Below are 57,135 nucleotides of genomic sequence, written 5' to 3'. Positions count from 1 at the left end.
AGGACGACGAACTACTTTCTGGAGCGGATGGGCCTGCGCGGCCTGGACGAGCTCCCGGAGCTCGCGCCCTTCCTTCCCGAGGCGGACGCGATCGAAGCCGAGACGCAAGAAGGTGTGCCGTCGTTCGATCCGGACGCACCGGACACTGACGTAGACGACGACAAGACGACGGAACTTTGATGCGAAGCAGCGGCAACGGCAACGGCGGCGGTAACAGGAACAGCGGCGGCGGTGGCGGCGGCGGGCGCGGTGGCTCCCGCGGCGGCTCCTCCAGCGGCGGCGGTGGCTACCGCGGGGGCGGCTCCGGCGGCGCCCGCGGCGGCAGCGGCGGCGGCTCCCGTGGCGGCAGCTCCGGCGGCTCCCGCGGCGGCTACCAGGGCGGCGGCTCCCGCAGCGGCGGCTACCAGGGCGGCTCCGACTCGCGCGACCGCGACCAGCCGGCCCCCCGCATCCGCAACCCGCGCCCCGAGGAGCGCCGCTACGACGTCGGCCCCGAGGGCGAGCGCAGCGGACGCAGCGGCCCCAAGGCGGGCGGCGGCGGTGCCCGCGGCGCGGCGGCGCGCGGCGGCGCCAAGGGCGGTCCCCGCACCCCCTCCCGTACCCCCGGCATCGGCGGCGCGGGCGGCCCGCGCAGCGGTCCGGGCAGCCGCAGCGGCCAGTCCCGCCCCCGCGAGCTGGACGCGCGGATCGAGGAGCGCGTGCGCGACCGGTACGCCGACAAGCCCGTGATCAAGACCCCGAAGACCTTCCCGGGCGCCGAGCTCGAGGGCGAGCGCCTGCAGAAGGTCCTCGCCCGGGCCGGCATGGGTTCGCGCCGCGCCTGCGAGGAGCTGATCGAGCAGGCCCGCGTCGAGGTCAACGGCGAGATCGTCACGGAGCAGGGCAAGCGCGTCCAGCCGAAGGACGAGATCAAGGTGGACGGCCTGACGGTCGCCACCCAGTCGTTCCTGTTCTTCGCGCTGAACAAGCCGGCCGGCGTCGTCTCCACCATGGAGGACCCGGACGGCCGCCAGTGCCTGGGCGACTACGTCACCAACCGCGAGACCCGCCTCTTCCACGTCGGCCGGCTCGACACCGAGACCGAGGGCATCATCCTCCTCACCAACCACGGTGAGCTGGCCCACCGCCTGACGCACCCCAAGTACGGCGTGCAGAAGACGTACGTCGCGGCGATCACCGGCAGCCTGCCGCGCGACATCGGCAAGCGGCTGAAGGACGGCATCGAGCTGGAGGACGGGTACGCCCGTGCCGACAACTTCCGCGTCGTCGACCAGGTCGGCAAGAACTACCTGGTCGAGGTGACCCTCCACGAGGGCCGCAAGCACATCGTCCGCCGCATGCTGGCCGAGGCGGGCTTCCCGGTCGACAAGCTCGTGCGGACCTCCTTCGGCCCGATCGAGCTGGGCGACCAGAAGTCGGGCTGGCTGCGCCGCCTGACCAACACCGAGGTCGGCATGCTCATGCGCGAGGTCGGCCTGTAGTCCGTCCCGCAGGATCAGACGGAAGCCCGCGGTGCCATCGGCACTGCGGGCTTCCGCGTTCTCCGGGGCCGCCGCGCGGGCGTGCGAATCGTCTTGCCCGGGGCCGCCGCGCCTGTTTATAGTCAGGGTGACTATTAAAGGGAGCGGGTGGCCTTCATGGGCTGGAACACGAGCTGGACCGAGATCCTCGGCTTCGCCACGGGCGCCGTGTGCGTCTGGCTGGTGGCCCGGCAGCACATCGCCAACTGGCCGGTCGGGATCGCCAACAACCTCTTCTTCATCGTGCTGTTCACCCAGGCCGGCCTGTACGCCGACGCCGGGCTCCAGATCGTCTTCATCGCCCTCGCCGCCTACGGCTGGTGGTCCTGGACCCACGGGGGTGGACCGGGAACCGCCGGTGCCCTGCCGGTGCGCCGCACCACGCGCGCCGAATGGGCCTGGCTGCTGGTGGCGGGGGCGGTGGGGACCACCGCCCTGACCCTGCTCCTCGACCGGGTCAGCGACTCCACCGTCCCGTTCTGGGACGCCCTCACCACCGGGCTGTCCCTGATGGCCACCTACGGCCAGTGCCGCAAGCTCCTGGAGTCCTGGTGGCTGTGGATCGCCGCCGACCTCGTCTACATCCCGCTGTACGCGTACAAGGGGCTGTACCTGACCTCGGTGCTGTACACGGGCTTCCTCGCCCTGTGCGTGGCCGGGCTCGTCGGCTGGCACCGCACCCTCCCGGCACGGGGCGCCCGTACGGCCCTGGAGGTCACGGCATGAGCGGCGGCAAGCGCTACGGCCACGGGCTGGTGCTGGGCAAGTTCTACCCGCCGCACGCCGGCCACCACCACCTGGTGCGCACCGCCCAGGACCAGTGCGAGCGGCTGACCGTGCTGGTCTGCGCCGCCTCCGTGGAGTCCGTGCCGCTCGCCGACCGGGTCGCCTGGATGCGCGAGGAACACCCCGGCGCGGAGGTGGTCGGCGCGGTCGACGACGTCCCCGTCGACCTGCACGACCCCGGCATCTGGGAGGCGCACATGGCGATCTTCCGCGGTGCGGTGGGCCGGCGCGTGGACGCCGTCTTCACCTCCGAGGAGTACGGCACCGAACTCGCCCGGCGGTTCGGCGCCGAGGAGGTCTGCGTCGACCCGGCGCGCACCCTGTTCCCGGTCTCCGGCACCGCCGTGCGCGAGGACCCCGCCGGCACCTGGGAGTTCCTCGGACCCGGCGTACGGGCCGCCCTGACCCGGCGGGTCGTCGTCCTGGGCGCCGAGTCCACCGGTACCACCACCCTCTCGCGGGAGCTGGCCGCGCACTACCGCCGCCGCGGCGGGGTGTGGGCGAAGACCGGCTGGGTCGCCGAGTACGGCCGGGAGTACAGCGAGGAGAAGCTCGCCGCGGCCCGCGCCGTCGACCCGGGGGCAACCTGGGAGGACATGTCCTTCACCTCGCGGGAGTTCCCGGTGATCGCCCGCCGCCAGGACGAGGCGGAGGAACGGGCCGCCCGGCTCGGCTCGCCCGTGCTCTTCTGCGACACCGACTCCTTCGCCACCGGCATCTGGCACGAGCGCTACCTCGGCAGCCGCAACGCGGAGGTCGAGAAGACCGCCGCCCGCCGCCCCCGCGACCTGTACCTGCTCACCGACCACGAAGGAGTCCCCTTCGAGGACGACGGGCTGCGCGACGGACCGGAGCTCAGACCCTGGATGACCGCCCGCTTCCGCCGGGAACTCACCCGCACCGGCCGGCGCTTCCTCGTCATGAGCGGGGACCGGCGGACCCGGCTCGACGCCGCCGTGGCGGCGGTCGACGGCCTGCTCAGCGAAGGCTGGCACTTCGCGGCCCCCCTCCCGGAGCGCCGGTGACCTACGACCCGTACGCCTTCGAGCCCTTCGCGGTGACCGTCGACCTCGCCGTCCTCACCGTGCGCGGCGGCGCCCTGCACGTCCTGCTGATCCGGCGCGGCCAGGAGCCGTACGCGGGTGCCTGGGCGCTCCCCGGCGGCTTCGTCCTGCCCCGGGAGTCCGCCGAGACGGCCGCCCGCCGCGAGCTGGCCGAGGAGACCGGCCTGCCGCCCGCCCTGGTCGCCGCCCTGCACCTGGAACAGCTGCGCACCTACAGCGAACCGGACCGGGACCCCCGCATGCGGGTGGTGTCGGTCGCCTTCACCGCCCTCGTCCCCGACATGCCCGAACCGGCCGAGGAGGGCGGCGGGGACGCCGACCGGGCCCGCTGGGTGCCGCTGGGGGAGGCCGCGGAACTCGCCTTCGACCACGGGCTGATCCTGGCGGACGCCCGGCAGCGGGTGGGCTCCAAGCTGGAGTACACCTGCCTGGCCACCGCCTTCTGCCCGCCCGAGTTCACCCTCGGGGAGCTCCAGGCCGTCTACGAGACGGTCTGGGACACCTCCCTGGACCGCCCCAACTTCCGCCGCAAGGTGCTCGCCACGCCCGGCTTCGTCGAGGCCGTGCCCGGAGCCGCCCGGCTGACCGGCGGCCGCGGCAAGCCCGCCGCGCTGTACCGGGCCGGCCCGGCGACCACCCTCCACCCGCCCCTGCTCCGCCCCTCGGAAGGACCCACCCTGTGACCGCCACCAAGCGTGCCGCGACGGGCGCCCTCGTAGGCCTGGCCCTCGGCGACGCCCTCGGCTTCCCGACGGAGTTCCACGACGTCCCGTCGATCCTCGCCAAGACCGGACCGTGGCGCGGGATGGAGCTGCCGCGCCCCGCGATCGTCACCGACGACACCCAGATGACCCTGGCCCTGGCGCGCGGCATACGGACCGCCGCGGAGCGCGGCCCCGTCGGCCCGCTGCGGCTGGCCCGGCCCGTCCGCGAGGAGTTCGTCGACTGGTACCAGTCGCCGGAGAACAACCGCGCCCCCGGCAACACCTGCCTGCGCGCCTGCGCCCTCCTGAAGGACCCGCAGCGCGACTGGCGCGACGCCAGCCAGATCGGCTCCAAGGGCTGCGGCGCCAACATGCGCGTCGCCCCGGTGGGCCTGGTCCCCGGCTGGACCGACGAGGAGCGGGCCGGCGCCGCCCAGCTCCAGTCCGCCCTCACCCACGGCCACCCCACCGCCCTGGCCGCCTCCGACCTGACCGCGCGCGCCGTCCACCTCCTCGCGCAGGGCACCGAGGTGACGGGACTGGTCGGGCGGCTGCGCTCGTACGCCCTGGAGAACCGCACCCGCTACCACGAGCGCTGGCTCGGCGACCTCTGGATGCGCACCGCCTCCGACGCCTCGCCGGAGTCCTTCATGGCCCGGGGCTGGGACGAGTGCCTGGCGGTCCTGGACCGGCTCGCGGCCGCCCTGCGCACCCCCTCCCCGGAGACCGACCCCTGCCTGACCACCGGCGAGGGCTGGATCGCCGAGGAGGCCCTGGCCACCGCCCTCCAGTGCTTCCTGCTCTTCCCGGACGAGCCCCTCCTGGCACTGCGCCGGGCGGCCTGCACGGCCGGGGACTCCGACTCGATCGCCTGCCTGGCCGGCGCCTTCGCGGGCGCCCACCTCGGCGCCGACGCCTGGCCCCGCGACTGGGAGGGCCGCATCGAGTACCGCGGCGAACTGCTGGCCTTCGGCACCCTCTGGGACGCGTGAGCCGTGCTGGACGCGATGGAGATCGACCTCGCCCCCGTGGTCGCGGAGCAGCCCGACCCGCTGCTCTTCGCCACCGTCTCCGGGGCCCACCTGTACGGATTCCCCTCCCGCGACTCCGACATCGACCTGCGCGGCGCCCACCTGCTGCCGCCGCGCGCCCTGCTCGGCCTGCGCGACCCGGAGGAGACCCGGACCCGGATGTGGGAGGACGACGGCGTCGAACTGGACCTCGTCACCCACGACCTGCGCAAGTTCGTCCGCCTGATGCTGCGCCGCAACGGCTACGTCCTGGAGCAGCTGCTGTCCCCCCTGGTGGTCCACACGACCGAGGCGCACGCGGAGCTGGCCGCGCTGGCCCCGGGCGTCCTCACCGGCCACCACGCCCACCACTACCGGGGCTTCGCCACCACCCAGTGGCGGCTCTTCGAGAAGACGGCCGAGCTGAAGCCGCTGCTCTACTCCTTCCGGGCGCTGCTCACCGGCATCCACCTGATGCGCTCCGCCGAGGTGCAGGCGCACCTGCCGACCCTGCTCGGGGAGGTCCCGGAGGCACCCCGGTACCTGGAGGCGCTGATCGAGGCCAAGGCGGCCGCCGAGCACGGCGGGTACGAGGGCCCCGCGGCCGAGGTGGTCGCGCGGGACTTCGGGGCGCTGCACGCGGTGCTGGACGCGGCGCAGGCCGGGACGGCGCTGCCGGAGTACGTGAGCGCGTACGAGGAGCTCGACGCGTTCGTCGTGCGCCACCGCACGCCGCTCTAGACGGCGGAGGCCTCCGGGGCGGCCGAGGCGCGGCGGGCGCGGTGGAGGAAGTCGGCCACGCGGGCCTCGTCCGGCCCCTCGGGCAGCGGGCTGGAGGAGAGGGCCGCCTCCGCCTCCTCGGCGAGGCGGGTCATCCACGTGTCGACCTCGTCCCAGCCCAGCTCGCCGCGCTTGACCGCGAGGAACCGCTCGCGGTCGGCGCCGGCGTCGATCGTCAGGCGGCCCGTGCGCAGCAGGTCGCGGCACGAGACCAGCAGGCGCAGCAGGTGCATGGCGTGCTTCCAGCGCGGGGCGCCGTGGATGCGGACGTCCGCGACGAGCTTGCGGTGCTGGGAGGCCGCGTACCGGCCGAAGGTGGTGTGGGCCCGGCGGGAGAGGAAGGCCCCGCGCAGGGACAGCAGTTCCTCGCCGACCGGGGTGAGCCGCTCCACCAGCGGGGAGTGCAGGCACTCCAGGATGTTCGGGTTGGCGCGCAGGGCCAGCTCGCAGAAGCGCTCCAGCTCCCAGGAGAACTCCTCCTCCCGGGGCCCCTCGACGTGGGCCGGGGGCTTGTCGAACCGCCAGAAGAGCGGCGTGGGGGCGAGGTAGACACCGCGCCGGTCGGTGTCGCTCGCCTCCGTGGCCAGTCCGAAGGCGCGGGATCCCATCACGCAGGCGTAGATCGTGTGGTCCCGGACCAGGGTGTGGTCGTCCATCCCGGGAGGGTAGGCGGCGCGGCGCCCGCTAGGCGAGCGAGATTTCCCCCTCCGGGGACACGGCGATCTTCTTCTCCGCGAGCGGCTTGACCGCGGGTCCCTTGACCACGGCCCCGTCGGCGACCTTGAACTTGCTGCCGTGGCAGGGGCAGTCGATCGTGCCGTTCTCCACCTTGTCCACCAGGCAGCCCTGGTGCGGGCAGACGGCCGTGAAGCAGCGGAAGGAGCCGGCCGTCGGCTGGGTGACCACCACCTTCTGCTCCTTGATGACCGTGCCGCCGCCCACCGGCACCGCGGAGGACTTGACCAGCGGCTCCGCGACCGCGCCCGGTGCCGAGGCCCCCGGGGAGGTGCCCGTCTGCGGGGTGGACGCGGTGCCGGTGCCGGTGGCCGGCTTCTCCGTGTCGGACCCGCAGGCGGCGAGGGTGCCGCCCGCCAGGACTGCGGCTCCCGCCGCCAGGACGGTGCGCCGGGCGGTGTTCGAGTCGGTCATGCGGGGCTCCTTGCTGGGTGGCCGGGATGGCGAGGTGCATCCTGGCGTGCGGCGGGCCCCAGGAGAAGCCCGCCACACCGTCCGTCTCACTCCTGCCGCCAGGGGACCAGGTCCGCCGTGCCGCCGGGAGTGCGTACGACCTCCCACACGCGGAGCACGGCGTCGCGGTTCAACGGCCCGTGGACGTGGGGGTACGGGTCGCCGGGGCCGGTCCGGCGGACCTCCGCGGTCAGGGCCGCCTCGTCGAGCTCCACGGCGAGCAGGACGCCGGGCACCCCGCGGTAGTGGGAGCCGGCGATGGCGAGCACGGTGGGCCGGTCCGCCGAACAGTGCACGAAGCCCTCGGCGGCGAGCGAGGCGGGGGCGTACGGGGACTCCGGAGCGGCACTCCAGTCGGCGAGCGGGGCGATGTGGAAGATCATGCCGGTGGTTCTACCGCACCCCGCCGGACCACGGTGCACCAAGTGGCGGTACGGGGTGATCTGGGTGACATTGTCCGTGTCTCGAAGCCGGGCCCGTCGCCGATGCGCGTGCGCCCGGTCCCCCTTCGAAAGGCAACAGGACCATGGCGGGTAATGACCTCGGCTCCCTCCTCGGCGGACTCCTCGGCGGCGGCCAGGGCGGCAGCGGCGGCTCCGCGGCCGGTGGCGGCGGCGGTGGCGGCAACATCCTCGGTGCGCTGCTCGGCGCCCTGCTGGGCGGCGGCGGAGCCGGGGGCGCCCAGGCGGCCGGTGCCGGAGGGGCGAACAACCCCCTCGGCGGGCTGCTCGACATGCTGACCAAGTCCGGTCTCGCCGACCAGGCGCAGTCCTGGATCGGCACCGGCGAGAACCAGCCCGTCAGCGGCGCCCAGATCAAGGAGGCGCTGCCGGACGCCGCCCTCCAGCAGGCGGCCCAGCAGGCCGGCGTCAGCCCCGACGAGGCCGCAGACCAGCTGGCGCAGGCCCTCCCGCAGGCCGTCGACAAGCTGACCCCGGGCGGCCAGGTGCCCACCGAGTCGCTGGAGGAGATCATCCGCAAGCAGAACCTCTGACCCCGGCGGGACCGTCCGCGAGGACCCGGCGCCGTCCACAGGGCGGACCGCCGGGTCCTTTCGCGGTATCGAGTGGCTACCCTGAGTCAGGTCCGGCCCGCCGCCACGCGATCACCCTTGGAGCACCCCGTGAGAACCGCCGTCGTCATCGGAACCGGACTGATCGGCACCTCCGCGGCGCTCGCCCTGACCGCCCGGGGCATCAGCGTCCACCTCGTCGACCACGACCCGGCGCAGGCCCGCACGGCCGCCGCCCTGGGCGCCGGCACCGACGACGCCCCCGAGGGCCAGGTGGACCTCGCGATCGTCGCCGTACCGCCGGCCCACGTGGCCGCCGCGCTGGCCGACGCGATCGGACGCGGACTGGCCCGCGCCTACGTGGACGTGGCCAGCGTCAAGGGCGGCCCGCGCCGGGAGCTCGCCGCGCTGGGCGCCGACACCTCCGCCTACATCGGCACCCACCCCATGGCCGGCAAGGAGCGCTCCGGCCCGCTGGCGGCCACGGCCGACCTGTTCGAGGGCCGGCCCTGGGTGCTCACCCCGACCAGGGACACCGACCACGAGGTGCTCAACCTCGCCCTGGAACTGGTCGCGCTCTGCCGGGCCGTCCCCGTGGTGATGGACGCCGACGCCCACGACCGGGCGGTCGCGCTGGTCTCCCACACCCCGCAGCTGGTGTCCAGCATGGTCGCCGCCCGCCTGGAGGAGGCCGACGAGACCGCCGTCCGGCTGTGCGGGCAGGGCATCCGCGACGTCACCCGCATCGCGGCCTCCGACCCCCGGATGTGGGTGGAGATCCTCTCCGCCAACCCGGGACCGGTGGCCGACGTCCTGGCCGGCATCGCCGCCGACCTGGAGGAGACCGTGGAGGCGCTGCGCGGCCTCCAGTCCGCCGACGAGGACAAGCGCAAGGGCGGCGCGGCGGGCATCGAGGACGTCCTCAAGCGCGGCAACGCGGGCCGGGTCCGGGTCCCCGGCAAGCACGGCGCGGCGCCCATGGCGTACGAGACCGTCGGGGTGTTCATCAGCGACAAGCCCGGCGAGCTGGCGCGGATCTTCGCGGACGCCGGCCGCGCCGGAGTCAACATCGAGGACGTGCGCATCGAGCACGCCACCGGCCAGCAGGCCGGTCTGGTACAGCTCATGGTCGAGCCGCGGGCCGTGGCCCCGCTGACCGCCGAGCTCCGCGAGCGCGGCTGGGCGCTGCGCCAGCAGTAGCCGGCCGGCGGGCCCCGGCGGCGGGTCCCGGCGGTGCACCCTTCCGGCGGCCGCCGACCGGCCGGGAACGGCGGGCGCCCGGGGCCGGTAACCTGGTGCGGGGGCGCTTTTGGCGCGCCCGCACACGTACGCGCAACCAGGAAGGTGCCCGCACCGTGGAAACCGCAGCTCCGTCCGCCGTGATCGTCGCCATCGACGGTCCCTCCGGCACGGGCAAGTCCAGCACCTCCAAGGCCGTGGCCGCCAAGCTCGGGCTGCGCTACCTGGACACCGGTGCCCAGTACCGGGCCATCACCTGGTGGATGATCACCAACGGCGTCGACACCGACGACCCGCAGGCGATCGCCCTCGCCGCCGGCAAGCCGGCCATCGTCTCCGGCACGGACCCGGCCGCCCCCACCATCACGGTGGACGGCCTGGACGCCTCCGGCCCGATCCGCACCCAGGAGGTCACCTCCAAGGTCAGCGCCGTCAGCGCGGTCCCCGAGGTGCGCACCCTGATCACCGACCTCCAGCGCTCCATCGCCGCCGAGGCGGCGGCGGAGGCCGACGGGATCGTGGTCGAGGGCCGGGACATCGGCACCACCGTCCTGCCCGACGCCGACCTCAAGGTCTTCCTGACGGCCTCGGCCGAGGCCCGCGCCGCCCGCCGCAGCGGCGAGCTGCGCGGCAAGGAGGCCGCCGACCTCGCGGCCACCAAGGAAGCCCTGATCAAGCGGGACGCGGCCGACTCCGGCCGCAAGACCTCCCCGCTGGCCAAGGCCGGCGACGCCGTCGAGGTCGACACCACGGAGCTCACGCTCGACCAGGTCATCGAATGCGTCGTGACCCTGGTCGAAGAGCGGCGCGCCAAGTGAGCGGTACGCCCTCCCTCAAGGGTGCGGCGGTCGGCAGGCGCATCGGCATCGGCCTCATGTACGGACTGTGGAAGCCGCGCGTGCTGGGGGCCTGGAGGGTGCCGGCCTCCGGCCCCGTCATCCTGGCCGTGAACCACGCCCACAACATCGACGGACCGATGGTCATGGGCACCGCGCCGAGGCCGCTGCACTTCCTGATCAAGAAGGAGGCGTACGTCGGCCCGCTCGGCCCCTTCCTGGACGGGATCGGGCAGGTGAAGGTGGACCGCACCGGCACCGACCGGACCGCGATCACCCGCGCCCTCGGCGTGCTGGAGAACGGCGGCGCCCTGGGGATATTCCCCGAGGGCACCCGGGGCGAGGGCGACTTCGCGTCCCTGCGCGCCGGGCTCGCCTACTTCGCCGTCCGCAGCGGCGCCCCGGTGGTCCCGGTCGCCGTCCTGGGCAGTACCGAGGCCAAGGGCCGGCTCGTCAAGGGCCTGCCGCCGCTGCGCAGCCGGGTCGACGTGGTCTTCGGCTCCGCCTTCGACGCCGGGGACGGCACGGGCCGCCGTACGCGCACCGCGCTGGACGAGGCCACCACACGCATCCAGGGACGGCTGACCGCCCACCTGGCCGACGCCAAGCGCCTCACCGGGCGCTGAGCGAGACTTGAAACCAGTAGTGGAACCGCGCTGCGCGGGTGCCACCGATCACCACGAACGACGAGGAACGGACTTCATGAACGACCAGTACGACCACGGAGCACTTGGCGATGCCGAGTACGCGGAGTTCATGGAGCTCGCCGCGGAGGAAGGCTTCGACCTCGAAGAGGTCGAAGGCGCGATCGAGGAGGCCGGTCACGGCCCGCTTCCCGTCCTCGCCGTCGTCGGCCGCCCGAACGTGGGCAAGTCGACCCTGGTGAACCGCATCATCGGCCGCCGCGAGGCCGTCGTCGAGGACAAGCCGGGCGTCACCCGCGACCGCGTCACGTACGAGGCCGAGTGGGCCGGCCGCCGCTTCAAGGTCGTCGACACCGGCGGCTGGGAGCAGGACGTCCTCGGCATCGACGCCTCCGTCGCCGCCCAGGCCGAGTACGCCATCGAGACCGCCGACGCGGTCGTCTTCGTCGTGGACGCCAAGGTCGGCGCCACCGACAGCGACGAGGCCGTCGTCAAGCTGCTGCGCCGGGCCGGCAAGCCCGTCGTCCTGTGCGCCAACAAGGTCGACGGCCAGAGCGGCGAGGCCGACGCGGCCTACCTGTGGTCCCTGGGCCTGGGCATGCCGTACCCGGTCTCCTCGCTGCACGGCCGCGGCACGGGCGACATGCTCGACGCCGTCCTGGAGGTGCTGCCCGAGGCCCCCGCGCAGACCTTCGGCGGCGCCGCCCTCGGCGGCCCGCGCCGCATCGCCCTGATCGGCCGCCCCAACGTCGGCAAGTCCTCGCTGCTGAACAAGGTCGCCCGCGAGGACCGCGTCGTCGTCAACGAGCTGGCCGGCACCACCCGCGACCCGGTCGACGAGCTGATCGACCTCGGCGGCGTGACCTGGAAGTTCGTGGACACCGCGGGCATCCGCAAGAAGGTCCACCTCCAGCAGGGCGCCGACTACTACGCCTCGCTGCGCACGGCCGCCGCCGTGGAGAAGGCGGAGGTGGCGGTCATCCTGATCGACACCACCGAGAACATCTCCGTCCAGGACCAGCGCATCATCACGATGGCCGTCGAGGCCGGCCGCGCGATCGTCATCGCCTACAACAAGTGGGACGAGCTGGACGAGGAGCGCCGCTACTACCTCGAGCGCGAGATCGAGACCGAGATGCAGCAGGTCTCCTGGGCGCCCCGCGTCAACGTCTCCGCGAAGACCGGCCGCCACATGGAGAAGCTGGTCCCGGCGATCGAGGCGGCCCTCGCGGGCTGGGAGACGCGCGTCCCCACCGGCCGGCTGAACGCCTTCCTCGGCGAGATCGTCGCGGCCCACCCGCACCCGATCCGCGGCGGCAAGCAGCCCCGCATCCTGTTCGGTACCCAGGCGGGCAGCAAGCCGCCGCGGTTCGTCCTCTTCGCCTCCGGCTTCCTGGAGCACGGCTACCGGCGCTTCATCGAGCGCCGCCTGCGCGAGGAGTTCGGCTTCGAGGGCACCCCGCTGCACATCTCGGTGCGGGTGCGCGAGAAGCGCGGCGCGCAGTACAAGAAGAAGAAGTAGCGGCGTCCGGGGTCAGTAGCCCCGGCGCGGAGCGGGCGGCAGGGCCGCCGGGATGTGCTGCATCCCGGTCTGGTGCTGCCGCCCGCCGCCGTATGCGGGGCCGCCGCCCGCGTACGAGTACACCGGCTGGACCGTCTGCTGCGGGACGTACGAGGGCTGCCAGCCGTCGGCCTGCTGCCACGGGGAACCGCTCCACCCGCCGCCGCTGCCGTACGTGCCGCCCGTGCCTCCGCCGTACCAGGAGCCGGTGTACCCGCTGCCGTACGAGAACGCGGTGAAGCCGAGGTCCTCCTCGCCCGTACGGTCGCCCGGCAGCGCCCGGAAGGCGCGCAGGTACTCCGAGTACAGGCTGTCGTAGATCGGGGTGTGCGATGCGCTGCTCGCACGGAACGGGGCGCGGGAGGGGTCGTATGAATGCACGTATCAGCCAACGAAACCGGCGCCCTGCGGATGCGGGGTGACAGGGCGGAAAACGCAGATCGCCGGGGGTGCGCGGGACGGACCGCGCACCCCCGGCGCATGCCGTCCGGCCCCCTCGGCAGGGGGGGGACGGACGGCCGTTCCGGCGGGGAAGGGCCGGGGCTCAGGCGCCCGGCGTGCCGGCCAGCGGCATGGAGGCGCCGACCAGCTTGCCGTTGCTCGCGGCCTTGTCCAGGGCGTCGCGGAGCAGGTCCTCGCGCGGCTGCTGGCCGATGGAGCCGACCGGGGCGGCGTAGATGAGCACGCGCTGGGTCTTGTTGACGGCGGCCCGCCAGCCGTCGGTGACGCCCAGCGCCTGGTGGGCCTGCCACCAGGCCACCTGGGGTCCCCCGTCGGTGCCGGGCTGGAGCACGGCGTGCAGCTGGCCGGCGGCCAGCAGGACCGACCAGCCGGCGAGGGGGGAGGGGACCTCGTTGGTGTCGGTGACCGGGATGAAGCCCTGCTCGATGAGGAGGGGGAGGAAGTCGTCGCCGGGGCCGGTGGTGCCGGGGCGGGCGATCGGCGCGGTCGGCTCGACGACCAGTGCGGGGTGCAGCTCCCCGGCGATCAGGACGAGTCCGCTGGTGATGCCGAGGACGGCCTGCCCGCCGGGGACCGACTGCGGGCCCTCGCCGCCGGCCTGCTCCGGGGCGGGGGCCGGGCTGTCGCCGGTGATGCTGCGCACCGCGCCCTGGAGCTGCTCCTCGGACACCTGGACGACCTGGGAGGGGATGCAGGCGGTGTGGGCGAAGGCGAGGACGGCGGTCTCCTCGCCCACGAACAGCACCGTGCTCGTGGGGTCGGTCTCGGGGTCGCCGGGGGTGCGGCAGGAGGTGCAGTCGTAACTGCCCGGGGCGTCGTCGCCGGTGAGCAGCCTGTCGGCTTCTTCGTCACCGATCTCGGCACGTACCTCAAGACTGACGTCGAGCATGCGCGGCACGGGGTGGCTCCTCATTCGTGCGGAGGCCGGGGGGTTCCCGGCTCGCCGGGATCAACGGCGCGGCGGCGGCCGGGGTCACGCCGTTTGAGGGAACGGAATCGAACCGGCCACCCGGGAGGGTGAACCGTCCGACCGCTCCTTCTGTTTCGTGTCAACTGTTGCTTCTTTGTGTGCAGTTGGCGTTCCATTTCGGCCGTCTCGGGGGTGTGCGTGATGTCGGCCGTCCGGGTGGGGCGCGGAGGAGCGCCGCGTGGCGGGGACCGGCCGGGGCGGGTGCTCCGTAGCGTGAGCCGATGCCCGATCTGTGTACGCGGAGGGTGGCGGCCGCCGCGGTGGCCGCGATGACGGCCGCGCTGGTGCTCCTCCTCCCGTCGGGTTCCGGCGCGGCGGCCGCGCCGCCCCCGCCGGCCCCGGGCCCCGCGGGGGCCGCGCACCCCGGCTCTCCGGGCATCGTCGGCACGGGGCCGGGGGACTGCGGGCCGGGCGGGGAATGGCCGTGGGACTGCGTCGCCGACTGCGAGAGCAGCGGACGGTGGGCGGTGAACACCGGCAACGGCTTCTACGGGGGCCTGCAGTTCTGGCAGCCGACCTGGGAGGAGCACGGGGGGCTGGCCTACGCGGCGCGGGCGGACCTGGCCAGCCGTGACCAGCAGATCCGGGTCGCGGAGGAGCTGCTGGCGGTGCAGGGGTGGGGGGCGTGGCCGGTGTGCGCGAAGCGGTACGGGCTGGCGGGGCGGATGCATGTGGTGCGGGCGGGGGACACGCTGGAGGGCGTCGCGCGACGCCGCCGGGTTCCCGGGGGGTGGCCCGCCCTCTACGAGGCCAACCGCCGGACCGTAGGCCCGGACCCGTCCCGCCTCACCCCGGGCCTCCTCCTCACCCTCCCGCCCGCGACCCCCGCGCTCCCCGCCCCCGCGCAGCCGACGCCCGCGGTCCCTGCCGCCCCCGCACCCACGAAGCCGGCCCCCGCAGCCCCGGCGCCGACGGGCTCGGCGGGGGCGCCGGTGCGCTGAGGCCGCCCGCCGTCTGCGGCGGGGTGCCGCTGCGCGGGGCCGTCCCCTACCCGCCCTTCGCCCGTTCCCTGGGGCTCCGCCCCAGACCCCGCGCCTCAAACGCCGGCGAGGCTGGATTCGGCCGGCCGGAGCCGGATGTGCCCGCCAGGGCTGGACGCCTGGCGGGCTGGAGTGCGCGGAGCGCACTTCCAGCCCCGCCGGCGCTTGAGGCGCGGGTCCGGGCGGCGCCCGGGGAACGGTGGAAGGGCGGGTAGGGGACGGCCCCGCGCAGCGGCCGACCACCCGCACCCGACTCACCGGCACCAGACACGCGAACCGGCCCCGCCCCGCATCCGACGGCCGGAGGCCGGCGCAGCGGCGCGAAGCCGGGGAGGCCCCCCAGGGGCCGAGCCGTGCGAGCGGCGCGTGGGGAAGGGGAGCGGCGCGTCAAAATGGGACGGTGCTTGAGACCTCCGCGAGACTGCTGCGCCTGCTCTCCCTCCTGCAGGCCCACCGTGAATGGACCGGTGCCGACCTCGCCGCCCGGCTCGGGGTGACGCCCCGCACCGTGCGGCGGGACGTCGACCGGCTCCGGGAGCTCGGGTACCCCGTGAACGCCAGCCCCGGCACCGGCGGCGGGTACCAGCTCGGGGCGGGGGCGGAGCTGCCGCCGCTGCTGCTGGACGACGACGAGGCCGTCGCGGTCGCCGTCGGGCTGCGCACGGCCGCCGGCAACGGCGTCGAGGGGATCGGGGAGGCCTCCGTACGGGCCCTGGCCAAGCTGGAGCAGGTGCTGCCGTCGCGGCTGCGCCGACGGGTCTCGGCGCTCAACGAGTTCACCGTGCCCATGCTGCGCGGCCCCGGCCGCGACACCGTCGACCCGGCCGTGCTCACCGACCTCGCCGCCGTGTGCCGGGACGGCGAGCGGCTCCGGTTCGGCTACCGGGACCACGGCGGCAGCGTCAGCCGCCGCACCGTCGAGCCGCACCGGCTGGTGTGCTCCGAGCGGCGCTGGTACCTGGTCGCCTGGGACCTGGACCGGGAGGACTGGCGGACCTTCCGCGCGGACCGGATCGAGCCCCGCCCGCCGCACGGCCCGCGGTTCCTCCCGCGCCCGGCGCCCGCCGAGGACCTGGCCGCGTACGTCTCCCGGGGGGTGTCGCACCGCGCGTACGCGGCCCGGGCGGTGGTGCGGCTCCGGGTGCCGGCCGAGGAGGCGGCGCGGATCATCGGGCCCTCCGACGGGGTGCTGGAGCCGGTCGACGGGGAGAGCTGCCTGCTGCGCACCGGGGCGGTGAGCCTCGACGTCCTGGTGATTCACGTCATGCTGATCGGCTGTGAGTTCGAGGTGGTCGAGCCTCCCGAGCTGACGGACCGGATCCGGGGTCTGCGGGACCTTCTGGGGCGGGCCGTGGAAGCCCCGCGGGAGTAAGTCCGCGGCGGGGAATTCGGGTTCCGGGGCGGAATTCGAAAGGGCGCCCGCAAAGCGGGGATTACCGGCGGCGGCCGTCGACAACTCGTGACACAAGCGTGACCCGGTACGGAGGAACATCCGCTCAGCGGGCTGACGTGTCCGGACATATGAACGCCCGGCAACACCGGTGAACGCCGACGGCGGGCCGGTCCGTCGGACCGGCCCGCCGTTCTCGCGGTGCGGGGTGGGGCTGTGCGTACCGGCCCCGCGGAGCGTCAGCCCCCGGTGGCCGGGCGGGCCGGGGTCCCGCGGGCGGGGGCCCGCTCGGTGTGTGCCGGGCGGCGGCTGCCGCCCGGGGTGAGCGGGGTGCGCTCGGAGCGGATGACGTGCTGCCGGGAGACCTGGTGGGCGTGCCCGGCGGGGCGCAGCGCGGGGGAGTGCCCGGCAGGTGCGGCGGCGGGGGCCGGGGCGCCGTCCTTGGCGGCGGGGGTGCGGCGGGGCTGCCACTTGCCGCCCGCGGAGAGCAGCGGGGTGAGCGCGGCGGCGACCGGTTCGGAGAGCCGGCCGTCCTCCAGCCTGCGGCGCCACTGCTCGCGCAGTCCGAAGACGTAGGCCTCGGTGCGGCCGATGAGCGGCTCGAACCAGGGCAGCGCCAGCATGATGAGCAGTCCGGCGGTCCAGCCGAGGAGCACGTCGCTCACCCAGTGGGTGCCGAGGTACACGGTGGTGGCGCCGACGCTCAGGGAGAGCACGCCGGAGAGGATGGACAGCACCCGCCGGGTGACGGTGGTGGAGGCCAGGTAGGCCAGGATTCCCCAGGTCACGACGGCGTTGGCGGTGTGGCCGGAAGGAAATATATCGCCGCCGGCGAAGAGCTCGGCGGAGCCGATCTGGGTGGCGTAGTGCGGTCCGAGGCGGCCGAGGCCGAGCTTGACGGAGCCGACGGTGATGTTCAGCAGCAGCAGCGCCACGCCGAGTGCGATCAGCGGGCGGAGGGTGTGCTGGCGCCAGGAGCGCCAGCCGAGCCAGGCCGCGACCATCACCGCGGTGGGTCCGCGCTGGCCGAGTACGACGAGGTAGTCGAGGAAGGCGTGTACCTGCGGCCACTGCTCGTAGGGCCGGAAGAACATGATCTGCCAGTCCAGGCGGACGAGCCAGGAGGTCGTCAGCACGGCCACGACGATCACCAGGTAGAAGGCGAGGGTCGCGGAGAGGAGCACGATGCGGTGCCGGCTCATCTGCGGAGTTTGCAGATGAGCCGGTCGCTCGGGTTCCCGGTCGAGCCGGGCGAACACCGGCTCCAGACGGGCAAGCATTTGGTCAGTACGCACTCAATCGACGTTACCGCGCGTCGAAGCGCACCCCGGGCGAATCGCGCGCTTTGTGATGACCATGTGATGTGGAGTGCGTCTCACGGGGGACTTAATTGCCCTTGTTCCGGCACTTGTTGGCACTATCCGGATTCAACTCCCGGAGTACTGCCCCCGCAATTATCGGCATACTTACACGGTATTTATCGCCGCAGCTCAATTCCTTTGCACAATCATGGATTGGAATGATCCATTCCGTGATCGCGCCCGCGTGCCCCCCGGCCGGGCTACGGAGGCCCCGAACCGTTCAGCCAGAACGCCCCGTACACCGCCGAGACCAGCGCCAACGCGCCCACCACGGCCGCCGCGCGCCCGGTCCGCCACCGCGCCAGCGCCACCGCCGGCGGCAGCACCAGGGGGAACGCCGGCAGCAGCAGCCGGGGCTTGGAGCCGAAGTACCCCGAGGCGCACAGCGCCAGCGCCACCACGATCCCGCAGTAGACGAGCAGCGCGGCCGGCTGCCGGTCGCGCACGCACAGCCGGTACAGCCACAGCACCAGCAGTACCCCGGCGATCAGCCCCACTCCGGCGGCGAACGCGGGGGAGGCCAGCCGCGCCCCGATGAACCGGGCGAAGGCCCAGCCGCCGTCGAAGCCGTTGCCCCAGCCCGCCTGCACGTCCAGGTAGCCCGTCGGCCCGCCGCCGTTGCGGGCCCCCACCCACAGCGCGTACGCCGCCGCCCCCAGCGGGGCCAGCAGCACCCCGGCCGCCATCGCCCGGGACCGCTCCCCGCGCCGCCAGGCCAGTGCCGCCGCCACCCACACCGCCGCGACCACCGCCGCCCCGACCGGCCGGGTCAGTCCGGCCCCCGCCGCGAGCAGGCCCGCCACGGCCCACCGCCCGCGCAGCACCGCGTACAGCGCCCAGGCGGCCAGGGCGGTGAACAGCGACTCGCTGTACGCCATGGACTGCACGATCCCCACCGGCAGCGCCGCCCACAGGGCCACCGCGAGCACCCCGGCGCGCCGCCCGTGGAGCAGGTCGGCGACGGCGAAGATCCCCCACGCGGCGGCGAGCCCCGCCACCATCGAGACCACCAGGCCGGCCGAGCCGTACGAGAGCCCGGTGGGCGCCGCCACCAGCCGCTCCAGCCACGGCAGCAGCGGGAAGAAGGCGAGGTTGGAATGGACGGCCCCGTTCGGCAGGACCACCTCGTACCCGTACCCCTCGGCGGCGATCCGCGCGTACCAGAGGGAGTCCCAGCGGGCCGAGAGCAGGGTGTGCGGGCTGCTGCCGGCCGCCGCGGACCACACCGCGAGCACCACCAGCCCCAGCAGTCGCACCGCGGCGAAGGCGGCGAGCGCGGGCGCGGCACGGCGCGGTCCGGGGTGCTTCGCAGGGGCGTCGTCAGCGTGCAGAGTGGTCACGGGGACGAGTATCGGCGCCGCGACCGGCGAAGACGAAAACCGTGGGCACGGAGCGTGAGCGGGCGCGTACGCGGGGGGAGGGTGGGGCGGATCGAGTGGCGCACACCACACGGGGGCCGCCGCCGGGATGAGAGCTTGGCCACGTGTCGGGCACGCGAACTCGCGTACGCTGACCCTTCACTCGCGTGTCGATGCCGGACCCCGTAGGACGCCGCACAGCGCACCACCCCGCGGCGACCCACGACGCTGTCCGCCGAGTGCGAGGGACCACCTGGGAGGTACATGCATGTCGGGGACGAACACGGCCGGCGACAGGAAGCCCTCCCTCCGGCAGCGGGTCGCCGCCGCCTCGGGCGGGGCCAACCGCTGGGTGGTCCTGGCGGTGCTCTGCGTCAGTCTCGTGCTCGTCGCGCTCGACGCGACGATCCTGCACGTGGCCGTCCCCTCCGTCACCGAGGACCTGCGCCCCGGCTCCCAGGAGCTGCTGTGGATCGTCGACGCGTACCCGCTGGTCTGCGCCGCGCTCCTCATCCTCTTCGGCACCCTCGGCGACCGGGTCGGCCGCCGCCGGATCCTGCTCCTCGGCTACACCCTCTTCGGCGTCGCCTCCGCCATCGCGGCCCTCGCCGACAACGCCCAGGTCCTGATCGCCGCCCGCGCCCTGCTCGGCATCGGCGGGGCGATGATCATGCCCGCCACCCTGTCGATCCTGCGCCAGGTCTTCCCCGACCGGCGCGAGCGGGCCCTGGCCATCGGCATCTGGACCGCCGTCGCCGCGATCGGCGCGGCCAGCGGTCCCGTGCTCGGCGGGTTCCTCGTCCAGCACTTCTGGTGGGGTTCGGTCTTCCTCATCAACATCCCGCTGATGGCCCTGATCCTCCCGCTCGGCCGCTGGCTGCTGCCCGAGTCGCGGGGCGCCGCCGACGGGCCCTGGGACGTGCTCGGCGCGCTGATGGCCGCCGCAGGCATCCTCGGTGCGGTGCTCGGCATCAAGCGGATCGGCGCGGAACGCCAGGTCACCGACCCCGAGGCGCTGCTCCCGCTGCTGTTCGGCGTGCTCCTGCTGGTGCTCTTCGTGCGCCGCCAGAAGCGCCGCGAGCACCCGCTGATCGACATGCGGATGTTCGCCCGGGCCGCCTTCTCCACCTCCGTCGGCTGCATCGTGCTCGCCATGCTGGCCCTGGTCGGGCTGGAGCTGCTGGCCGTCCAGTACCTCCAGCTGGTGCTCGGCCTCAGCCCGCTGGAGACCGGCCTGCGGCTGCTGCCGCTCACCTTCGCCGCCATGGCCGCGGGCGCCACCGGCTCCTACACCCTCCAGCGGGTCGGCCCGCGCACCATGGTCTCGCTGGGCTTCGTGCTCACCGCCGGCGCGGTGCTGCTGCTGACGCTGATGGGCCAGCACGACCGGCCCGTCCTGCTGACGGCCGGCTTCGTGCTGCTCGGCTTCGGGCTCCAGACCACCCTCTTCGCCGCGTACGAGTCCATGCTGAGCGAAGCCCCGGCGGACACCGCCGGCGGCGCCGCCTCCATAGGCGAGACCTCCTACCAGCTCGGCGCCGGCATCGGCATCGCCCTGCTCGGCAGCGTGATGAACGCCGCCTACCGGCCCGGCCTGCTGGACGTCCCCGGCGTCCCCGCCGAGGACTCGGCGGGCGCCGCGAACTCCCTCGGCGAGGCCTACCAGATCGCCGCCCACCTCGGCGGCCCGGCGGGGGAGTCCCTCTACACCGCCGCCCGGAACTCCTTCGTCCACGGACTGCACGTCAGCCTCGTCGTGAGCGCCTGCCTGCTGCTCGCGGGCGCCGTGATGGCGCTGAAGCTGCCGCGGACCATGGAGAGCGCCGAGCCGGACCCGTGCGACGGGACCCCCGCGGAGGCCGGGGCCTCGGAGGCCGCCGTACGCCTGCCCGCGCAGCCCGCGGGATCCGCCCGCCCGTCCGCCGGGACGCGGATCCCCGCCCCGGCACAGCCGGAGCGCGATCCCGCGGTCGGCGGACGGCCCGGCCGCCAGAGCTGACCCCCGCCGAAGCCGGGGGTGGACCCGGGGCCGGGTCGGCGACAAACTTGCACCGCTAGGTTTCGCCCCACGTGGCCGCCGGGAGGCCCTCTTGTCCGCGCCGAAGACCCCGTTCGCCCCCACCGACCCGCTCGGACTCGACGAGCTGCTCGGCCCCGAGGACCTCGCCGTCCGCGACACCGTCCGGTCCTGGGCCGCCGACCGGGTCCTGCCGCACATCGCCCAGTGGTACGAGGACGGGGAACTGCCGCAGATCCGCGAGCTGGCCCGGGAGCTCGGCTCCATCGGCGCGCTCGGCATGTCCCTGACCGGCTACGGCTGTGCCGGCGCGAGCGCCGTCCAGTACGGCCTGGCCTGCCTGGAGCTGGAGGCCGCGGACTCCGGGATCCGCTCGCTGGTCTCCGTACAGGGCTCCCTCGCCATGTACGCGATCTGGAAGTACGGCTCCGAGGAGCAGAAGCAGCGGTGGCTGCCCGGCATGGCGGCCGGCGAGCTGATCGGCTGCTTCGCGCTGACCGAGCCCGACATCGGCTCCGACCCGGCCGCGATGCGCACGTACGCCAAGCGCGACGGCTCCGACTGGGTGCTGAACGGCCGGAAGATGTGGATCACCAACGGTTCGGTGGCCTCCGTGGCCGTCGTCTGGGCCCAGACCGACGAGGGGATCCGCGGCTTCGCCGTCCCCACCGACAGCGCCGGCTTCTCGGCACCCGAGATCAAGCACAAGTGGTCGCTGCGCGCGTCGGTGACGAGCGAGCTGGTGCTGGACGACGTACGCCTGCCCGCGGACGCGGTGCTTCCGGAGGTCACGGGGCTCAAGGGTCCGCTGGGCTGCCTGAGCCACGCGCGGTACGGGATCATCTGGGGCTCGATGGGCGCGGCGCGCGCCAGCTTCGAGGCGGCGCTCGACTACGCGAAGACGCGGGAGCAGTTCGGCCGGCCGATCGGCGGCTTCCAGCTCACCCAGGCCAAGCTCTCCGACATGGCGCTGGAACTCCACAAGGGCATCCTGCTCGCCCACCACCTGGGCCGGCGCATGGACGCGGGCACCCTGCGGCCGGAGCAGATCAGCTTCGGCAAGCTCAACAACGTCCGCGAGGCCATCGACATCTGCCGCACCGCGCGGACCATCCTCGGGGCCAACGGGATCTCCCTGGAGTACCCCGTCATGCGGCACGCCACCAACCTGGAGTCGGTGCTCACCTACGAGGGGACCGTCGAGATGCACCAGCTGGTCCTGGGCAAGGCGCTCACCGGGCTCGATGCCTTCCGGTGAGTGCCCCGCTCAGCTCTGGTTGAAGAAGTCGCGGGAGCGGCCGCCCGCCTCACCGCTGACGATCTGGGTGTCGGCCGGGGTCAGGAGGAAGACCCTGGTCGCCACCCGCTCGATCGACCCGCGCAGCCCGAAGGTCAGGCCGGCCGCGAAGTCGACCACGCGCTTGGCGTCGGTCGGGTCCATCGACGACAGGTTCACGATGACCGGGACGCCCTCGCGGAACAGTTCGCCGATGCCGCGCGCGTCGCGGAAGCCGTCGGGGGTCACCGTCGCGATGCGGCGGCCGCGCTCGACCGCGGAGTCGGAGGCCACCTTCACCCGCGGGTCGGTGACCCACTGCTCGCCGGGGCCGGAGACCGAGCCCTGCTGGCGCTCCACCGCCTCCGCGTAGTCGTCGTCGTAGTACCGCTCGTCGTCGCTGTCCTCTACGAGACCCAACCACGCACTCGCCTTGCGTACCGAACCCATGGACGCCTCCTTTCACCGTGGCCAGTCTGTCTTCTTCTCCGCTGCCCCTATGGTCGTCCATGATGCTGACAACGCGCCAAGTGGATAGCCGCCGCGCAGATGTTTCGTGACGGGACTGGTGCAGAACATCCGTTGCACGGACGAGGTTCCCGGACGCTACCGCTGCTGACTGAGTGAAAATACGACCGCCGCCGCCGGACGGGTGAGGCATTGGGGCGTACGAGTGATCAGCCTGGCTGGATACGATGCCCCGGAAACATGCGTATGACACACGGGGGAAGCGGTTGTTCGGCATCGTCAGACCTTGCGCGCACCGGCTCGGCGAGCGCTTCAAGACGGAGTGGATGGCCCATCTGTGCGGCCTCTGCCTGGCACTTCGCGGTGACCACGGCCAGTTCGCCAGGATCGTCACCAACTACGACGGTCTGCTGGTCTCCGTTCTGACGGAGGCTCAGGCGGGTCCGCTGCCCGGCGCCCGGCGCACCGCCGGGCCCTGCCCGCTGCGCGGCATGCGCACCGCGCCCGTCGCCAACGGCGAGGGGGCGCGGCTCGCCGCCGCCGTCTCGCTCGTCCTGGCCTCGGCGAAGGTACGGGACCACGTGGCCGACCGGGACGGCCTGTTGGCCCGCGCCCCGATCGCGGCCGCCGCGCGCAAGGTGGCCCGGGGCTGGGACCGGGCCGGCGCCCGCACCGGCGCCTCGCTCGGCTTCGACACGGCGGTGCTCGTGGACGCCGTGGACCGCCAGGGCGGCATCGAGAGCCTCGCCGGGACCGGCACGTCCGTGCTGGTGGTGACCGAGCCGACGGAGACCGCGACCGCGGCCGCCTTCGCGCATACCGCGGTCCTGGCGGGACGGCCAGGCAACGGGCCGGCCCTCGCCGAGGCAGGCCGGTACTTCGGGCGGCTCGCGCACCTGCTGGACGCCGTCGAGGACCAGGGCGCCGACGCCCTCAAGGGCGCCTGGAACCCGCTCACGGCCACCGGAACCTCCCTGGCCGAGGCCCGCCGGCTGTGCGACGACGCGCTGCACGGGATACGCCTGGCCCTGCGCGAGGTGGAGTTCGCCGACGCGGGACTCGCCCACCGGCTGCTGGTGCACGAGCTGCGCACGTCCGTGGACCGGGCCTTCGGCGCCTCCTCGTGCGGGCACACCGCCCAGAACTCGGCCGGCCAGGGATACGGCCAGCCCCCGCAGGGGTACGGGCAGCCCCCGCAGGGCTACGCCGCGGGCGCGTCGCAGGCCGCGTACGGCCAGGGTGGCCCGTACGGCGGCGGGCAGGCTAACCCGTACGCGCCGAGCGGGCCGGGGATGCCGCCGCCGATGGGCCCGGGCGGCCCCGGCGGCGGTGGCGGCGGTGGGTTCGGCGGGCTCCCGCCGCAGAAGCCGCGCCGCGGACTGCTGGCCGGCTGCGCGGTGGCCATCGGCCTGTTCTGCACCTGCCAGCTCTGCTGCACGGAGCACGAGGGCCCCTGGTCCCGGCAGAAGCGCGACCCCTGGTGCGACGCGTGCGAGTGCTGCGAGAACTGCGACACCTGCAGCAACTGCTGCGAGTGCTGCAACTGTGACGGCTGCTGCTGCGACGGGTGCGGCTGCGACTGCTGAGCCGGCGTCAATTCCCCTGGGTCCGGACGGGTTACCGGAAGGTTCCCGCCCGGCCCGCGGGGGAAGGGCTGAGCGGCATGAGCGCCGACGAAGAGACCAAGGCCTGGCGGGAGTGGCACGAGCACCGGACGGCTGCCGTCTCCGCTCCCTACGGACCCCTCGCCCTGACGGGTACCCACTGGCTCGCCGACTACCCGGAAGGTCGACTTCCGGCCGTTCCGGGTCACTGGCGCGTCCGTGACGGCGAGGTGCTGCTGACCGCCTCCGCCGAGGACGGCGTGGAGCTCGACGGCAGGCCCCTCATAGGGGAGGCCGCCCTCGCCGCGGACGAGGGCCGGCCCGCACAGTCCCGGCTCGCGGCCGGGGAGGTACGGCTCGTGGTGATCCGGCGCGAGGGACAGTGGGCGGTCCGCGTCTACGACCCCGCAGCCCCGGCCCGGCGCGCGTTCGCCGGTGTCGAGGCCACCCCGTACGACCCCGCCCTCGCCCTGCCGGGGCACTTCCGCCCGTACCCCGAGCGGCGGACCGTCCAGGTCGGCAACGCCGACGGACACGACCGCGGCCTCGGGCTCGGCGGCGAGCTCACCTTCGTCCGCGAAGGTGCCCCGCACGCCCTCCAGGTGGCCGTGGACGAGGAGGACGGCAGCCTCTGGGCCGTCTTCGCGGACGCCACCAGCGGCGGCTCCAGCTACCGCTTCCGCTTCCTGCACCCCGGCACCCCCGCCCCGGACGGGTCCATCACGGTGGACCTCAACCGGGCCCAGCTCCCGCCCTGCGCCTTCGCCGACCACTTCATCTGCCCGTTCCCGCCCCCCGGGAACACCCTGCCCTTCGAGGTCGCCGCCGGAGAGCGGCGGCTGAAAGGCGCCCTTGCCGCCGGTAACTGACGCCTGGACACTCCCGTTCAGCGTCACCCGGCGGACTTGTCAGGGTCACGTCGAGTCGTACGGCTCCCTGCCGGACGGCCGCCGCGTCCCCCCACCGCCGCTCACCGGCCCGGACACCCCCACCCCAGCCGGGCCCCCGACCCCCACCCGGGAGGACGTGAAGTGAGGACCAACAGCACCCCCCGCCTCCGGCTGCTCGCCCTGGCAGCCGGCCTGGCCGCCACGGCGGCCCTCGCCGCCCCCACCGCCGCCAGCGCGGACGACGACGGCAACGGCTTCGGCGCCGCCCGCCTCGCCGCCGCCGGCGCCTCCGTCCTGCGCGCCGACGTCGCGGGCACCGCATGGCACACCGACCCCGCCACCGGCACCCTCGTGGTCACCGCCGACTCCACCGTCACCGCCGCGGACATCGCCAGAATCCGCCGCGAGGCGGGCGCCGACGCCGCCGCGCTGCGCATCGAACGCACCCCCGGCAAGCTCACCAAGCTGCTCTCCGGCGGCGACGCCATCTACGCCAGCAGCTGGCGCTGTTCCCTCGGCTTCAACGTCCGCAGCGGCGCCAACTACTACGCCCTGACCGCCGGCCACTGCACCGAGGGCGCCGGCACCTGGTGGACCAACTCCGCCCACACCACCGTCGTCGGCAGCACCGCGGGCTCCAGCTTCCCCACCAACGACTACGGCCTCATCAAGTACGCCAGCAACACCCCGGTCCCGCCCGGCACCGTCGGCAGCCAGGACATCACCAGCGCCGTCAACGCCACCAACGGCATGTCCGTCACCCGCCGGGGCTCCACCACCGGCATCCACAGCGGCTCCGTGACCGGCCTCAACGCCACCGTGAACTACGGCGGCGGCGACGTCGTCTACGGGATGATCCGGACCAACGTCTGCGCCGAACCCGGCGACAGCGGCGGCCCCCTCTACTCCGGCAGCCGTGCCGTCGGCCTCACCTCCGGCGGCAGCGGCAACTGCTCCTCGGGCGGGACCACCTTCTTCCAGCCCGTCGTCGAAGCCCTGAACGCCTACGGCGTCAGCGTCTACTGACGGCCGCCCCCACCGCTGCGGGCCCCCTGGACGTCCTCCCTCCTTCTGGGAGGATGTCCAGGATGTCCTGGGCGCCCACGGGGGAGGAGCTCGTATGAAGCGCATCGGAGTGACCGGCCACCGGTCCATTCCCGATGAGGTGCTCGGCCACGTGCAGGAGGGGCTGAGGGCCGTGCTCACGGGCCACCCGGGCCCGCTGGAGGCCTACTCCAGCCTCGCCGACGGAGCCGACCAGCTCTTCGCGGACATCGCCCTGGAACACGGCGCCGACCTCACCGTCGTGATCCCCAGCGGGGACTACGAGGACACCTTCGAGGACCCCGACGCCCTCGCCGGCTACCGGCGCCTCAGGCGCCGCGCCGCCCAGGAGGTCCGGATGGCCTTCGCCCGCTCCACCGACGAGGCCTACTACGCCGCCGGCACCTACATCGCCGACTGCTGCGACCGGCTCGTCGCCGTCTGGGACGGCCTCCCCGCGCGCGGGCACGGCGGCACCGGCGAGATCGTCGCCTACGCCCGGGCGCTCGGCAAACCCGTCACCGTCATCTGGCGCGAGGGCGTGGCCCGCGACTGAGCCACGCCCCGCGGCGCCCCCTCAACTGCTGTGCCGGGCCAGCCAGTCCGTGTGCTGCGGCGACACGTACCGCTCCGTCTCGTACACGGAGGACGGCCACTGCGACTCCGTGATCGTCGTCTGCATCACCACCATCATCGCCGCCAGGTCCTGCTCGATCAGCGTGTGCGCCTCGATCAGCGGATGGTGGCGGCGCACCTCGTTCCAGGCGATCCCCGCCGCCGCGGCCGCGCTCAGCAACCCCGCCGGCCCCGCTCCCGGACCCGAGCCGAAGGCGCCCAGCAGCGCCAGCAGCAGCGCCAGGCACGTCAGCAGCACGATCGTCCACGACCACAGGGCCGTCGTCCGCCGTGCCCCCTCCGTCCTGCGCCGGTACCAGTTGCGCTGCTCGATCAGCCGGTCCCGGACGTACGTCTCCCTGCGCACCTGGTAGTCCAGCCCGCGCAGCCGCCGCATCGCCCCGGTGACCTCCCCGCCCTCCGGCACCAGGCCGGCCGCCCGCGGATCCTCCCAGCCCATCTTGCGCAGCTCGTCCAGCCCCTTCTCCAGCCGCGCCCGGTACACCTCCTCCGGCCCGGCGACCTCGGACCCGAACGGCGCCCCGTGCACGGCGTAGCGCCACGCCAGGGACTTGATGAACTCGGCCGCACTGCGGTTGAGCTGCCACTGCGGCCGGGCCCGCCGCCGGGTCGCCCGTACGCCCACGGCCAGCACCCCCGCGTACGCGAGCGCGCTCACCGCAGCGAACACGTGCAGCCCGCCGACCGCGGGCCCGGACGGCAGGGCCGCCGCCCCGGCTGCCGCGACCAGCAGGAACAGCTGCGTACGGGTGGCCTGCGTGGACTCCCGCTGCCGGGAGACCGCCGCCCGGTCGGTGTGGTGGAAGAGGACCGGCAGGTCCTCGTTGCGAAAGGTCATGCTGTCGGTCACGGCGCCCCCTGCGCTCGCTCCCGGGCGGCGGGGCCGCGAAGCCCCGCCGCCCGCCGTCGGATCACACCGCGAGCGGCTCCAGGTCCCGGTGGACCCGCCGCTCGTCACGGGCGTACCGGGTCAGACCGTGGTCCTCCCCGAGCAGCCGCGTCAGCTCGGACACCGCCTCCGCCCGCACCCGCGCCGCCTCCTCCTTGCGGCCCAGCATGTCCAGGCTGACGGCCATGTTCGACGCGCACGCCAGGGTCTCCGGATGGTGTGCCCCCAGCGCCTCGCGCAACCGCACCACCGCGATCCGCTCCAGCTCCAGGGCCCCCTCCGGGTCGCCCAGGTCGGCCCGCGCGTTGGCCAGGTTCAGGTGCGCGAAGATCGTGTGCGGGTGGTTGTCGCCCAGCACCTCGCGCATGCTGCGGATCGTCTGCCGCAGCATCGGCTCCGCGGTCTCCGCCGCGCCCGTGCCCCAGTGGAAGACCGCCAGGTTGTTGACGGCCGCCAGGGTGTACGGGTGCTTCTCGCCCGGCACCTTCATGTACTCGTCCACCACCTCCTGCGCCAGGTCCCGGGCCGCACCCGGATCGCCCGTCGCGAACAGGTCCGAGGCCAGGTTCAGCTCGCACGCCAGCAGGTCCGGGTTGACCGAGGTGTACTTGGCCCGGTACCGGTTGCGGGTCGCGGTCGTCAGCCGCAGCGCGTTCTCCAGCTCCCCGGCCCGCCGCAGCGACACCGCCAGGTTCTTCGCCGCCGACAGCGTGCCCGGGAAGGCCCGGCCCAGCTGCCGCTTGTAGATCTCGTACGTCCGGCTCAGCAACTGCACCGAATCGTCGTACCGGCCCACCTCGCGCAGGTCCCGGGCCAGGTTCTGCGCCGAGGACAGCGTGTACGGGTGGTCCGTGCCCAGCACCTCGGTGCGCCGGTCGAAGACCTCCTGGTCGATCTCCCGGGCCCGCGCGTACTGCCCGACCATCCGCAGGTTCAGCGCCAGGTTGTTCGCCGCCGCCAGGGTGCGCGGGTGCGCGTCGTGGAAGATCTGCCCGAAGCCCTCGTGCGCGGCCGTCGCCAGCTCCATCGCCTCCCCGTACCGGCCCAGCGCGCCCAGGTCCATCGCCAGGCCGCTGGTGGTCATGTACGTGTGCGGGTGCGAGGGGCCCAGCGCGGCCCGCTGCCGCTCCAGCGTCACCTCGTCCAGCTCCTTCGCCTCCACGAACCGGCCCTGCGAGCGCAGGATGTTCGACAGGTGGAACCGCAGGTACAGGTACTGGAGGTCGTCGCTGCCGAGCATCTCCCGCCAGGACTCGCGCAGTTCCTCGCCCAGCGCGTACGCCGCCTTGAAGTCACCGCGCTTCCACAGGTAGCGCACCCGGTCGATCAGCAGCCGGCGGGTCTCCGGCTCCACGCAGAACCGGGCCTCCGACGGGCTCAGGTGCGGCCAGATCGTGTTGAACTTCGGCCAGGTCTCCGGGTTGTCTATCGGCTCGTCGTCGTCCGGGCGGGCCCCCGCCAGGATCCGGTGCACCGCGTGCCGCGCCTCGCGCTGCTCCTCCTCCGACAGCTGCGCCCGGATCACCGCCTGGACCAGCCGGTGCACCTGGATGCTGTTGCCGACCTGGTCGACCTTGGCCATCGCGAACCGGCCGATCTCCCGGATCACCCGGCCCAGCACCAGCTTCTCCTGGAGCGAGGCGTCGTACGGCTTCAGCGCGTCGATCATCTCCTTGCTGTAGAGGAGGTTCGCCGAGATCGGCTCCGGCGCGAAGAACGCGCACAGCTGGAGCAGCCGCACCGCGGCGGGGGAGCGGGACTGGAGCCGCTCGATCGACACGTTCCACGTCGCCGCCACCGGCTGCGGGTACCCGGCCGGCTGGTTCAGGCCGAGCACCCGTGCCGTCTGCTCGGCGAGCTGCTCCAGGTACGCGGACACCGGCGTCGCGGTCTCCGCGATCCAGGCGCCCGCCTGCTCGACGGCGAGCGGCAGGTCGCCCACCGCCACGGCCACCTGCTCGGCGTCCTCCTTGCCCAGGCCCGGGGCGCGGCGCTGGAGGTGCTCGATGGACTCCTCGCGCAGGAACACGTCCACCGGCAGCGCGTCCCCGTACTGGGACCACGACTGGTTGCGCGAGGTCACCAGCACGTGCCCGGGGCCGCCCGGCGGGAAGAACCGCTTGAGGGTCTCGGGATCGTCGGCGTTGTCGAAGACCAGCAGCCAGCGCGAGGAGGGCACCCCGCGCCGCAGCAGGTCGATCGCCTCCTGGGAGGCGGCCGACATGTCCTCGCCGGTCTGCGCGCCCAGCCGGACGGCCAGCTCCGCGAGGGCCGCGACCACGTCGTCCGTCTGCTCCGAGGAGATCCACCAGACCAGGTCGTAGTCCGCCATGAACCGGTGCACGTACTCCAGCGCCACCTGGGTCTTGCCCACGCCGCCGAGCCCGTACAGGGTCTGCGGCTGCGGCAGCACCACGGCCATGCCGCCGCCGAGCTGGTCGCGCATCCGCTCCAGCACGATGGACCGGCCGGTGAAGCCGGGGTTGCGGGGCGGCGCGTTCCAGATCTTCGGGACCGTGCCCGGGAAGCGCGGGCCCGGCTGGGAGGCGCTGGCGACGGTGTCCGGCAGCGCCATCGGGCGCTCCACCGCGCGCAGCAGGGCGGCGGTCGCGTGCACCTCGTCGAGCCGGAACAGGTCCACCGGGTTCCGGTCGATGTAGGGCGTGGCCAGGCGTACGTCGCCCACCCGCAGCGGCACCAGGTGGCGCCGGCCGCCGGTCGGGTCCTCGGCGGCGGCCCGGTTCCACACGTCCACGGCCCGCGCCGACTTGAGGTAGGCGCTGGACAGCAGCACCACGGTCCGGGCGGCCGTGTCCACGCTGAGCCCCGCCCCGCCCAGGGTGTCGCCGCCTGCCGCGTCGGGCGCCCGCTCGGCCGAGACGTCCTTGGGGACGACCCGGAAGCCGGCCCGGGTGAGCACCGACTCGATCCAGTCGGCCCACATCCGGTTCTCGGCGACGTAGGAGAGGAACAGGTCGGCGGGCAGCGCCGGGCGGCGCCGGGTGAACGCGTCGCGGATCCGCAGCCGCACCTCCTCGCCGATCACCGGCATGGAGGTGATCTCGCCGCCGGTGACCACCGTGGTGAGCCGTTCGAAGGCGGAGAGCAGGGAGTTGGTCAGCCCGGCCTCGTCGCCGAAGGTGGCCAGCGTCTCCTCGTAGGCGTAGTAGGGGCGGTAGGGGATCTCCACCGCGCCCCAGTAGGAGGTCAGTTCGTCCCCGACGAGGCCGTTGGGGAAGCGGTCGAACTTCAGGCGGGCCAGGGCCCGGCCCGCGTCGGCCTTCTCCTTCTCGCCCTCGTCGATGCGCATGGGCACCGGGTAGATCTTGATGCCGCGGTCGTTGAACCGCTCGTCGATCTGCCGGGCCACCGAGGCGGCGCCGTCGATGGACTGGTCGGACAGGGTGAAGCAGTCGACCAGGACGTCGGGGAGGTGGACGGTGCAGATGTCGGCGATGTCGGACAGCCCGGTGCGGCTGTCGATCAGGACGTAGTCGTAGTTGGCCTTCATGTCGGCGCGCAGGGCGTCGAAGAAGAGGCCGCCGCCGAGCCGGTCGTAGAAGTTGTCCCAGTCGAACGTGGACACCGTCGCCGAGTACTCGCGGTTCTGCCGGCCCGCCGAGACGAAGTCGAGGGTGCCGCCGTCCGGGAACTCCCAGCCGTGGGTCTCCGGGGTGAGGGAGACGGCGTGCGGCTGGATCCGCGCGTACTCCTTGTGCCAGTCGGCGGCGCGCTGCACGGGGCTGGTGGCGGCCCAGGCGTACTCGCTGATCAGGTCGATGACGCCGGTCGTGGCCCCCAGGGTGGAGGGGTCCAGGAAGGGGTGGAAGAAGCGGTGCAGCCCCGGGGCCTCCAGGTCCCAGTCCACGGCGAGGACCCGCTTGCCGTTGGCGGCGAGGATCCAGGCGGTGTTGGCGAGGGCCATCGTGCGGCCGGTGCCGCCCTTGTACGAGTAGAAGGTGACGATGCGTCCGTCTCGGCTGTCACGACTGGCTGTCATCCGCGTCCCCCCGGGTCTGTGTCGGTGTCTTCGCCGTGCTCGTCGGTGTCGCCGTAGGGACCGCTCCCGCCGTCGTGCCGCCGCGCGGCCGGGAAGGGGGCCGGCGGTGGTAACGGCGGCGGCCCGCCCATCCCCATCGGGCCCAGCAGCCGCGGTCGTTCGGTGGAGGTGTTCCCGGCGGGCAGGTACACCTGCGCGTGTCTGAGGTACTGCTGGGCGGCCGCCTCGACCACCTGCGGCAGGATCTGGCCGAGGGTCTCCATGCTGGCCACGCCGTTGGCCGCGGCCCGGCAGGCGGCCCGGCCCTGGCTCATCTTGACGGGCAGGGTCTCCTCCAGCCGGTGGGCGAGCTCCGTCTCCTTGGCCCGGCTCTGGTGGTCGTACCGGTTCCACGGCACGACCACGTTGATCCACGGGCGGTGTTCCTGGTCGAAGGCGGCCAGCCGCTGGCGGCGCTGTTCGTCCTCCAGCGCCCAGCGGTCGACGATCAGGATCTCGGGCCGGGTCGGCGGCTGCTTGCTGTCGAAGTGGCCGGCCTCGTCGTCGAAGGAGGACATCGTGGTCTGGTAGTTGAGGTTCCGGACCAGGTCCTCGGCGACGTAGGCGACGGGCCGCTGCGAGGTCGGGTGGTACGGGTTCCAGTCCAGGGCGCTCTCCCCGTAGTACTCGGGGCTGCGGCCGTCCGGCAGGTCGTGCCGGGAGGCGGCGGCCACGGTCACGTGGAGGGTGCGGGAGGGGCTGCTGCCGGGGGCGGGGCCCTGGCCGCCGCTGTGCCCGAAGGCGCTGGGGACCACCCGGTAGTCCAGCGGGCGCACCGGTTGCAGGCGCACGGTCTCGGCGACCCGGACGATCCGCCGGGCCAGTTCGTACACGGCCTGCTCGTACTGCTCGGCGTACCCGCGGAGCTTGATCAGGCCGTACAGCCCGTCGGTGACGTAGCGCTCGCCGAAGGTGTTGTGGTTGAACTGCAACCGCTCGGCCGGGCCGGGCAGTTGGGAGGGCGGAACCGGGACCCACAGGGCGGGGACGATGGCTTCGGCGGCCGGCTGGTTGCTGGCCGCCCCGTGCTGGATGGTGCGCTGCGCGAAGGCGAACCACTCCTTCCCGCACATCTCGCTGGCGAAGTAGCGCGGCGAGAACAGGGGGACGAAGACCCGGCAGGTGGCGAGCGCCGCCCCGAGCCGTTCCGACCAGCCCTCGCCGCTGCGTATCTCCCGGTCCATGAAGCCGGCCTCGGATCCGGCGGGCAGGTCCGTGAGCGCCATGATGTGACTGCACAGGTCACGGAAGAGGCGCTCCACCCACATGTCGGGATCGGGTCCTCCCGGCCCGAACCTCGGTGTATGCGCATAACTGAGAAAAAAGTACGGCTGCACTGATGCGGGCACACGACCCCCGTCCCGAAGCTGCGAGCGAAGAAACATCATTCCGGAGCTGCTTCGCCACATCCCCTCATGGTTCAGTCAATCAGCATCTGTTTTCGGTCATCCAGGCCTGGGCGTGGTCCACGGCGTGCGGAATCGAGAAGAACGCCGCGGGCGCCCCTCCCACCCGCCCCCCGCGCACCAGCGCATCCGGGAACGCACGGCCGATCTCCTCGAAATCCCCGTCGTCCAGCGCGACGTCCTCGTAGGTCTTCCACTCCCCCTCGTGGGGGTGCCCCTTTTCCCGTCCCCCCGGCCGTCCATCCGGTCGCCCCTCCGGAAGGTTCACCTTCACCACACAGTCGTACATGCGCAAGGGGGGCTTCGGAATTCGGTACTCCGCGAGATGGAAAGCGGTGCAGGCCGAAAACCCCACATTGATCATGAGTACCCGTCCTCCCTCCCAGCACAGCTTTCCCAGCGGGGAATCCTCGCCGAGATGGCTTTCGGTACGGTGCCCCGCGCACAGCCGGTGCGCGTCCGCGCCGAGCGCGGCGAAGGAGGTCTGCGGGTGGCCGCTGCGGGCGGCGCCCGGGGTGGTGCGGACCACCTCGGCGAAGACGCCCACGTCCTGGCTCGGGGTGAGGTCCGGGTCGAAGGGCGGCATCCGCGCCCGGAAGGCCGCCGCCTGCACCTCGTCGAGGCCGGCGACCCGGGCCAGGTGGGCCGTGGAGGTGAGGGAGTTCTCCGCGGTGAACGCCGGGACGAGCAGGGTGCCGCGGGGGCCGAGGACCCCGAGCAGGGCGTCGCGCAGCGTCTCGGCCCGCAGCCCGGTGCCGCCGAGGGCGGCGTGCACCAGCAGCAGCTGCCCGGGGCGCACGCCGAGCAGCCGGAGCTGGGCGGCGAGCTGGTAGCGGCCGGGTGGGGCGGTCCGCGGGGCCGGGGCGCCGGTCGGGGCGGTCATGCGTCGACCGCCTTCAGCTCCCAGCGCAGTTCCTCCACCAGCCGCTTGCCGCTCACCGTCAGCTCCGCCGCCTCCGCCAGCCGGTCCAGCGCGCGGTGGATCAGGTCCGAGCCGCCGGGCTCCTGGGTGCCCGTGGCCCGGCGGTACGCCTCCACAGCGACCCGCTCGTGCACGTCCGCCAGCAGCCGCGACACCGGCACCGGACGGGTCCGCCACGGCGAGGGGTGCTGCCAGGACCCGTCCAGCGCGTAGAGGTCGGCCACCTCGGTCAGCTCCCGCAGCCGGGCCCGCCGCCGTCCGGTCAGCAGGGCCAGCGCGGTCTCCCGGACCCCGGCGGCGTACGGCACTCCGAGCGCGCCCGGCCCGTGCCGCCCGGCCTCGCCCCAGCCGCCGGCCCGCGGACCGCCGGCGAGCGGGGTGAGCGTACCCAGCCCGGCGGTGGCCGCCCGGGCGAACCCGGGGACGGTGCGCAGCAGCAGTGCCCGGGCCGCGTCGAGGCGGCCCCGCCACTCGTCGGCCTCCCCGGCGCCGAGCCGCAGCCGGGGCGGGCGGGCGAAGCAGTTGCGGTACGGGTCCAGGTCCTCCAGCGCCACCGCCGGCTCCCCGGGCCCGGGGGACCAGGTCCGTACGGGCTGCCAGCGCGCGTCCCCCGCCGCCGGGCCGAAGCGGTGCTCGGTGCGCCCCGCCCGGACGACCGCGTACCCCTCGCCGGTGGCGTGCAGCAGGGCGCGCCCGCGGGTGCCGGGCTCCCCGAGCCGCAGCAGCCCCAGCGTCGGCAGGTACACCTCCCCGTCCCGGTACGCCACCTCGGCCGGCAGCTCCAGCCCGCCCCGCAGCACGGCGGCCGCCGTCAGCGCGGCGAGCCGGCGGGCCGCGGCCGGGCCGTCGGGGCGGCCCTCCCGCACGGCGTCCAGGGCCTCCAGCACCCAGGTCCGGGTGAACGGGTGGCCCAGTACGGCGTCCAGCGCGTCCGCGCCCGCCTCCCCGGCCCCTTCCACCCCGGCCAGCAGCTCCCAGGCCCGCGCCCAGGCGGGGTCCCCCGCGAGGTCCCCGTGCAGCCGGGCCAGCAGGATCCGGGTCAGCTCCTCCTGGGACCGGGCCAGCCCGGCCGGGTCGGCCAGCTCGGGGGCGGCCAGCCGGGCGGCGGTGCGCCCCTCGACCCCGTCCACCAGCTCGCGCAGGTCGGAGCAGTACACGGAGGGGTTGTCGAAGCCGTTGTCCTCGCGGTAGCGGTGCGTGTAGAGGCCGCCCCCGCACGAACGTACGACAGGGCAGCGGCGGCACGTGCCGCTGACACCCGCGAGCCCGAGCTGCCGGGCCCGCATCCCGGGGTGCGCGGCGACCTCTTCGAAGGCGTGGCCGAAGACGTCGAACCCGGTGGCGGCGGCCCCGTCGAAGGCGCTCTTGAGGGAGTCGACCTGCTCCAGGGTCCCGTCCGTCTCCACCACGACGAGGTCGGTCGGGGCCAGCCCCAGGGACTCCGTCAGGCTGGGTCCGCCGCGCAGGGTGGAGAGCAGGGACTCGAAGAGCCGTACCGGCACCGGCCGTTCCAGCTCCTCCCAGCGGTCGAAGACCCGCAGCAGCCAGCGCGCGTACGCGTCGGGCGCGCCGTCGGGCCGGGCCGGCGGGGTCTCCCAGGTGGCGTGGGGGAGCAGGAAGTCCACCCGGGGAGGCTCCAGTGCGACGAGCGCGTCGAGCACGGCGACCGGGTCGTTGGCCACGTCCACCGTGCACAACAGGCCCTGGTAGAGGTGGCGGTAGGGCGCGGAGCGCAGCAGGTCCAGGGCGGCCAGGACCAGCGGGTGGCTGGAGCGGCCGTCGGCGAAGCGGCGGTGGCGGTCGTTGGCCGCGCGGTCCCCGTCGAGGGAGACGCCGACCCGGACGCCGTACTCGGCGAAGAGGTCGAGGTAACGGGGGCTGAGCTGGAGCCCGTTGGTGTGGATCCGCAGGTCGAGGTCGGCGGTTCCGGCGAGTGCGCGTGTGAACTCCTCGCACACGAGCCGCAGTCGCTCGGGACCGGCCAGCAGGGGTTCCCCTCCGTGGAGGATCACCGTGACGGAGGGGAGTGCATGGTCACGGGCATGTTCGGCGAGCCGCGACGCGGTCTGGGAAATGACCTTGGGGGAGATCACTTTCGGCCGGGCTCGCCAGCTCTGATCTGCGTGTTCGTAGACATAGCAATGATCACAAGCGAGATCGCATCTGCTGTGAACCTTCAGGACGATCTCGCGGAAAGCGATCGTGCGGGTCATTCCACCAGTCTAGAGCTCATAACTGATCGTCAGAGCGCAGAGTTGAAGATCGGTGCCTGAACGCGACGACCGGATTCCGAGGGAAGTACGCGTTCGAGAACGGCGGCCGCGGAAGCGCTGCGGACGTCGATCTTCGCGAGCGGGACGCGGCGGTCCTTGACCGTGCTGGTCGGGGGGGTTGCGGAAGTGTTCACGACACCGTCCTCGGGGAGGCCATGTGAAATGGGCGGGGAAGACACCGGCGCGTTGCCGGCCGTCAAGTGCGGACTTTACTCGTCCCGATCCCCATGGCAACCGAGGCATGACGCCTGGTCAAGCGTTCTATAGAAAGCATGGGGTATTTATCGAGGAGCCGCATTCGGCCGTTCGCCGCAATGCAAGATCCAGTTCCCCTGGCGTCCCGCCCCGGCCCGCATCACCGCAGGCCGGAGGGTGTGCGGGGCCGGGACGCGTCGTTGCGGTGCCGGCCCGCGCGGCTTCTGCGCGGACTTTACCCGTACGTGCCCCCTTGGCGACCGGGACGCCCGAAGGTGGACCGGTGCGCGGGAAGGATCCTCCCGACACCCCCTACGCGGGCTGCTGTTCGCCCACCGACGGGGTGGGTTCGCGCAGCAGCCAGGTGAGGACGTCGGGCAGGGCGCGCAGGGCCGCGAAGTGGGCGGCGGCCGGGTCGATGGCGGTGGTGGCGCCGGGGATGCGGCGGCCCAGCCAGCGGGCGTGGCCCACGGGGGAGAAGACGTCGAGCTCCCCGTGCCAGATCAGGACCGGGCAGCGGATGTCGGCGGGGTCGAAGCCCCAGGGGCTGCTGAAGGCGAGGATGTCGTCGATCCAGCCGTACGCCGAAGCGCGCACGCCCTCCCGGTAGTTGCGCAGCAGCATCGACCGCAGCCCGGCGTCCGAGACGATCATGCGGTCGCTGGCGGTCAGCTCGCGGCGCAGTTCGTCCAGCAGCCGGCCCGGGTCCCGGGCGATGCCGGCGGCGCGCGGGATCAGCCGGGCCGCCAGTTCCTCCGGGTCGTCGGTGGCGGTGGTGTACTCCCGTACGTTCGATGCGGCCATCCCGGCGAACCAGTCCAGGTCCTCCGCGTCCCTGGGGGCGAGCGGGACCAGGGCCGCGGTCCGGGTGACCCGCTCCGGAAGCAGGGCGGCGCAGGCCAGTGCGCCGGGGGCGCCGCCCGAGCGGCCGGCCACGGCGAACGTGTCCAGCCCGAAGGCGTCGGCGACGGCGGCCACGTCCTCGGCCACGTCGGCGACGGAGCGGCCCGGGTGGCGCCCGGAGCCCCCGTAGCCGGGCCGGTCGTACGCGACGAGCTGCACCCGCCGCTGGTAGAGGACCATGCCGCGGGGCGCCGGGCCGAGCCTGCTGCCGGGCATCCCGTGGAGCAGGAGGACGGGTTTGCCGTCGGGGTCGCCCCAGCGTTCCGCCATCAGGGTGCGGCCGTCCGCGGTGCGCACCTCTTTGCGCACGCGCTCCCTCCCTCACGTCCGGCACGGGCAGTCAGGCCGATTGTGCTCCCCGGCGGGGGAGTGCGGTAGGGCGCATTCGGAGGGAAATTCTTGTGAAAGTTTTCACAAGCGCACGAGGGTCTTTGGTCCCCCCTTGTTTCCGCAGGTCCGTGGGGTGATCGGGGGGTGGTGGGCAAGCTCGCAAGGCCCTTCGGCCTACCCGGAAAGGCCCTTTTCGGCAAGGTTCCTTCCGCTTTTGGGTGTGGAATTGAGCCATCAGGATTTCCCATTGAAGGAGTTCCCGCCATGCAGGCCAACGAGATGGTCGACGCGCTGGTCGAGGGGGCGCTGGAGGCGCTCCGCCGGTTCGAGTCGTTCGATCAGGAGCAGGTGGACCACATCGTCAGGAAGGCCTCGCTGGCGGCGCTGGGGCAGCACGGCGAACTCGCCCGGCTCGCCGTCGAGGAGACCGGGCGGGGCCTCTTCGAGGACAAGGCGGTGAAGAACCTCTTCGCCTGCGAGCACGTGGTGAACTCGATGCGCGGGCTGAAGACCGCCGGCGTCGTCCGCCGCGACGAGCTGAACGGGATCACCGAGATCGCCGAGCCCGTCGGCGTCGTCTGCGCGATGACCCCGGTCACCAACCCCACCTCCACCACGATCTTCAAGGCCCTGATCGCCCTGAAGACCCGCAACCCGATCGTCTTCGCCTTCCACCCCTCCGCGCAGAACTGCTCCGCCGAGGCCGCCCGGATCGTGCGCGACGCCGCCGTCGCCGCGGGCGCCCCGGAGAACTGCGTCCAGTGGGTCGCCGAGCCCTCCATGGAGGCCACCGCGGCCCTGATGAACCACCCGGGCGTCTCCACCATCCTCGCCACCGGCGGGAACGCCATGGTGAAGGCCGCCTACTCCTGCGGGAAGCCGGCCCTGGGCGTGGGCGCGGGCAACGTCCCCGCGTACGTCCACAAGAGCGCCAAGCTGGCCCGCGCGGTCCACGACATCGTGCTCTCCAAGGCCTTCGACAACGGCATGATCTGCGCCTCCGAGCAGGCCGTCATCCTGGACGCCGAGATCTACGAGCAGGGCATCGCCGAGTTCGAGCGGCTCGGCGCCCACGTGGTCTCCGCCGCCGAGAAGACCAAGCTGGAGGAGTTCGTCTTCGGCACCACCGCCCACGCCGTCAACTGCGCGGGCGCCCGGCTGAACCCGGCGGTCGTCGGGAAGTCCGCGCAGTGGATCGCCGAACAGGCGGGCTTCGACGTCCCCGCCGGGACCTCGATCCTCCTCGCCGAGTGCGGTGAGGTCGGCGACGGCGAGCCGCTGACCCGCGAGAAGCTCTCCCCGGTACTGGCCGCCCTGAAGGCCTCCGACACCGAGCACGGCCTCGAACTGGCCGCCGCGATGGTCGAGTTCCACGGCCTGGGGCACAGCGCCGCCATCCACGCCGAGGACGAGGAGCTCGTCGAGGAGTTCGGCAGGAAGGTCAAGGCGGTCCGCGTCATCGCCAACTCGCCCTCCACCTTCGGCGGCATCGGCGACGTCTACAACGCCTTCCTGCCCTCGCTCACCCTCGGCTGCGGCTCGTACGGCCACAACTCGGTGTCGAACAACGTCACCGCGGTCAACCTGGTCAACATCAAGCGGATCGGACGGCGCAACACCAACATGCAGTGGTTCAAGGTCCCGCCGAAGATCTACTTCGAACGCAACTCCATCCGCTACCTCGGCGAGATGGACGGCATCGGCCGGGTCTCGATCGTCACCGACAGGACGATGGTCTCCCTCGGCTTCGTGCAGAAGGTCACCGACATCCTCCGGGCCCGCGACGGAGCCGTGGCCATCCAGGTGATCGACGACGTCGAGCCCAACCCGGAGCTCGCCACGGTCCGGGCCGGCGCCGCGCTGATGCGCGACTTCGGGCCCGACACGATCATCGCCCTCGGCGGCGGCTCCCCGATGGACGCCGCGAAGATCATGTGGCTGATGTACGAGCACCCCGAGGTGGAGTTCGGGGACACGAAGGAGAAGTTCTTCGACGTCCGCAAGCGCGCCTACACCTTCCCCTCGCTGGGCGGGAAGGCGAAGCTGGTGGCCGTCCCGACCACCTCCGGCACCGGCTCCGAGGTCACCCCGTTCGCCGTCATCTCGGACCCGGCCGCGGCGCAGAAGTACCCGCTCGCCGACTACGCGCTGACCCCGAACGTGGCCATCGTGGACCCGGTCCTGGCGATGGGCCTGCCGCCGACCGTGACGGCCGACTCCGGCTTCGACGCCCTGACCCACGCCACCGAGGCGTACGTCTCCGCGTACGCGAACGACTACACCGACGGGCTCTGCCTCCAGGCCCTCAAGCTGGTCTTCGAGAACCTGCGGCGCTGCGTGGACGACGGCCCGAACGACCCCGAGGCCCGGGAGAAGATGCACAACGCCTCGACGGTGGCGGGCATGGCCTTCGCCAACGCCTTCCTGGGCCTGGTGCACGCCATGGCCCACACCCTCGGCAACACCTTCCACGTGGCCCACGGACGCACCAACGCGATCCTGCTGCCGCACGTGATCCGCCACAACGGCACGGTCACGCACAAGGCGACCCCCTGGCCGAAGGCCGAGGTCTACCGGGCCCCGGAGCGCTACCAGGAGATCGCGAAGGCGCTGGGCCTGCCGGCCGCCACCCCGGCCGAGGGCGTGGAGTCGTACGCCCGGGCCGTGGAGGAACTGCGCGCCGCCTGCGGGATCCCCGCCTCCTTCGCGGAGGAGGGCGTGGCGGAGGACGCCTTCGTCGAGGCCCTGCCGGTCCAGGTCATGAACGCGTACGCCGACCAGTGCGCCCCCGCGAACCCGCGGATGCCGATGGTCGACGAGATGCGGCAGCTGATGCTCCAGGCCTACTACGGCAACCGCACCGGCCGGCCCGACGCGCGGTAGCCCCGCCGCCCGCACCGCCCGTACCGCCCGCACCGCACCGCCGAGCCCCCGGACCCCGTCCGGGGGCTCAGCGGTGCGCGACCAGCAGGGCCGCCGCGGAGCGCGCCCGCTCCAGGGCCCGGGCCCGGTCCGCGTCCCGCTGGCCCAGCACCACCCGGGTGCTCAGCCCGTCGAGCAGGGCGAGCAGCTCGGAGGCGCGGGCGGCCGTGTCGGTGGGGGCGAACCGGCCCTGTTCGACGCCCTTCGCCAGCAGGGCCCCCAGGTCGGCGTGCCAGCCCGCGTCGATCTCCTCCTGGGCGGCGCGCAGGTCCTCGTTGGACGGGGTACGGGCCCACAGCTCGATCCACAGGGTCCAGCGCGGGTCGCGCGGGCCCCGGGGCAGGTACAGCTCCAGGAAGAGCTCCAGCTTGCGGGCTGCCGTGACCCGGCGGCGCAGCAGGGCCGCGCGTTCGGCCGCCAGCTGCTCCTCGCTCCAGCGCAGCGCCTCCAGCAGCAGCCGGTCCTTGCTGCCGTAGTAGTACAGGATGTGGCCGCCGCTGGTGCCGAGGCGGTCGGCGAGCTTGGACATGGTCAGGGCCGCGAGCCCGTCCTCGGCGATCGCCGTCATGGCCTCTTCCAGCATCCGCTCCTGGGCGATCTGCCCGTCGCGCCGCCGTGCCGCTCCTGCCACCGCTGCCGCCTCCCGTTCTCCGTGGGCCGACCTTATCCCGGACAGGGTCTTGACGGGGGCCGGAGGCACCCCTCATCTTGAATGCCATTCAAGAACTTAGAACGCCATTCAAGATCAAGGGTGCGTGCACGATGAGTGACGAGATCTTCAGGGTCGAGACGCGCGGCATCGATCCGATCCCGGACAGCGAGCGGCACGGCAGTGCGCGCGACCTCTTCTGGCTCTGGTTCGGCTCCAACCTGACCTTCACCTACGTGATCAACGGAGCCCTGGCCGTCGCCTTCGGCCTCACCTTCTGGCAGGCCACCGCCGTGGTCGTGGTCAGCGGACTGTCCTTCTTCGCCATCAGCGCCGCCGGACTGTCCGGCATCCGCACCGGCACCGCCACCCTGGTCATCTCCCGCGCCGCCTTCGGCGTCCGGGGCAACCTCCCCGCCGGAGTCCTCAACTGGCTCGTCGGGATCGGCTACACCATCCTCAACACCGTCGTCGGCACCCTCGCCCTGGAGGTCTTCCTGGAGGACCTGGGCCTGCTCCACGGCACCCCGGCCCGCGCCGCCGCGCTCTTCACCACCCTGGCCCTGACGTTCGTCGTGGCCATGTGGGGCCACGCCACCGTCCAGTTCGCCGAACGCTGGATGGCCTACGTCCTCGCCGCCGGCTTCGCGGCCCTGCTCGCCTTCCTGCTCCCCGGCGCCGACACCTCCGCCCCCGCGACCGCCGTGCCCGGCGCCTCCGGCTGGAGCCTGGCCTTCGTGATCATGCTGGCGGCCCCCTTCTCGTACCTGCCGATGCCCGCCGACTACACCCGCTACCTGCCCCGCACCACCTCGCTGAAGTCGATCACCTGGTACGGGGCCCTCGGCGGCTTCCTCTCCTCCGTCGCCCTCGGCGTCGCGGGCGTCGCCGCCGCCACCCGGACCGACATGACCGACGCCGTCGCCGGCACCGAGAGCCTGCTGCCCGGCTGGTTCCAGCCGCTGTTCCTGGCCCTCGTCCTGGGCGGCTCCGTCACCAACTCGATCATCACCCTCTACTCGTCCAGCCTGAACCTCCAGGTCCTCGGCATCCCGTGGACCCGCGCCAAGGCCATCGTCGTCAGCGCCTCCATCACCGGTGCCGGCTCCCTCGCCGCGCTGTTCCTCACCGACTTCACGAGCGCGCTGACCTCCTTCCTCTCCCTCCTGATCATCGTCTTCGCCCCCTGGGGCGGTGTCTTCCTCGCCGACATGCTGCTGCGCCGCTGCCGCTACGACGCCCACGCCCTGCACACCACCGGCCCCGACGGCGCCTACTGGTACCGCTCCGGCTACCACCCGGCAGGCCTCGCCGCCCTCCTCGCCGGCATCGCCTTCGCCGCCCTGACCTGCGACTCCGAACTCTGGACCGGGCCGCTCGTGGCACCCCTCGGCGGAGCCGACCTCACCCTGCTCGGCGCGCTCGTCTCCGGCCTCGCCTACGCGGCCCTGTACCGCCGGACCCCCGCCGCCGTCCCGGCCGCCGCCTGACCCCGCCGCCCGGCCCCTCCCACCACCGCCACAGGAGCACCACCGTGAACCACCCCGCCGACCTGCTGCTCACCGGAGCCCGCATCCACACCGTGGACCCGGACCTGCCCGAAGCCGAGGCCCTCGCCGTCCGCGACGGCCGCATCGTGTGGATCGGCCCCGATCACGGGGCCGCCGCCTGGGCCGGGCCGGACACCGAGCGGATCGACGCCGCCGGGAAGCTGGTCCTGCCCGGGTTCATCGACGCCCACAACCACGTCCGGCTCGGCTCCGACGCCGACTGCGTCCAGCTGGCGGGGGTGCGCACCCTGGAGGGCATCCACGAGCGGATCCGGGCCTGGCGGGCCGGGCACCCCGGTGCCGAGTGGATCGAGGCCGAGGCCTTCGACTACTCCGCCATCCCGGGCGGCCGGATGCCCACCGCCGCCGACCTCGACCCGGTCACCGGGGACGTGCCGGCGATCGTGCTCTCGTACGACGTCCACACGGCCTGGCTGAACACGGCCGCCCTGCACCGCCTCGGCGTCACCCGCGACCGCACCGACCTGCCCTTCGGTACGGCCGCCACCGACCCGGAGACCGGCGAACCCACCGGCTTCGTCACGGACTTCGCCGTCAAGGGGCTCTCCCGCGCGGGCCACCGGGCGCTGCGCGAGCTCGGCGTGCCGTGGGCCTCGCCGGACCGGCAGTACGGGCGGCTCGCCAAGAGCCTCGACGACGCCATCGGCTTCGGCATCACCACCGTGGTCGAGCCGCAGAACTCCCTCGACGACCTCGAACTCTTCGAACGGGCACGGGAGGAGGGCCGGCTGCGCTCGCGGATCGTGGCGGCGCTGTTCCACCCGCGCGGCACCGGCGACGCCGACCTCGACGAGTTCGCCGGCGCGGCCCGCCGCTTCGCGGACGACCGGCTGCGGGTCGGCCCGCTCAAGCTGTACATCGACGACGTCGTGGAGCCGCGCACGGCCGCCCTGCTGGAGCCGTACACCGGCTGCGGGCACCACCGCGGGGAGACCTTCTACCCGGCGGAGGAGTTCGCGGAGCTGCTGGCGAAGCTGGACGCGAAGGGCTTCCAGTGCTTCGTGCACGCCACCGGCGACCGGGGGATCCGCACGGTCCTCGACGCGGTCGAGCACGCCCGGACGGTGAACGGCCCGCGCGACGCCCGCCACCAGGTGGTCCACGTGGAGTGCCTGGACCCCGAGGACGTGCCCCGCTTCGCGGAACTGGGCGTGGTCGCCTGCATGCAGCCGAGGCACTGCGCGCCCGAGATCGCCGGACCGGGCCAGGACTGGGCCGAGAACGTGGGCGAGGACCGCTGGCACAAGGCCTGGCCGATGCGGAGCCTGCACGGGGCGGGAGCGGTGCTGGCCTTCTCCAGCGACTGGAACGTCGCCGAGATGGACCCGATGATCGGCATCTACACCGCCGTCACCCGCCGCCCCCTGGGCGGCGGCGAAGCCTGGCGGCCGGAGGAGACGGTGGACGTGGAGACGGCGGTGTACGGCTACACGATGGGCTCCGCCCACGCCAACTTCCTGGAGCGGGAACGCGGTTCCCTCACGGTGGGCAAGGCGGCCGACTTCGTGGTGCTGTCCCGCGACATCCTGCGGATCGCCCCGGAGTCCATCCCGGGCACGGTGGCCGAGACGGTGGTGGTGGCGGGCGAGGTCGTCCACACCGCCACGGCCTGACCGTACGGGGCTCAGCGCCGGGGCCAGTACCAGAGGGGCTCGTCCAGCGGCCCCTCGCGGCCGGCCACCTCCGTACGGCCGAACTCCTTCACCAGGGTGATCGTCCGCAGGTTCACCCGGTGCCGCCGGGTGCCCGCGGCGAGGGCCCCGGCCAGTGGGGCCGAGTGGGTCACCACCACCGTCTGGGTCTCCCGGGCGGCCGTCAGCACCAGGTCCGCGAGCGGGGCCAGCAGGTCCGGGTGGAGGCTGGTCTCGGGCTCGTTGAGCACCATCAGCGAGGGCGGCCGGGGGGTCAGCAGGGCCGCGACCCAGAGCAGGTAGCGCAGGGTCCCGTCGGAGAGCTCCGCCGCGCCCAGCGGGCGCAGCAGCCCGTGCTGGTGCAGCTCCAGCTCGAAGCGGCCGTCCCGGGCGGCGACCGTGACCCGGCTGCCGGGGAAGGCCGCGTCGACCGCCCCGTCCAGCGCCGCTCCGTCGCCGGTCTCCCGGATCGTCTGGAGCGCGGCCGGCAGGTCCGAGCCGTCCGCGGCGAGCACCGGCGTACGGGTGCCGACGCGCGAGGTGCGGGCGGGGGCGTCGGCGTCGGTCCGGACGTGGTCGTAGAACCGCCAGGACCGGATCAGCTCGCGCAGGGTCAGCAGGTCGGGGGCCAGCTGCGGATCGGCGAGCTCGCCGAGCATGGAGTCGTAGGGGCGCAGCGCGTTCTGCGTGCGGTGCCAGCCGCCGTCCGCCGTGCGCGTCCGTACGGCGGGCCCCGCGCGGTCGCACAGCAGGGCGGCCGGGCGCAGTACGGGTCCGGCCCAGGTGCACTCGCGCTTGATCTCCGGGTCCAGGGAGAAGAGGGACTCGCGGTCGGGCACCGGGTGCCCGAAGTCCACCGCGTACCCCAGCTCGTCCCCGGCGAAGCCCAGGCGCAGGCTGACCGGCTCGCTGCGGACCGTCCCCTGGAGCGGGTGCAGCCCCTCGCGGACCGCCCGGCCGAGCTGCTCCGGACCCGCCCACAGGGTGGAGGCCAGCCCGCCCTCCCGGGCCAGTGCCGCGACCGCGCCGCCGCGCGCGGAGTCGGCGAGCAGGCGCAGCGAGCGGTAGAGGCTGGACTTGCCCATGCCGTTGGCCCCCGTCACCACGGTGAGGCGGTCGAGGGGGACGACCAGTTTGCGCAGCGAGCGGTAGTTCTCCACCGCCAGGGTGGTGATCACGTCCCGGTGGGGCGGGGCGCGGACGGGGCCTCCTCGGGGAGCCCGCTGCCCACCGCCGCTCCGGGGCGGCCGCGGCGCGCGACCGCGCAGGCCAGGGTGACCGCGGAGCCGGCCACCGCCCAGGCGGCGAGCACCAGCATCGGCCCGCCCGCGCCGTTGCCCTTGAAGTAGGCGAGGGAGCGCGCGGCGTACGTACCGGCGCCCGGCGGCAGGGCCGGGCCGATCGCCCGCCAGAACGGCGGCAGCAGCGGGTACGGGTAGGCGCCGCCGGCGCTCGGGTTGCCGAACACCACGACCAGCAGGATGGCCAGGCCGATGCCGACCACGCCCGCCACCCCCTGGAGGGCCAGGGTGAGTGCGCCGACGGCGAAGACGACCAGGGTGCCCAGCCCCCACAGGGCCCAGAGCGGGCCGGGCAGCGCGCCCAGCACCGGGCCGGCGATGACCGTGCCGAGCAGCCCGGCGGCGATCGAGTACAGGAGCAGCGCGCCGAGCCGGATGACCGCACGGTGGATGTTCGCGGGCCGGGCGCCGGCGCTGATGGCGAGGATCGCGGCGCACAGGTAGCCGCCGACGCACCAGCCGACGACCAGGTAGAACGCGCTCAGGCCGCGGCTGTCGCCCCGGTCGGCGGGGGCCACGTCGACGACCCGGACCGTGCGGCCCTGCGCCTTCTCGGCGAGGCCGACGACCTGTTCCAGGGCCTGGGAGAGCGAGGCCCCGGCGCCGCTCGCGACGAGCAGCCGGTCGGTGGTGCCGGCCGGGTCGACGACCAGGGCGCCGTCCACGTCCCGGTTCCGGACCTGCGCGAGCGCCGCCGCCTCGTCCTCGGCCACGCGCGGGTCGAGCGGGTCGCCGGGCAGGGCGTCGAGCCCCTTCGCGGTCCGTACGGCGACGGCTTCGGCGGGGGCGGCCACCGCGATCGGGATCTCGCTGGGCCGCGGGTGGTGGAAGGCCCCGATGTAGGAGGTGACGAAGGCCAGCTGGAGGGCCAGCACCCCGAGGACCAGCAGGGCCGCCCGGGCGGTCACGGCGTCCTTGATCTCGGCGAGGAAACCGCTGCTCTCGGTGGGGTGGGTCATGTGCCCACGCTCGGCGCGCGGGGGGCCGGGCGCAGCAGGGGAGCGCCGAATGGATGATCGAACAAGCGTTTCGCACGGACATTCGAATTACTCTATGGTGGAGAAGGGGGAGGTTGAAGGTCGAGCGAAGCAGGAGGCCGCGGGTGCCTGGTTTTACGCATCTGCACACCGTTTCGGGGTTCTCCGTGCGGTACGGGGCCTCCCACCCGGAGCGGCTGGCGGAACGAGCCGTCGAACGGGGCATGGACGCCCTCGCCCTCACCGACCGCGACACCCTCGCGGGCGCGGTGCGGTTCGCGAAGGCGGCCGCCGCGGCCGGGATCCGGCCGCTGTTCGGGGTGGACCTGCAGGTGTCCCCCGCGGAGGCGCCCGGCGGACCGGGCTCCGGCCGGGCGGGGCTGCCCGCGGGCGGCGGCCCGGCTCCGGGTGCGGGCGGCCCGGGCCCGGCCGGCGAGGCCTCGTACCGCAGGCGCACCCCCGTCCGGGGCGGGGCCTTCGTGGACGAGTCCGCCCCGCGCGCGCTCTTCCTGGCCCGGGACGGGGCCGCCGGCTGGGCGGAACTGTGCCGGATGGTCACCGCCGCCGCGGGGCAGGGGCTGGCGTGGGAGGCGCTGCGCGGCGAAGGGGTGTTCGTGCTGCTCGGGCCCGGGTCCGAGGTGGGGCGGGCGCTGGCCGCCGGACGCCCCGACCGGGCCGCGCGGCTGCTCGCGCCCTGGCGGGAGGTCTACGGCGACGCCCTGCGCCTGGAGGCCGTCCACCACGGCCGCACCGGCACCGGCCCCGGCTCGCTGCGGCTGGCCGCCCGTACCGTCGGCTTCGCCGCCGAACAGGGCGTCACGGCCGTGCTGACCAACGCCGTCCGGTACGCCGACCCCGGCCAGGGCCCCGTCGCCGACGTCCTCGACGCCGCCCGCCGGCTCGTCCCCCTCGGACCCCGCACCACCCTCGACGGCGGCGAGCGCTGGCTCAAGGGCCCCGCCGCCATGACCGAGGCCGCCGAACGGATCGCCGAGGCGGCCGGACTGCGCGCCGCCGACGCCCGCCGGCTGCTCGCACGGACCCGGGAGACCGCCGAGGCCTGCTCCGTGGACCCCGAGGACGACCTCGGCATCGGCTCCGTGCACTTCCCCGAGGCCCGCCTCGTCGGCGCCGGCCGCCGCACCGCCCAGCGGGTGCTCGCCTCCCGCGCCTCGGCCGGCATGGTGCTGCGCGGCTACGCCGGGCGGCGCGCCTACTGGGACCGGATGGAGGAGGAGCTCGACGTCATCGCCCACCACGGCTACGCCTCCTACTTCCTGACGGTCGCCCAGGTCGTGGACGACGTACGGGAGATGGGCATCCGGGTGGCCGCGCGCGGCTCCGGCGCGGGCTCCCTCGTCAACCACCTCCTCGGCATCGCGCACGCCGACCCCGTCGAGCACGGCCTGCTGATGGAGCGCTTCCTGTCCAAGCGCCGCCGCGTGCTGCCCGACATCGACATCGACGTGGAATCCGCCCGCCGGCTGGAGGTCTACCGCCGGATCATCGACCGCTTCGGCGCCGAGCGCGTCGCCACCGTCGCCATGCCCGAGACCTACCGGGTCCGCCACGCCATCCGCGACGTCGGCGCCGCCCTGTCCATGGACCCGGCCGCCGTCGACCGGCTCGCCAAGGCCTTCCCGCACATCCGGGCCCGTGACGCCCGCGCCGCCCTGGCCGAACTGCCCGAACTCCGCGACGTGCGCGAGGAGCGGGGGGAGGGGCACGAGCGGCTGTGGGACCTCGTCGAGGCGCTCGACGCGCTGCCGCGCGGGGTCGCCATGCACCCGTGCGGCGTGCTGCTCTCCGACGCCTCGCTGCTCGCCCGCACCCCGGTGGTCCCCACCAGCGGCGAGGTCCCCCTCGGCGCCGCGGGCCCGGGGAGCGCCCCCCTGCCCATGTCCCAGTTCGACAAGGAGGACGTGGAGGACCTCGGGCTGCTCAAACTCGACGTGCTGGGCGTCCGCATGCAGTCCGCGATGGCGCACGCGGTCACCGAGCTGCGCCGGGCCACGGGCCTCGACCTCGACCTCGACGACCCCGCGCAGGTCCCCCCGGACGACGGGCCGACGTACGAACTGATCCGCTCCGCCGAGACGCTGGGCTGCTTCCAGATCGAGTCCCCCGGACAGCGCGACCTGGTGGGCCGGCTCCAGCCGGCCGCCTTCCACGACCTGGTCGTCGACATCTCCCTCTTCCGGCCCGGACCGGTCGCCGCCGACATGGTGCGCCCCTTCATCGAGGCCCGGCACGGGCGGGCGCCCGTCCGCTTCCCGCACCCGGACCTGGCCGACGCGCTCCGCGAGACGTACGGGGTGGTCGTCTTCCACGAGCAGGTCATCGAGATCGTGCACGTCATGACCGGCTGCGGCCGCGCCGAGGCCGACCGGGTGCGGCGCGGGCTCTCCGACCCGGACTCCCAGGGCCGGATCAAGGCCTGGTTCGCGGCGACGGCCGCCGGGCGCGGCTACGCACCCGAGGTGGTCGCCCGGACCTGGGAGATCGTCGAGGCCTTCGGCAGCTACGGCTTCTGCAAGGCGCACGCCGTGGCCTTCGCCGTGCCCACCTACCAGTCGGCGTGGCTCAAGGCCCACCACCCGGCGGCCTTCTACGCCGGGCTGCTCACCCACGACCCCGGGATGTACCCGAAGCGGCTGCTGCTGGCGGACGCCCGGCGGCGGGGCGTGCCGGTGCTGCCGCTGGACGTGAACCGCTCGGCGGTCGCCCACCGCATCGAACTGGTGTCCGATGATCCGGCGCGCTGGGGGCTCCGGCTCGCCCTGTCCGACGTCCACGGCATCACCGGGGCCGAGGCCCGCCGGATCGAGGCCGGCCAGCCGTACGCCTCCCTGCGCGACTTCTGGGACCGTGCCCGCCCCGGCCGCCCGGTCGCCGAACGACTGGCCCAGGTCGGGGCGTTGGACGCGTTCGGCGCCAACCGCCGCGACCTGCTGCTGCACCTGGCGGAACTGCACGGCGCCCAGCGCGCCGCCGGCGCCGGGGGCGCGGCGCAACTGCCCCTCGGCGGCGGCCGGTCCACCGCCCCCGTCGGGCTGCCCGACCTGACCGACGCCGAACGGCTCAGCGCCGAACTCGGCGTCCTCGGCATGGACGCCTCCCGCCACCTGATGGAGGACCACCACGCCTTCCTCGCCGAGCTGGGCGTGACCCCGGCCGCCCGCCTGCGGGACACCGGGCACGGGCGGACCGTCCTCGTCGCGGGCGCCAAGGCGGCCACCCAGACCCCGCCGGTCCGCTCCGGCCGCCGCGTCGTCTTCACCACCCTCGACGACGGCACCGGCCTGGTCGACCTGGCCTTCTTCGACGACAGCCAGGAGGCCTGCGCGCACACCGTCTTCCACTCCTTCCTGCTGCTCGTACGGGGAGTCGTGCAGCGGCGCGGCCCGCAGAGCCTGAGCGTGGTCGGGGCCGCCGCCTGGAACCTCGCCGAGCTGGCCGAACTGCGCGGGCGCAGCGGCCTGGAGGCGGTCACCGCCCGGCTCGCCGAACCCCTCGCCGGGGACGGCACCGCCACCGGCACCGCCCGCCGCATCCACCTGCCCACCGGCTACGAGATGAACCCCTGGGCCGACCTCCAGCCGCCCGGGGAGCGCGCCGCCACCGGCCGCAAGCTGTGGCACTCCAGCCCGGGGAGCGCGGGATGAGCACCGCCGGGACCACCGTCGCCGCTGCCTCCGCCCGCGCCTCCGCCGCCGGGGTGCTGCACGTCCGCTGCGCCCCCGCCCTGCCCGGGGAGGGCTACCGCGAGGTGCTGGAGCTGCTCCGCGAGTTCTCCCCGCTGGTCCAGGCCCTGCCGCCGCGCGCCGCGCTGGTCCAGGTCCGGGGCGCCCAGCGGTACTTCGGCGCGGACCCCGCCCGCATCGCCGAGGTGGTCCGGCTGCGCGCGGTGGCCCGGCTGGGCACGGACGTCCGGATCGGGGTCGCCGCCACCTGGGCGGTGGCCGCCATGGCCTCCGCCCGGATCCCCGGACCCGGCGGGGTCCTGGCCGTGCCCGAGGGGGCGGTGGCCGGCTTCCTGGACGGCCTCCCGGTGGAGGAGCTGTACGGGCTCGGCCCCCGGCAGGCCGAGGCGCTGCGCCGGTACGGGCTGCACACCGTCGGGGCGCTCACCCACGTCCCGCCCGGGGTCGTCGAGCGGATCCTCGGCAAAGGGGCCGGCCGGCTCGCGGCCGAGCGGGCCCGCGGGATCGACCCGCGCCCGGTCACCCCGCGCGAGCTGCCCCCCTCGGCCGCCGTCCGGACCGGGTTCACCCGCCAGGAGCTGGACGGCCCGCACGCCCGGGCCGAGCTGCTCGGCCTCGTGGTCCGGCTCGGCGCCACCCTGCGCGGACGCCGCCAGGCCGCCCGGTCCCTGTCCCTGACCCTCCGGTTCGCGGGCGGCACCCGGTGGGAGCGGTCCCGGCGGCTGGCGGAGCCCTCCGCCCACGACGAGGACCTGCGCACCCTCGCGTACCGCCTGATGGACGCGGCCGGCCTGCAACGGGCCCGGCTGACCGGGATGGTGCTGCGCGCGGAGGACCTCACGGGCGCGGAGGGCGTGGCCCGCCAGCTGACCCTGGACCCGGTCCGCGAGTCCCGCCTGACGGTGGAGGCCGCCATCGACCGCGCCAACGCCCGGTTCGGCCCCGGCACGGTCCGCCCAGCGTCGGTGGCGGGCCCGGTCAGGGGCTCAGATCCCGTCCAGCATCAGCCGGGCCGTCTCCGCGCGCAGCGGGGTGGTCTGGGCCTGGATCAGGTGGAACTGGGCCTCGCGGGAGAGCCGGCCGGCGGTGTGCCCGTACTGGATCGCCCGGCCGCCCGCCACCGCCACGCAGGTCGCCGCCGCCCGGACGGCCAGGTCCAGGGCGGCGGCCCGGAGGGTGAGGCGGTCCGCGGTGCGCTCCCCGCGCGGGACCTCGTCGCGCAGGGCGTAGGCCTCGGCACGCAGCCGGGCGGTGCGCTCGGCCAGGCGCAGGCCGAGGTCCTCGTAGGGGGGTGACTGGAGGAGGAAGCCGGCGGTGGCGCGCAGCTGGCCGAAGACGGCGGGCTGCGCGTCGGCGTTCTCCAGGTCGTAGGCCCGGATCCACTCCGCCCTCGGCAGCACCCCGACCACCCGGTCGTCGGGCACGCGGACGTCGCGCAGCTCGACGGTGGCGGTGTGCGTCCCGCCCATCGCCCACAGCGGGGCCCCGGCGGCGGAGCCCAGGCCGGCGTCGGTGCGGTCGACCAGGGCGAGGACCGCCTCGTCGGCCGGGCCGACGGCGCCGGCGAACACGGTGTCGGCCAGGTCCCAGCCCGTCACCCACGGCATCCGCCCGTCGAGCCGCCAGCCGCCCGGGACCCGCCGGGCGGTGACGGGCGGGCGCGGATGGCGCAGGAACGCGAAGCCGGCGGTGGCGCGCGTCTTCCCGGAGGCCAGGTCCGGCAGCCGGCTCTGGCGCAGGGCGTCCCCCGCCGGGCCGGAGGCCTGGTGCAGGGCCTTGGCCAGCGGGACGTGCTGGGTCCACACGAACCAGGTCGACGGGTCCACCGCGGCCAGTACCTCGTGCACCTCCCGGAACACCCGGCGCTCCGTCAGCCCGTCGGCCGGGTCCGGTTCGTATCCGATCAGCGCGTACGCGCCGGCGGCGGCGAGCGCGTCCAGGTGCGTACGCGGCACCCCGCTGACGGCGGTCCGCTCCGCCTCCGGCGCCAGGACGCGTACGGCGGCCTCCGTGACGGCGGCGACCAGCGGGTCGGCGGCCAGTTCGGGTGGGGTGGCCAGGGCGGTGCCGGCTCCGGGGGCCCTCTGCATGGCGGGCGCTCACCTCAAGTCCGTGGTCAGGGGCGTCCATTGTTCCCGAGCGGCACTGGAGCTGGGCTCGACACACCAGTTTTTACCGACGCGTAACTTCCAAGTTTTGCTACTGGACCGTAATTTAGCCACAGCAGCCCCCCATGTGATCCGGATCACGGGACGAACCCCCACGCATTCCCCTTGACCCGCAAGGAGATCACACGATGCTGCCCTGGAGACGCCTGCTCCGCCCGCTGGCCGTCCTCGCCCTCACCGCAGCCGCCCTCGTCGCCCCCACCGGCGCCGCCCAGGCCGCGTCAGCCCCCAGCAGCGGCTGGAACAACTGGTCCTGCAAACCGTCCGCCGCCCATCCCCGCCCCGTCGTCCTGGTCCACGGCACCTTCGGGAACTCCGTCGACAACTGGCTGGGCTTCGCCCCCTACCTGGTCCACCGCGGCTACTGCGTCTACTCCCTCGACTACGGCCAGCTGCCCGGCGTGCCCTTCTTCAACGGGCTCGGGCCCATCGACAAGTCCGCCGGCCAGCTCGACGCCTTCGTCGACCGGGTCCTCGCCTCCACCGGCGCCGCGAAGGCCGACCTGGTCGGCCACTCCCAGGGCGGCATGATGCCCCGCTACTACCTCAAGTTCCTCGGCGGCGCCGCCAAGGTCAACGCCCTGGTCGGACTGGCCCCCGACAACCACGGCACCACCCTGAACGGACTCACCCAGCTGCTCCCGTACTTCCCCGGGGCCGAGGACCTGATCAGCACCGCCACCCCGGGACTCGCCGACCAGATCGCGGGCTCCGCCTTCCAGCAGAAGCTGAACGCGGGCGGCGACACCGTCCCCGGGGTGAAGTACACGGTCATCGCCACCAAGTACGACGAGGTGGTCACCCCCTACCGGAGCGCCTTCCTCGACGGGCCGGACGTACGCAACGTCGTACTCCAGGACCTGTGCCCGCTCGACCTCTCGGAGCACGTGGCCATCGGCCTGACCGACCGGATCGCCTGGCACGAGGCGCTCAACGCCCTCGACCCGGCCCACGCCGAACGGACCACCTGCGCCTCGGTCTTCGACTGAGACCCGGGGCGCGGGCGGTCCGCCCGGTACCCGTCCGCTAGCGGCCGTGCCGGCCTGCCGTCACCGCCCGGCGGCGGGCCAGCGCGAACAGCACGGCCGCACCGGCGGCCAGCACCCCGGCCCCCGCGACCGCGATCACCGGGGTCGCGGAGCTGCCGCCGGTCGCCGCGAGGTCCCCGCCGGTGCCGGCGCCCGTGTCGGCACCGGCCGGCGAGGGCGCGGCGGACTCCCGGCCCGGGGCCGACGGGGCGGCGGCGATCGGGGAGGCACCCGCGCCGTTCGTCTTCGGGTCGTTGTCGCCGTGCCCGTTGTGCTCGATCGTCGACTTGCCCGAGCCGTCGGAGATCTGCTGGTCCGTCGGCGCCTTGGGCGGCTCCACGGGCTTGGCGGAGGAACCGGCGGACGGCTTCGCGCTCGGGGCGGTCCCCGCACCGGGCACCGTGCCGCTGCCCCCACTGCCCCCGCCGTCCTTGCCGAAGACCACGTCCGAGCAGGTGTAGAACGCCTCCGGGCTGTCCGAGCGCTGCCAGACGCTGTAGATCAGGTGGCGGCCGGTCTTCTTCGGGACGGTGCCGCTGAAGACGTAGTCACCGTTCTGCATGCCCGGGTCGGTGGCCTTCGCGAACGGCGCGGGCTCCAGGTCGGACCACTTCAGCGGCTTCGACGGGTCGTAGCCGTCCTTCGTCACGTACAGCTCGAAGGAACCCCTGTGCGGAGCGGTCCCCTTGTAGCGGAAGGTGTGCGCCCCGGCCGTCATCGGGGAGGCCGGCCAGTCGGCGCGGGCCAGGTCCAGCCCCTTGTACTTGGCGTTGCCCGCCGAGCACAGCTGCCCGTCCGGGATCAGCGCCTTGTGCTGACCGGCCGCGTTGGCGATGTTCACCCCGTTCCAGTCGTAGAACGCCTGCGTCCCGGCCGCCGCGACGGCCGCCTTGCACGCCGCCGACTTCGGGGCCTCGGGACCCTCCGCGTAGCACGCCGCCACCCGGCTGACCGGGTCCGTCATCGAACCGTGGGCGGCCGCCGGCCCGGCGGCGTACGCGGCCGCGGCGAGCGGGGCGAGACCGGCGGCGGCGATGCGGACGGCGGTACGGGCACGGCGTGCGGACATGGGTGGATCTCCTTCGGGCGCAAGGCGGGGAAGCGCCGGCGGAACGGGCCGGGTGGCCCTCCGTGGCCCCGCCAAGCTAGCCCGCGGGCACGCCCGTTCGGCCCCGATGGCGGCCCGGGAAGAGATCCTTAGGATCCGCTTAAGGAAGGCCTAAGCGGGCCGACAGGAACGCCTACGGGAGGAGCGCGGCGAGCCCCTCCGGCGTGCGCGCCCGCTCCTCCAGCCAGTCCAGCGCCCGGACGGCGCGCGCCGCCGCCTCCGGGTCGCTCGCGGCCAGCCCGCTCTCCGCGAACTCGTCCTCGTCCAGCCGCAGGACCGAGGTCCCGTCCGCCGACACCCACAGGTCGAGGTCCAGGTCGTCGACCGTGATCTCGCCCCCGCGGACCACGGCGGGGCGCGTCACGTCGCAGTACCAGCCCTTGAGGACGCCGTCCCCGGTCCGCACCTCCTTGACCGCGTACCACCGCGTCCGCCAGAAGTGCTCCGTGAACACGTCGCCGGGCTCGAAGCGGACGAACCCGAAGTCCTTCACCCCCTCGGCCGCCCAGGGGGCGCGCACCGAGATCCGGTCCCCGTCGTCGGCCACCTGGTCCGCCGGGTAACTGATCTTGGTGCGGCCGGCCTTGGTGAGGGTCACGGTCCAGGACACGGTCATCGGGTGGCTCCAGGCTTCTTCGCGAAGCGCGTCTCGGTCGCGCAGATCTCGTACCCGAACCACGCGTTGACCGCGAGCATCGGGTCGTTCCCGGCGTCGTTGCCGGTGAAGGCCTCGGTGTACCCGGCCGCGCGGGCCCGGTGCAGCGAATCGGTCTTGGCGAGCTTGGCCAGCCCGCGGCCCCGGAAGGCGCGCAGGGTGCCGGTCATCGCCGAGCCGTAGCGGGTCGCGCCGTCCGTCCGCGCCGCGGTGAAGGCCGCCACGGCCCCGTCGACGAGGACGACCGTCGTCAGCTCGTGGTCCAGGGTCGGCTGTCGCCACACGGTGTCCAGCCAGTCCTGGTAGTCGTCCAGCTCCACCGGCACGTCGCCGGGCTCGTCCGCCGTCACCTCGGCGTCGGCCTCGTACAGCGGGCGCGGGTCGGCGGCGAACGCCGACCCGGGCCGCAGCTCCACCCCGGCCGGCAGCTCCCGGGGGAGCGGCGGCAGGGTGCCCGCCGCCAGGTCCAGCCGCAGGAAGTGCGCGGAACGGCTGGGGCGGTAGCCGCGCCGCTCGGCGAAGGCCCGGTGCGCCGGCTCGTCCAGCACCCACACGTACGTCTCCGCCGCGCCCCGCGCCGCGAGGTGCTCCTCGGCGGTGCGCAGCAGCGCGGTCCCGGCCCCCAGGCCCCGATGGGCCGGGTCGACGTAGACGTTCGCGAAGGACAGGCCCGGCTGCGGGCTGTCGTACGCGAAACCGGCCTCCGCGGTACCGACGGTACGCCCGTCGGAGGTCTCGGCGAGGAGTAGGAGGTACTGCTTCCCGGCCGCGGCGGAGGTGAGTTCGTGGGTGACGCCCGCCGTGGTGCCGATCATGAAGGGGAGCGCAGCACGGCGGATCCGTACGACGGCCTCGGCGGCCGGCAGGTCCTCGGGGAGGACCTCGCGGATGTGGATGGTCATGGGTCGGACGTTACGGTCGGAGATCCCTGCGGCGCCTGCGAATTACGGGCCGGATGGGGGAGAATCGGCCGCGTGACCTCGACCAACCTCAGGATCAGGATCGACGGCTCGGCCGGCTCGGCCGCCCCGTACGAACAGCTGCGCGCGCAGATCGCGGACCGGGCCCGGTCGGGAGCGCTGCCGGCGGGCTACAAGCTGCCGACCGTGCGGGGGCTGGCGGAGGACCTGGGGCTGGCCGCGAACACCGTCGCGAAGGCGTACCGGGCGCTGGAGGCCGACGGGCTGATCGAGACGCGGGGCCGGAACGGGACGTTCGTCGCGGCGGCGGAGGGCTCCTCGCGCGAGGCGGCCGCGGCCGCGCAGGCCTTCGCGGAGCGGGCCCACCGGTTGGGGCTCACGGAGGCGGAAGCCGTCTCGGCTGCCGCCGAAGCCCTCCGCGCCCGCTACGGAGGCTCCTCCTGACGCGCTGCTTGCGCGGTGCGGCCGCGGGCGGCCTTACCGGCTTCGCGCCGCTGCGCCGGACTCCGTCCGGCGGCCTGCCGGGCGGGGCCGGTTCGGGTGGCTGGTGCCGGTGGGCGGGTGCGGGTGAGTGGGCCGCTGCGCGGGGCTGGGGTCCCCTACCCGCCCTTCCACCGTTCCCCGGGCTTCGCCCGGACCCATACGGCGCTACCGCGCCCGCGCCTCAAACGCCGGCGGGGCTGGAAGTGCGCTGCGCGCACTCCAGCCCCCGCCGGGCCATGCCGCCGGGCCGGGGGGTGGGGC

The 57,135-nt window shown here is 74.0% G+C and carries 48 protein-coding genes (1 of these 48 only partly in view); 27 read left to right on the top strand and 21 right to left on the bottom strand.

The genetic code is table 11. The features are described from left to right. From scpB to ACIPW5_RS32215, 7 genes are all read left to right on the top strand, one after another. A protein-coding gene (scpB, locus tag ACIPW5_RS32245) for an SMC-Scp complex subunit ScpB (protein WP_401252601.1) crosses the window boundary here: on the top strand, positions 1–180 show its 3' end. It extends 447 nt beyond the left edge of the window; only the last 180 of its 627 coding nucleotides appear in the window; its start codon lies beyond the left edge, outside the window; the stop codon is at positions 178–180. Further along, positions 180–1,481 (top strand): pseudouridine synthase, encoded by a 1,302-nt coding sequence (locus tag ACIPW5_RS32240; RefSeq protein WP_401252598.1) that lies wholly within the window; start codon positions 180–182, stop codon positions 1,479–1,481. The genes scpB and ACIPW5_RS32240 overlap by 1 nt, the downstream gene beginning before the upstream one ends. Before the next feature lie 156 nt (positions 1,482–1,637). Beyond that, positions 1,638–2,246: a nicotinamide riboside transporter PnuC gene (gene pnuC, locus ACIPW5_RS32235; protein WP_401252595.1), complete on the top strand. Its 609-nt coding sequence runs from the start codon at positions 1,638–1,640 to the stop codon at positions 2,244–2,246. Further along, entirely contained in the window at positions 2,243–3,331 is a 1,089-nt protein-coding gene (locus tag ACIPW5_RS32230) for an AAA family ATPase (RefSeq protein ID WP_401252592.1), read from the top strand. Before pnuC ends, ACIPW5_RS32230 begins: the two co-directional genes overlap by 4 nt. Continuing rightward, positions 3,295–4,053, top strand: a complete 759-nt coding sequence (locus tag ACIPW5_RS32225; protein ID WP_401252669.1) for an NUDIX hydrolase — start codon at positions 3,295–3,297, stop codon at positions 4,051–4,053. The genes ACIPW5_RS32230 and ACIPW5_RS32225 overlap by 37 nt, the downstream gene beginning before the upstream one ends. After that, positions 4,050–5,066, top strand: a complete 1,017-nt coding sequence (locus ACIPW5_RS32220) for an ADP-ribosylglycohydrolase family protein (protein WP_401252589.1) — start codon at positions 4,050–4,052, stop codon at positions 5,064–5,066. The genes ACIPW5_RS32225 and ACIPW5_RS32220 overlap by 4 nt, the downstream gene beginning before the upstream one ends. 3 nt (positions 5,067–5,069) lie before the next feature. Then, positions 5,070–5,825 (top strand): DNA polymerase beta superfamily protein, encoded by a 756-nt coding sequence (locus ACIPW5_RS32215; RefSeq protein ID WP_401252586.1) that lies wholly within the window; start codon positions 5,070–5,072, stop codon positions 5,823–5,825. On the opposite strand, the gene ACIPW5_RS32210 is transcribed toward ACIPW5_RS32215, so the two are convergent. From ACIPW5_RS32210 to ACIPW5_RS32200, 3 genes are all read right to left on the bottom strand, one after another. After that, positions 5,822–6,520, bottom strand: a complete 699-nt coding sequence (locus tag ACIPW5_RS32210) for a DNA polymerase beta superfamily protein (protein ID WP_401252583.1) — start codon at positions 6,518–6,520, stop codon at positions 5,822–5,824. The two genes, ACIPW5_RS32215 and ACIPW5_RS32210, sit on opposite strands and share 4 nt — an antisense overlap. A gap of 28 nt (positions 6,521–6,548) precedes the next feature. After that, positions 6,549–7,013, bottom strand: a complete 465-nt coding sequence (locus ACIPW5_RS32205; RefSeq protein ID WP_401252580.1) for a Rieske (2Fe-2S) protein — start codon at positions 7,011–7,013, stop codon at positions 6,549–6,551. A gap of 86 nt (positions 7,014–7,099) precedes the next feature. Next, a complete protein-coding gene (locus ACIPW5_RS32200) occupies positions 7,100–7,435 on the bottom strand; it encodes a DUF952 domain-containing protein (RefSeq protein WP_401252578.1) in 336 nt (111 codons plus the stop codon). A gap of 143 nt (positions 7,436–7,578) precedes the next feature. On the opposite strand from ACIPW5_RS32200, the gene ACIPW5_RS32195 reads away from it, so the two are divergent. From ACIPW5_RS32195 to der, 5 genes are all read left to right on the top strand, one after another. Then, the gene (locus tag ACIPW5_RS32195) at positions 7,579–8,046 is read left to right on the top strand and encodes a YidB family protein (protein WP_401252575.1); all 468 of its coding nucleotides are present in this window, start codon (positions 7,579–7,581) and stop codon (positions 8,044–8,046) included. Between the two features lie 117 nt (positions 8,047–8,163). Continuing rightward, a complete protein-coding gene (locus ACIPW5_RS32190) occupies positions 8,164–9,264 on the top strand; it encodes a prephenate dehydrogenase (RefSeq protein WP_401252572.1) in 1,101 nt (366 codons plus the stop codon). A 155-nt stretch (positions 9,265–9,419) separates the two neighbouring features. Beyond that, positions 9,420–10,121 (top strand): (d)CMP kinase, encoded by a 702-nt coding sequence (gene cmk, locus ACIPW5_RS32185; protein ID WP_401252569.1) that lies wholly within the window; start codon positions 9,420–9,422, stop codon positions 10,119–10,121. Continuing rightward, entirely contained in the window at positions 10,082–10,765 is a 684-nt protein-coding gene (locus tag ACIPW5_RS32180) for a lysophospholipid acyltransferase family protein (RefSeq protein WP_401252566.1), read from the top strand. The genes cmk and ACIPW5_RS32180 overlap by 40 nt, the downstream gene beginning before the upstream one ends. Before the next feature lie 76 nt (positions 10,766–10,841). Further along, on the top strand, positions 10,842–12,305 hold the full coding sequence (gene der / locus ACIPW5_RS32175) for a ribosome biogenesis GTPase Der (protein WP_401252564.1): 1,464 nt from the start codon (positions 10,842–10,844) through the stop codon (positions 12,303–12,305). A 12-nt stretch (positions 12,306–12,317) separates the two neighbouring features. On the opposite strand, the gene ACIPW5_RS32170 is transcribed toward der, so the two are convergent. Together ACIPW5_RS32170 and ACIPW5_RS32165 are read right to left on the bottom strand one after the other, a co-directional pair. After that, complete coding sequence (locus ACIPW5_RS32170) at positions 12,318–12,725, bottom strand: hypothetical protein (protein ID WP_401252561.1); 408 nt, start codon at positions 12,723–12,725, stop codon at positions 12,318–12,320. 163 nt (positions 12,726–12,888) lie between these two features. After that, a complete protein-coding gene (locus ACIPW5_RS32165) occupies positions 12,889–13,704 on the bottom strand; it encodes a hypothetical protein (protein WP_401252558.1) in 816 nt (271 codons plus the stop codon). Between the two features lie 293 nt (positions 13,705–13,997). On the opposite strand from ACIPW5_RS32165, the gene ACIPW5_RS32160 reads away from it, so the two are divergent. Further along, entirely contained in the window at positions 13,998–14,717 is a 720-nt protein-coding gene (locus tag ACIPW5_RS32160; protein ID WP_401252555.1) for a transglycosylase family protein, read from the top strand. A 439-nt stretch (positions 14,718–15,156) separates the two neighbouring features. Next, entirely contained in the window at positions 15,157–16,128 is a 972-nt protein-coding gene (locus ACIPW5_RS32155) for a helix-turn-helix transcriptional regulator (RefSeq protein ID WP_401252554.1), read from the top strand. A 257-nt stretch (positions 16,129–16,385) separates the two neighbouring features. On the opposite strand, the gene ACIPW5_RS32150 is transcribed toward ACIPW5_RS32155, so the two are convergent. Both ACIPW5_RS32150 and ACIPW5_RS32145 read right to left on the bottom strand, forming a co-directional pair. After that, positions 16,386–17,441, bottom strand: coding sequence for a phosphatase PAP2 family protein (locus ACIPW5_RS32150; RefSeq protein ID WP_401252551.1), 1,056 nt, complete (start codon positions 17,439–17,441; stop codon positions 16,386–16,388). Between the two features lie 266 nt (positions 17,442–17,707). Beyond that, positions 17,708–18,847 carry a hypothetical protein gene (locus ACIPW5_RS32145; protein ID WP_401252548.1) on the bottom strand — a complete coding sequence of 380 codons (1,140 nt, stop codon included), beginning with the start codon at positions 18,845–18,847 and terminating at the stop codon, positions 17,708–17,710. Positions 18,848–19,133: 286 nt separating this feature from the next. On the opposite strand from ACIPW5_RS32145, the gene ACIPW5_RS32140 reads away from it, so the two are divergent. Both ACIPW5_RS32140 and ACIPW5_RS32135 read left to right on the top strand, forming a co-directional pair. Next, a complete protein-coding gene (locus ACIPW5_RS32140) occupies positions 19,134–20,864 on the top strand; it encodes an MFS transporter (protein WP_401252545.1) in 1,731 nt (576 codons plus the stop codon). Between the two features lie 91 nt (positions 20,865–20,955). Beyond that, positions 20,956–22,140, top strand: coding sequence for an acyl-CoA dehydrogenase family protein (locus ACIPW5_RS32135; RefSeq protein WP_401252542.1), 1,185 nt, complete (start codon positions 20,956–20,958; stop codon positions 22,138–22,140). 9 nt (positions 22,141–22,149) lie between these two features. Here ACIPW5_RS32135 and ACIPW5_RS32130 read toward each other — a convergent pair whose 3' ends face one another. Continuing rightward, positions 22,150–22,608, bottom strand: coding sequence for a cell division protein SepF (locus ACIPW5_RS32130; RefSeq protein WP_401252539.1), 459 nt, complete (start codon positions 22,606–22,608; stop codon positions 22,150–22,152). A 284-nt stretch (positions 22,609–22,892) separates the two neighbouring features. On the opposite strand from ACIPW5_RS32130, the gene ACIPW5_RS32125 reads away from it, so the two are divergent. From ACIPW5_RS32125 to ACIPW5_RS32110, 4 genes are all read left to right on the top strand, one after another. Beyond that, positions 22,893–24,212, top strand: coding sequence for a DUF5685 family protein (locus tag ACIPW5_RS32125; protein ID WP_401252537.1), 1,320 nt, complete (start codon positions 22,893–22,895; stop codon positions 24,210–24,212). A gap of 77 nt (positions 24,213–24,289) precedes the next feature. Further along, positions 24,290–25,099 carry a DUF1684 domain-containing protein gene (locus ACIPW5_RS32120; RefSeq protein WP_401252534.1) on the top strand — a complete coding sequence of 270 codons (810 nt, stop codon included), beginning with the start codon at positions 24,290–24,292 and terminating at the stop codon, positions 25,097–25,099. 162 nt (positions 25,100–25,261) lie between these two features. Next, positions 25,262–26,146, top strand: coding sequence for a S1 family peptidase (locus ACIPW5_RS32115; protein ID WP_401252532.1), 885 nt, complete (start codon positions 25,262–25,264; stop codon positions 26,144–26,146). Positions 26,147–26,240: 94 nt separating this feature from the next. Beyond that, entirely contained in the window at positions 26,241–26,720 is a 480-nt protein-coding gene (locus ACIPW5_RS32110) for a hypothetical protein (protein WP_401252529.1), read from the top strand. A 21-nt stretch (positions 26,721–26,741) separates the two neighbouring features. Here the strand turns inward: ACIPW5_RS32110 and ACIPW5_RS32105 are convergent, their stop codons facing one another. The 7 genes from ACIPW5_RS32105 to ACIPW5_RS32075 all read right to left on the bottom strand — a co-directional run bounded on the left by ACIPW5_RS32105 (position 26,742) and on the right by ACIPW5_RS32075 (position 37,697). Further along, a complete protein-coding gene (locus ACIPW5_RS32105) occupies positions 26,742–27,638 on the bottom strand; it encodes a DUF4231 domain-containing protein (RefSeq protein WP_401252666.1) in 897 nt (298 codons plus the stop codon). A gap of 73 nt (positions 27,639–27,711) precedes the next feature. Further along, complete coding sequence (fxsT, locus tag ACIPW5_RS32100; protein ID WP_401252526.1) at positions 27,712–31,689, bottom strand: FxSxx-COOH system tetratricopeptide repeat protein; 3,978 nt, start codon at positions 31,687–31,689, stop codon at positions 27,712–27,714. Continuing rightward, a complete protein-coding gene (locus ACIPW5_RS32095; RefSeq protein ID WP_401252664.1) occupies positions 31,686–33,113 on the bottom strand; it encodes a TIR-like protein FxsC in 1,428 nt (475 codons plus the stop codon). Before ACIPW5_RS32095 ends, fxsT begins: the two co-directional genes overlap by 4 nt. A gap of 43 nt (positions 33,114–33,156) precedes the next feature. Next, on the bottom strand, positions 33,157–34,017 hold the full coding sequence (locus ACIPW5_RS32090; RefSeq protein ID WP_401252524.1) for an aminoglycoside N(3)-acetyltransferase: 861 nt from the start codon (positions 34,015–34,017) through the stop codon (positions 33,157–33,159). Next, complete coding sequence (gene fxsBH, locus ACIPW5_RS32085; protein ID WP_401252521.1) at positions 34,014–36,269, bottom strand: radical SAM/SPASM protein FxsBH, inactivated beta-hydroxylase extension form; 2,256 nt, start codon at positions 36,267–36,269, stop codon at positions 34,014–34,016. Before fxsBH ends, ACIPW5_RS32090 begins: the two co-directional genes overlap by 4 nt. Positions 36,270–36,298: 29 nt before the next feature. Then, on the bottom strand, positions 36,299–36,529 hold the full coding sequence (fxsA, locus tag ACIPW5_RS32080) for an FxSxx-COOH cyclophane-containing RiPP peptide (protein WP_401252519.1): 231 nt from the start codon (positions 36,527–36,529) through the stop codon (positions 36,299–36,301). 307 nt (positions 36,530–36,836) lie between these two features. Beyond that, a complete protein-coding gene (locus ACIPW5_RS32075; protein ID WP_401252662.1) occupies positions 36,837–37,697 on the bottom strand; it encodes an alpha/beta fold hydrolase in 861 nt (286 codons plus the stop codon). Positions 37,698–38,021: 324 nt separating this feature from the next. Here ACIPW5_RS32075 and adhE point away from each other — a divergent pair, with 324 nt between their 5' ends. Further along, a complete protein-coding gene (gene adhE / locus ACIPW5_RS32070; RefSeq protein WP_401252516.1) occupies positions 38,022–40,640 on the top strand; it encodes a bifunctional acetaldehyde-CoA/alcohol dehydrogenase in 2,619 nt (872 codons plus the stop codon). A gap of 67 nt (positions 40,641–40,707) precedes the next feature. Here the strand turns inward: adhE and ACIPW5_RS32065 are convergent, their stop codons facing one another. Continuing rightward, entirely contained in the window at positions 40,708–41,310 is a 603-nt protein-coding gene (locus ACIPW5_RS32065; RefSeq protein WP_401252513.1) for a TetR family transcriptional regulator C-terminal domain-containing protein, read from the bottom strand. Between the two features lie 131 nt (positions 41,311–41,441). Between ACIPW5_RS32065 and ACIPW5_RS32060 the strand changes: the two genes are divergently transcribed. Further along, the gene (locus tag ACIPW5_RS32060; protein ID WP_401252511.1) at positions 41,442–42,818 is read left to right on the top strand and encodes a purine-cytosine permease family protein; all 1,377 of its coding nucleotides are present in this window, start codon (positions 41,442–41,444) and stop codon (positions 42,816–42,818) included. A gap of 44 nt (positions 42,819–42,862) precedes the next feature. Further along, entirely contained in the window at positions 42,863–44,512 is a 1,650-nt protein-coding gene (locus tag ACIPW5_RS32055) for an amidohydrolase (RefSeq protein ID WP_401252508.1), read from the top strand. A gap of 11 nt (positions 44,513–44,523) precedes the next feature. Here the strand turns inward: ACIPW5_RS32055 and ACIPW5_RS32050 are convergent, their stop codons facing one another. After that, positions 44,524–45,708 carry an AAA family ATPase gene (locus tag ACIPW5_RS32050; RefSeq protein ID WP_401252505.1) on the bottom strand — a complete coding sequence of 395 codons (1,185 nt, stop codon included), beginning with the start codon at positions 45,706–45,708 and terminating at the stop codon, positions 44,524–44,526. Continuing rightward, positions 45,705–46,790 (bottom strand): DUF3533 domain-containing protein, encoded by a 1,086-nt coding sequence (locus tag ACIPW5_RS32045; RefSeq protein ID WP_401252502.1) that lies wholly within the window; start codon positions 46,788–46,790, stop codon positions 45,705–45,707. The genes ACIPW5_RS32050 and ACIPW5_RS32045 overlap by 4 nt, the downstream gene beginning before the upstream one ends. Before the next feature lie 143 nt (positions 46,791–46,933). Here ACIPW5_RS32045 and ACIPW5_RS32040 point away from each other — a divergent pair, with 143 nt between their 5' ends. The 3 genes from ACIPW5_RS32040 to ACIPW5_RS32030 all read left to right on the top strand — a co-directional run bounded on the left by ACIPW5_RS32040 (position 46,934) and on the right by ACIPW5_RS32030 (position 53,669). Next, a complete protein-coding gene (locus tag ACIPW5_RS32040; RefSeq protein WP_401252499.1) occupies positions 46,934–50,473 on the top strand; it encodes a DNA polymerase III subunit alpha in 3,540 nt (1,179 codons plus the stop codon). Continuing rightward, positions 50,470–51,807, top strand: coding sequence for a hypothetical protein (locus tag ACIPW5_RS32035; RefSeq protein WP_401252496.1), 1,338 nt, complete (start codon positions 50,470–50,472; stop codon positions 51,805–51,807). The genes ACIPW5_RS32040 and ACIPW5_RS32035 overlap by 4 nt, the downstream gene beginning before the upstream one ends. A gap of 1,001 nt (positions 51,808–52,808) precedes the next feature. Beyond that, entirely contained in the window at positions 52,809–53,669 is an 861-nt protein-coding gene (locus ACIPW5_RS32030; RefSeq protein WP_401252493.1) for an esterase/lipase family protein, read from the top strand. A gap of 37 nt (positions 53,670–53,706) precedes the next feature. Here ACIPW5_RS32030 and ACIPW5_RS32025 read toward each other — a convergent pair whose 3' ends face one another. From ACIPW5_RS32025 to ACIPW5_RS32015, 3 genes are all read right to left on the bottom strand, one after another. Further along, positions 53,707–54,777 carry a lytic polysaccharide monooxygenase gene (locus ACIPW5_RS32025; RefSeq protein WP_401252490.1) on the bottom strand — a complete coding sequence of 357 codons (1,071 nt, stop codon included), beginning with the start codon at positions 54,775–54,777 and terminating at the stop codon, positions 53,707–53,709. 172 nt (positions 54,778–54,949) lie between these two features. Continuing rightward, complete coding sequence (locus ACIPW5_RS32020) at positions 54,950–55,432, bottom strand: DUF402 domain-containing protein (protein ID WP_401252487.1); 483 nt, start codon at positions 55,430–55,432, stop codon at positions 54,950–54,952. Further along, positions 55,429–56,373, bottom strand: coding sequence for a GNAT family N-acetyltransferase (locus tag ACIPW5_RS32015; protein WP_401252484.1), 945 nt, complete (start codon positions 56,371–56,373; stop codon positions 55,429–55,431). The genes ACIPW5_RS32020 and ACIPW5_RS32015 overlap by 4 nt, the downstream gene beginning before the upstream one ends. A 72-nt stretch (positions 56,374–56,445) precedes the next feature. Here ACIPW5_RS32015 and ACIPW5_RS32010 point away from each other — a divergent pair, with 72 nt between their 5' ends. Beyond that, positions 56,446–56,835, top strand: a complete 390-nt coding sequence (locus tag ACIPW5_RS32010; RefSeq protein WP_401252481.1) for a GntR family transcriptional regulator — start codon at positions 56,446–56,448, stop codon at positions 56,833–56,835. The last annotated feature ends 300 nt before the right edge of the window (positions 56,836–57,135 follow it).

Source organism: Streptomyces sp. NPDC090077 (assembly GCF_044747545.1).
Lineage (GTDB): Bacteria > Actinomycetota > Actinomycetes > Streptomycetales > Streptomycetaceae > Streptomyces.
The sequence above is the reverse complement of the archived record's forward strand: the minus strand, read 5'-3'. Positions and strand labels throughout refer to the sequence as shown.

Bases quoted from the DNA above. Each gene is read 5' to 3' on its own strand.
- ACIPW5_RS32130 (WP_401252539.1), bottom strand. From the start codon at position 22,608: ATGGGTTCGGTACGCAAGGCGAGTGCGTGGTTGGGTCTCGTAGAGGAC.
- ACIPW5_RS32205 (WP_401252580.1), bottom strand. From the start codon at position 7,013: ATGACCGACTCGAACACCGCCCGGCGCACCGTCCTGGCGGCGGGAGCC.
- ACIPW5_RS32045 (WP_401252502.1), bottom strand. From the start codon at position 46,790: ATGACCCACCCCACCGAGAGCAGCGGTTTCCTCGCCGAGATCAAGGAC.
- ACIPW5_RS32230 (WP_401252592.1), top strand. From the start codon at position 2,243: ATGAGCGGCGGCAAGCGCTACGGCCACGGGCTGGTGCTGGGCAAGTTC.
- ACIPW5_RS32160 (WP_401252555.1), top strand. From the start codon at position 13,998: ATGCCCGATCTGTGTACGCGGAGGGTGGCGGCCGCCGCGGTGGCCGCG.
- ACIPW5_RS32090 (WP_401252524.1), bottom strand. From the start codon at position 34,017: ATGACCGCCCCGACCGGCGCCCCGGCCCCGCGGACCGCCCCACCCGGC.
- ACIPW5_RS32105 (WP_401252666.1), bottom strand. From the start codon at position 27,638: ATGACCTTTCGCAACGAGGACCTGCCGGTCCTCTTCCACCACACCGAC.
- ACIPW5_RS32110 (WP_401252529.1), top strand. From the start codon at position 26,241: ATGAAGCGCATCGGAGTGACCGGCCACCGGTCCATTCCCGATGAGGTG.
- pnuC (WP_401252595.1), top strand. From the start codon at position 1,638: ATGGGCTGGAACACGAGCTGGACCGAGATCCTCGGCTTCGCCACGGGC.
- ACIPW5_RS32140 (WP_401252545.1), top strand. From the start codon at position 19,134: ATGTCGGGGACGAACACGGCCGGCGACAGGAAGCCCTCCCTCCGGCAG.
- ACIPW5_RS32210 (WP_401252583.1), bottom strand. From the start codon at position 6,520: ATGGACGACCACACCCTGGTCCGGGACCACACGATCTACGCCTGCGTG.
- ACIPW5_RS32240 (WP_401252598.1), top strand. From the start codon at position 180: ATGCGAAGCAGCGGCAACGGCAACGGCGGCGGTAACAGGAACAGCGGC.
- ACIPW5_RS32025 (WP_401252490.1), bottom strand. From the start codon at position 54,777: ATGTCCGCACGCCGTGCCCGTACCGCCGTCCGCATCGCCGCCGCCGGT.
- ACIPW5_RS32030 (WP_401252493.1), top strand. From the start codon at position 52,809: ATGCTGCCCTGGAGACGCCTGCTCCGCCCGCTGGCCGTCCTCGCCCTC.
- adhE (WP_401252516.1), top strand. From the start codon at position 38,022: ATGCAGGCCAACGAGATGGTCGACGCGCTGGTCGAGGGGGCGCTGGAG.
- ACIPW5_RS32200 (WP_401252578.1), bottom strand. From the start codon at position 7,435: ATGATCTTCCACATCGCCCCGCTCGCCGACTGGAGTGCCGCTCCGGAG.
- ACIPW5_RS32180 (WP_401252566.1), top strand. From the start codon at position 10,082: ATGCGTCGTGACCCTGGTCGAAGAGCGGCGCGCCAAGTGAGCGGTACG.
- ACIPW5_RS32060 (WP_401252511.1), top strand. From the start codon at position 41,442: ATGAGTGACGAGATCTTCAGGGTCGAGACGCGCGGCATCGATCCGATC.
- ACIPW5_RS32120 (WP_401252534.1), top strand. From the start codon at position 24,290: ATGAGCGCCGACGAAGAGACCAAGGCCTGGCGGGAGTGGCACGAGCAC.
- der (WP_401252564.1), top strand. From the start codon at position 10,842: ATGAACGACCAGTACGACCACGGAGCACTTGGCGATGCCGAGTACGCG.
- ACIPW5_RS32195 (WP_401252575.1), top strand. From the start codon at position 7,579: ATGGCGGGTAATGACCTCGGCTCCCTCCTCGGCGGACTCCTCGGCGGC.
- fxsBH (WP_401252521.1), bottom strand. From the start codon at position 36,269: ATGACCCGCACGATCGCTTTCCGCGAGATCGTCCTGAAGGTTCACAGC.
- ACIPW5_RS32035 (WP_401252496.1), top strand. From the start codon at position 50,470: ATGAGCACCGCCGGGACCACCGTCGCCGCTGCCTCCGCCCGCGCCTCC.
- fxsT (WP_401252526.1), bottom strand. From the start codon at position 31,689: ATGACAGCCAGTCGTGACAGCCGAGACGGACGCATCGTCACCTTCTAC.
- ACIPW5_RS32015 (WP_401252484.1), bottom strand. From the start codon at position 56,373: ATGACCATCCACATCCGCGAGGTCCTCCCCGAGGACCTGCCGGCCGCC.
- ACIPW5_RS32075 (WP_401252662.1), bottom strand. From the start codon at position 37,697: ATGGCGGAACGCTGGGGCGACCCCGACGGCAAACCCGTCCTCCTGCTC.
- ACIPW5_RS32020 (WP_401252487.1), bottom strand. From the start codon at position 55,432: ATGACCGTGTCCTGGACCGTGACCCTCACCAAGGCCGGCCGCACCAAG.
- ACIPW5_RS32095 (WP_401252664.1), bottom strand. From the start codon at position 33,113: ATGTTTCTTCGCTCGCAGCTTCGGGACGGGGGTCGTGTGCCCGCATCA.